Annotated in this window: 45 protein-coding genes and 1 pseudogene (1 of these 46 only partly in view); 32 read left to right on the forward strand and 14 right to left on the reverse strand. The window is 72.7% G+C overall.

Going from position 1 to position 57,671, the window contains the following annotated elements; translation table 11 throughout:
• On the reverse strand, positions 1–119 hold the 5' end (the start) of the coding sequence (locus tag IF19_RS0122615; protein WP_030198060.1) for an aldo/keto reductase. 838 nt of this gene lie to the left of the window's left edge; 119 of the gene's 957 nt are visible here — the first part of the coding sequence; it begins with the start codon at positions 117–119; the stop codon falls past the left edge of the window.
• A 164-nt stretch (positions 120–283) separates the two neighbouring features.
• Between IF19_RS0122615 and IF19_RS0122620 the strand changes: the two genes are divergently transcribed.
• The 10 genes from IF19_RS0122620 (at position 284) to IF19_RS0122665 (ending at position 15,234) form a co-directional block, all read left to right on the forward strand.
• Entirely contained in the window at positions 284–1,231 is a 948-nt protein-coding gene (locus IF19_RS0122620; protein WP_030117176.1) for a 2-hydroxyacid dehydrogenase, read from the forward strand.
• 409 nt (positions 1,232–1,640) lie between these two features.
• The gene (locus tag IF19_RS0122625; protein ID WP_030117175.1) at positions 1,641–4,463 is read left to right on the forward strand and encodes a putative bifunctional diguanylate cyclase/phosphodiesterase; all 2,823 of its coding nucleotides are present in this window, start codon (positions 1,641–1,643) and stop codon (positions 4,461–4,463) included.
• 224 nt (positions 4,464–4,687) lie between these two features.
• Positions 4,688–6,538 carry an acetolactate synthase large subunit gene (locus tag IF19_RS0122630; protein ID WP_030121063.1) on the forward strand — a complete coding sequence of 617 codons (1,851 nt, stop codon included), beginning with the start codon at positions 4,688–4,690 and terminating at the stop codon, positions 6,536–6,538.
• A 23-nt stretch (positions 6,539–6,561) separates the two neighbouring features.
• Complete coding sequence (gene ilvN, locus IF19_RS0122635) at positions 6,562–7,089, forward strand: acetolactate synthase small subunit (protein WP_030117172.1); 528 nt, start codon at positions 6,562–6,564, stop codon at positions 7,087–7,089.
• A 116-nt stretch (positions 7,090–7,205) separates the two neighbouring features.
• A complete protein-coding gene (gene ilvC / locus IF19_RS0122640) occupies positions 7,206–8,207 on the forward strand; it encodes a ketol-acid reductoisomerase (protein ID WP_030078942.1) in 1,002 nt (333 codons plus the stop codon).
• A gap of 295 nt (positions 8,208–8,502) precedes the next feature.
• Complete coding sequence (gene serA, locus IF19_RS0122645; RefSeq protein WP_030117171.1) at positions 8,503–10,095, forward strand: phosphoglycerate dehydrogenase; 1,593 nt, start codon at positions 8,503–8,505, stop codon at positions 10,093–10,095.
• A gap of 321 nt (positions 10,096–10,416) precedes the next feature.
• Positions 10,417–12,999, forward strand: coding sequence for a Tox-REase-5 domain-containing protein (locus IF19_RS0122650; RefSeq protein WP_030117170.1), 2,583 nt, complete (start codon positions 10,417–10,419; stop codon positions 12,997–12,999).
• Between the two features lie 122 nt (positions 13,000–13,121).
• Positions 13,122–13,820, forward strand: coding sequence for a hypothetical protein (locus IF19_RS0122655; RefSeq protein WP_030117169.1), 699 nt, complete (start codon positions 13,122–13,124; stop codon positions 13,818–13,820).
• Complete coding sequence (locus tag IF19_RS0122660) at positions 13,817–14,368, forward strand: hypothetical protein (RefSeq protein WP_030117168.1); 552 nt, start codon at positions 13,817–13,819, stop codon at positions 14,366–14,368. Before IF19_RS0122655 ends, IF19_RS0122660 begins: the two co-directional genes overlap by 4 nt.
• Positions 14,369–14,451: 83 nt before the next feature.
• Complete coding sequence (locus IF19_RS0122665; RefSeq protein WP_030117167.1) at positions 14,452–15,234, forward strand: isoprenyl transferase; 783 nt, start codon at positions 14,452–14,454, stop codon at positions 15,232–15,234.
• A gap of 46 nt (positions 15,235–15,280) precedes the next feature.
• Here the strand turns inward: IF19_RS0122665 and IF19_RS0122670 are convergent, their stop codons facing one another.
• Positions 15,281–16,903, reverse strand: coding sequence for an amidohydrolase (locus tag IF19_RS0122670; protein ID WP_030277861.1), 1,623 nt, complete (start codon positions 16,901–16,903; stop codon positions 15,281–15,283).
• A 504-nt stretch (positions 16,904–17,407) separates the two neighbouring features.
• A complete protein-coding gene (locus tag IF19_RS0122675; protein ID WP_030117164.1) occupies positions 17,408–18,547 on the reverse strand; it encodes a PucR family transcriptional regulator in 1,140 nt (379 codons plus the stop codon).
• 189 nt (positions 18,548–18,736) lie between these two features.
• Between IF19_RS0122675 and IF19_RS0122680 the strand changes: the two genes are divergently transcribed.
• Together IF19_RS0122680 and pruA are read left to right on the forward strand one after the other, a co-directional pair.
• Positions 18,737–19,663, forward strand: a complete 927-nt coding sequence (locus IF19_RS0122680; protein ID WP_030117163.1) for a proline dehydrogenase family protein — start codon at positions 18,737–18,739, stop codon at positions 19,661–19,663.
• 53 nt (positions 19,664–19,716) lie between these two features.
• Positions 19,717–21,348 (forward strand): L-glutamate gamma-semialdehyde dehydrogenase, encoded by a 1,632-nt coding sequence (gene pruA / locus IF19_RS0122685; protein WP_030117162.1) that lies wholly within the window; start codon positions 19,717–19,719, stop codon positions 21,346–21,348.
• A 132-nt stretch (positions 21,349–21,480) separates the two neighbouring features.
• Here the strand turns inward: pruA and IF19_RS0122690 are convergent, their stop codons facing one another.
• Complete coding sequence (locus IF19_RS0122690; RefSeq protein ID WP_030117161.1) at positions 21,481–22,215, reverse strand: nitroreductase family protein; 735 nt, start codon at positions 22,213–22,215, stop codon at positions 21,481–21,483.
• Positions 22,216–22,439: 224 nt separating this feature from the next.
• Here IF19_RS0122690 and IF19_RS0122695 point away from each other — a divergent pair, with 224 nt between their 5' ends.
• The 5 genes from IF19_RS0122695 (at position 22,440) to IF19_RS0122715 (ending at position 27,568) form a co-directional block, all read left to right on the forward strand.
• Positions 22,440–23,507 carry a S1 family peptidase gene (locus IF19_RS0122695; protein ID WP_030277859.1) on the forward strand — a complete coding sequence of 356 codons (1,068 nt, stop codon included), beginning with the start codon at positions 22,440–22,442 and terminating at the stop codon, positions 23,505–23,507.
• 324 nt (positions 23,508–23,831) lie between these two features.
• Positions 23,832–24,383 carry a GNAT family N-acetyltransferase gene (locus IF19_RS0122700; protein ID WP_030117158.1) on the forward strand — a complete coding sequence of 184 codons (552 nt, stop codon included), beginning with the start codon at positions 23,832–23,834 and terminating at the stop codon, positions 24,381–24,383.
• 348 nt (positions 24,384–24,731) lie between these two features.
• Positions 24,732–24,860 carry a hypothetical protein gene (locus IF19_RS1000000138700; RefSeq protein WP_093900664.1) on the forward strand — a complete coding sequence of 43 codons (129 nt, stop codon included), beginning with the start codon at positions 24,732–24,734 and terminating at the stop codon, positions 24,858–24,860.
• A 272-nt stretch (positions 24,861–25,132) separates the two neighbouring features.
• Positions 25,133–26,209 carry a 3-isopropylmalate dehydrogenase gene (locus tag IF19_RS0122710; protein ID WP_030117157.1) on the forward strand — a complete coding sequence of 359 codons (1,077 nt, stop codon included), beginning with the start codon at positions 25,133–25,135 and terminating at the stop codon, positions 26,207–26,209.
• A gap of 255 nt (positions 26,210–26,464) precedes the next feature.
• Positions 26,465–27,568 carry a branched-chain amino acid aminotransferase gene (locus IF19_RS0122715; RefSeq protein WP_030117156.1) on the forward strand — a complete coding sequence of 368 codons (1,104 nt, stop codon included), beginning with the start codon at positions 26,465–26,467 and terminating at the stop codon, positions 27,566–27,568.
• Positions 27,569–27,668: 100 nt separating this feature from the next.
• Here the strand turns inward: IF19_RS0122715 and IF19_RS0122720 are convergent, their stop codons facing one another.
• Positions 27,669–28,340 (reverse strand): hypothetical protein, encoded by a 672-nt coding sequence (locus tag IF19_RS0122720; RefSeq protein ID WP_030117155.1) that lies wholly within the window; start codon positions 28,338–28,340, stop codon positions 27,669–27,671.
• 210 nt (positions 28,341–28,550) lie between these two features.
• Here IF19_RS0122720 and IF19_RS0122725 point away from each other — a divergent pair, with 210 nt between their 5' ends.
• From IF19_RS0122725 to IF19_RS0122745, 5 genes are all read left to right on the forward strand, one after another.
• Entirely contained in the window at positions 28,551–29,582 is a 1,032-nt protein-coding gene (locus tag IF19_RS0122725) for an agmatine deiminase family protein (RefSeq protein ID WP_030117154.1), read from the forward strand.
• Between the two features lie 58 nt (positions 29,583–29,640).
• On the forward strand, positions 29,641–30,288 hold the full coding sequence (locus tag IF19_RS0122730; RefSeq protein ID WP_030117153.1) for a TetR/AcrR family transcriptional regulator: 648 nt from the start codon (positions 29,641–29,643) through the stop codon (positions 30,286–30,288).
• A gap of 275 nt (positions 30,289–30,563) precedes the next feature.
• Positions 30,564–32,171 (forward strand): citramalate synthase, encoded by a 1,608-nt coding sequence (cimA, locus tag IF19_RS0122735; RefSeq protein WP_030117152.1) that lies wholly within the window; start codon positions 30,564–30,566, stop codon positions 32,169–32,171.
• A gap of 508 nt (positions 32,172–32,679) precedes the next feature.
• Positions 32,680–35,784, forward strand: a complete 3,105-nt coding sequence (locus tag IF19_RS0122740; protein ID WP_030278000.1) for a glycoside hydrolase family 3 protein — start codon at positions 32,680–32,682, stop codon at positions 35,782–35,784.
• A gap of 110 nt (positions 35,785–35,894) precedes the next feature.
• Positions 35,895–37,280: a hypothetical protein gene (locus tag IF19_RS0122745; protein ID WP_030278001.1), complete on the forward strand. Its 1,386-nt coding sequence runs from the start codon at positions 35,895–35,897 to the stop codon at positions 37,278–37,280.
• Positions 37,281–38,003: 723 nt separating this feature from the next.
• Here the strand turns inward: IF19_RS0122745 and IF19_RS1000000135475 are convergent.
• From IF19_RS1000000135475 to IF19_RS0122765, 3 genes are read right to left on the reverse strand one after another with little or no spacing between them, the layout of a single operon-like run.
• On the reverse strand, positions 38,004–39,329 hold the full coding sequence (locus tag IF19_RS1000000135475; protein WP_050493979.1) for a zeta toxin family protein: 1,326 nt from the start codon (positions 39,327–39,329) through the stop codon (positions 38,004–38,006).
• Entirely contained in the window at positions 39,326–39,610 is a 285-nt protein-coding gene (locus tag IF19_RS0122760) for a hypothetical protein (protein ID WP_030117147.1), read from the reverse strand. Before IF19_RS0122760 ends, IF19_RS1000000135475 begins: the two co-directional genes overlap by 4 nt.
• On the reverse strand, positions 39,607–40,347 hold the full coding sequence (locus IF19_RS0122765) for a histidine phosphatase family protein (protein WP_050493978.1): 741 nt from the start codon (positions 40,345–40,347) through the stop codon (positions 39,607–39,609). Before IF19_RS0122765 ends, IF19_RS0122760 begins: the two co-directional genes overlap by 4 nt.
• Before the next feature lie 230 nt (positions 40,348–40,577).
• Here IF19_RS0122765 and IF19_RS0122770 point away from each other — a divergent pair, with 230 nt between their 5' ends.
• The gene (locus IF19_RS0122770) at positions 40,578–41,768 is read left to right on the forward strand and encodes a hypothetical protein (protein WP_030117145.1); all 1,191 of its coding nucleotides are present in this window, start codon (positions 40,578–40,580) and stop codon (positions 41,766–41,768) included.
• 188 nt (positions 41,769–41,956) lie between these two features.
• Here the strand turns inward: IF19_RS0122770 and IF19_RS0122775 are convergent, their stop codons facing one another.
• Positions 41,957–44,257, reverse strand: a complete 2,301-nt coding sequence (locus tag IF19_RS0122775; protein ID WP_030278003.1) for a FlgD immunoglobulin-like domain containing protein — start codon at positions 44,255–44,257, stop codon at positions 41,957–41,959.
• 714 nt (positions 44,258–44,971) lie between these two features.
• Positions 44,972–45,985 carry a YdcF family protein gene (locus IF19_RS0122780; RefSeq protein WP_030117142.1) on the reverse strand — a complete coding sequence of 338 codons (1,014 nt, stop codon included), beginning with the start codon at positions 45,983–45,985 and terminating at the stop codon, positions 44,972–44,974.
• 157 nt (positions 45,986–46,142) lie between these two features.
• Between IF19_RS0122780 and IF19_RS0122785 the strand changes: the two genes are divergently transcribed.
• From IF19_RS0122785 to IF19_RS0122800, 4 genes are all read left to right on the forward strand, one after another.
• On the forward strand, positions 46,143–46,376 hold the full coding sequence (locus IF19_RS0122785) for a hypothetical protein (RefSeq protein WP_030117141.1): 234 nt from the start codon (positions 46,143–46,145) through the stop codon (positions 46,374–46,376).
• A gap of 177 nt (positions 46,377–46,553) precedes the next feature.
• Entirely contained in the window at positions 46,554–47,315 is a 762-nt protein-coding gene (locus IF19_RS0122790) for an isocitrate lyase/PEP mutase family protein (RefSeq protein ID WP_030117140.1), read from the forward strand.
• Between the two features lie 179 nt (positions 47,316–47,494).
• Positions 47,495–48,367 carry an AraC family transcriptional regulator gene (locus IF19_RS0122795; protein ID WP_030117139.1) on the forward strand — a complete coding sequence of 291 codons (873 nt, stop codon included), beginning with the start codon at positions 47,495–47,497 and terminating at the stop codon, positions 48,365–48,367.
• Positions 48,368–48,621: 254 nt separating this feature from the next.
• Positions 48,622–48,864, forward strand: a complete 243-nt coding sequence (locus IF19_RS0122800; RefSeq protein WP_030117138.1) for a hypothetical protein — start codon at positions 48,622–48,624, stop codon at positions 48,862–48,864.
• Positions 48,865–48,941: 77 nt separating this feature from the next.
• On the opposite strand, the gene IF19_RS1000000138405 is transcribed toward IF19_RS0122800, so the two are convergent.
• Together IF19_RS1000000138405 and IF19_RS0122805 are read right to left on the reverse strand one after the other, a co-directional pair.
• Entirely contained in the window at positions 48,942–49,214 is a 273-nt protein-coding gene (locus IF19_RS1000000138405) for a DUF397 domain-containing protein (RefSeq protein ID WP_078580744.1), read from the reverse strand.
• Between the two features lie 89 nt (positions 49,215–49,303).
• A pseudogene (locus IF19_RS0122805) lies at positions 49,304–50,164 on the reverse strand (helix-turn-helix domain-containing protein); the annotation flags it as partial.
• On the opposite strand from IF19_RS0122805, the gene IF19_RS0122810 reads away from it, so the two are divergent.
• From IF19_RS0122810 to IF19_RS0122825, 4 genes are all read left to right on the forward strand, one after another.
• On the forward strand, positions 50,163–50,582 hold the full coding sequence (locus tag IF19_RS0122810; RefSeq protein WP_030117136.1) for an ATP-binding protein: 420 nt from the start codon (positions 50,163–50,165) through the stop codon (positions 50,580–50,582). The pseudogene IF19_RS0122805 and the gene IF19_RS0122810 overlap by 2 nt on opposite strands.
• Before the next feature lie 108 nt (positions 50,583–50,690).
• The gene (locus IF19_RS0122815) at positions 50,691–51,656 is read left to right on the forward strand and encodes an NAD(P)/FAD-dependent oxidoreductase (RefSeq protein ID WP_030117135.1); all 966 of its coding nucleotides are present in this window, start codon (positions 50,691–50,693) and stop codon (positions 51,654–51,656) included.
• A 240-nt stretch (positions 51,657–51,896) separates the two neighbouring features.
• Complete coding sequence (locus IF19_RS0122820) at positions 51,897–52,163, forward strand: GlsB/YeaQ/YmgE family stress response membrane protein (protein ID WP_030117134.1); 267 nt, start codon at positions 51,897–51,899, stop codon at positions 52,161–52,163.
• Positions 52,164–52,450: 287 nt separating this feature from the next.
• Positions 52,451–53,974: a catalase gene (locus IF19_RS0122825; protein WP_030117133.1), complete on the forward strand. Its 1,524-nt coding sequence runs from the start codon at positions 52,451–52,453 to the stop codon at positions 53,972–53,974.
• Positions 53,975–54,040: 66 nt separating this feature from the next.
• On the opposite strand, the gene IF19_RS0122830 is transcribed toward IF19_RS0122825, so the two are convergent.
• Positions 54,041–54,514 (reverse strand): NUDIX hydrolase, encoded by a 474-nt coding sequence (locus IF19_RS0122830; RefSeq protein WP_030117132.1) that lies wholly within the window; start codon positions 54,512–54,514, stop codon positions 54,041–54,043.
• Positions 54,515–54,617: 103 nt separating this feature from the next.
• Here IF19_RS0122830 and IF19_RS0122835 point away from each other — a divergent pair, with 103 nt between their 5' ends.
• Positions 54,618–55,232, forward strand: a complete 615-nt coding sequence (locus IF19_RS0122835) for a GNAT family N-acetyltransferase (protein ID WP_030117131.1) — start codon at positions 54,618–54,620, stop codon at positions 55,230–55,232.
• Between the two features lie 225 nt (positions 55,233–55,457).
• Here IF19_RS0122835 and IF19_RS1000000135480 read toward each other — a convergent pair whose 3' ends face one another.
• Positions 55,458–57,668: an FG-GAP-like repeat-containing protein gene (locus IF19_RS1000000135480; protein WP_050493977.1), complete on the reverse strand. Its 2,211-nt coding sequence runs from the start codon at positions 57,666–57,668 to the stop codon at positions 55,458–55,460.
• Between the last annotated feature and the right edge of the window lie 3 nt (positions 57,669–57,671).

Here is a 57,671-nt window from a genome sequence, read left to right on the forward strand (position 1 = left end):
AGCAGCCGGACGCCCGCGTCCAGCGCCGCGTGCACCGTCCGCACCGAGCGGTCGCCGAGTTGCTGCGACGCGCTGTAGCCCCAGCTCATCGGCATGCAGCCCAGCCCGACGGCGCCCACGGCAAGCCCCGCCGCCCCGATAGTCCTGCGCTCCAACTCCCCGAACCTCCCTCGTACGCGCGGTCACGGGGCCGTACCGCAACCCCAAAGTAGCCGCTGGCCTGCCCGGCTCCTCGCGCAGCCGTCCTGGAGCACCCGTATGCCGGTCGCATAGCCTTCCGACCATGACTGCGACGACTTCCGCTGTGTGGCTGCCCTTCCCGGCCGAGGAGATCGACGGGCTCCCCGAGGGCCTCGACTACCGCTTCTGGGACGGCGAACCGGACTACCCCGGTGACCCCGCCGACTGCGCCTACTACGTCGTGCCCTACATGAAGGGGCCCGAGGTCGCGGTGCGTCCGCTCGCAAAGATGCGCGGCGTCCAGGTGGTGCAGACGCTCTCCGCCGGGATCGACCACGTGGAGCCCGGCCTCGGTTCGCTGCCCCCGGGGGTGCGGCTCTGCAACGCCAAGGGCGTCCACGAGGCGTCCACCGCCGAGTTGACGCTCGCGCTGGTCCTGGCCTCCCTGCGCGGCATCCCCGGGTTCGTCCACGGCCAGGACGCGGAGGAGTGGCGCTCCGGCTTCTACCCGGCGCTCGCCGACAAGTCCGTCCTCATCGTGGGGTACGGCTCCATCGGCTCGGCCATCGAGGACCGGCTCGCGCCGTTCGAGTGCGCGCGGGTCGCACGCGTCGCGCGCTCCGCCCGGGCCTCCGCGCGCGGTCCCGTACAGGCGCTCGACGAACTGCCCGCCCTGCTGCCGGAGTCCGACGTCGTGATCCTCTCCACCCCGTTGAACCCCTCGACGCGCGGGCTGGTGGACGCCGAGTTCCTCGCCGCGATGCCCGACGGCGCCCTCCTCGTCAACGTGGCACGCGGCGGAGTCGTCGACACCAAGGCCCTGCTGGCCGAACTGGAGTCCGGGCGCCTGCGGGCGGCGCTCGACGTGACCGACCCGGAACCCCTCCCGGCCGGCCATCCTCTCTGGCATGCTCCGAATGTCTTGATCACGCCTCATGTGGGCGGCAGCACCTCGGCGTTCGAACCGCGCGCCAAGCGGCTGCTGGCCGCACAGCTCACCCGCTTCGCCGCCGGGGAGCCGGTGGAGAACGTCGTCCGCACCACCGGCTGAACGACCTCCGGAAGCCACGCTACGGGGCGGTCCGGATGCGCACAGTGCCGCTCACCTCGGCTTTCGTCACTGAGAGTAGAGGAGCTATGGCCCTGCGTGACCGTTCTGGTGTATCGTCCGATCCGGGGAGCCGCGCCGTGTGAAGGACGGCGCGGGGGGAGCACCGGAACGCGAGGGGGCGACGGGCGATGTGCCGGCCATGGAGAGACGATCCGACGGGGACGGGCGAGCGGCCGAGGCCGTCCGCGCCGACCGGGCACCGTGCCCGCCGATGGCCGGATTCCTGCCCCGCACAGCCGTTTCCGACGCGTCCGCGCCCGCCCCGGAGCGGGCGGCGGCGCGGCGGTCCGGGCGAGGGCCGGTCGCAGGGGTCCGACTGCCCGGCCGGCCCGGGCCGGGGAGCCCTCCGGTGAGCGCGCTGGGGGCCCTGTTCTCCCCGAGGTCCGCCGCCGGCTCCACCGGGACGCGCTCCCGGATCCTGCTCGGCATCGTCTGCGCGGGGTATTCGGTGGGCGCCGCCGTGGGCTGGGGATCGCCGCGCGTCGCCGTCTTCATGGGGGACTTCGGCCTCGCCGCCGCCGCGCTGATCGCCGCCGTCTCCTGCCTCCTTTACGCGCGAGCGGTCGGCGGACGACTGCGGCCCGCCTGGCTGCTGTTCTCGCTCTCGTCCCTCATGGCGGCCTGCGGCAACGCCGTCTGGGGCTGGTACGAGGTCGTCCTCGGCGTCCCCGTGCCCGCGCCCTCCCTCGCCGACGTCTTCTTCCTCTGCTTCGCGCCGCCCGCCATCGTCGGCCTGCTGGTGCTCGCCAAACGTCCCGTCACCCGGGCCGGCTGGATCTGCCTGGGGCTGGACGCCTGGCTGATCGGCGGCTCCCTGCTGACGCTCGCCTGGAGCCTCGCCCTCGCGCACACCGCGCACCTGGCGGGCGCGGAGGAGGCGAACGTCGCCCCCGCCGCCCTCTCGCTGGCCTACCCGCTGCTCGACATCGTGCTCGTCTCGATGGTGCTGGCCCTGCACTTCCGCCGCTCCGGGGTGAACCGCTCCGCGGTGAACACCGCCATCGCGGCCCTCGCGCTCACCGTCCTCAGCGACGCGGTGTTCACCTCGCCGCTGCTGCGCTCCACCTACCACTCGGGCCAACTCCTCGACGCCGGCTGGTTCGCCGGTTCGCTGCTCCTCGCCTACGCCCCCTGGGCCGCCCGGCGGGCGGCCCGCGCACCGGGCGGAGCCTCCCCGCCCCGGGCCGCCGGCAGCCGCCCGATCGCCGGGTCGCTGGCCGCCCTGACCCCGTATCTCGCCGCCGCCGTCTGCACCCTGGGCATCCTGTACAACGTGGTCGACGGCCGGCGGGTCGACCGGGTCGTCATCTTCACCGGCTGCACGGTCGTCCTGGCGCTCGTCGTCCGGCAGGGCATCATGCTGCTCGACAGCATCTCCCTCACCCAGGAACTGGCGCAGAAGGAGAACCACTTCCGCTCCCTGGTGCAGGGCTCCAGCGACGTCATCATGATCGCCGCCCCCGACGGCACCCTGCGCTACGTCAGCCCCGCCGCCGCCGGGGTCTACGGGCGCGACGCGGAGGACCTCGTCGGGGCCGAGCTGTCCTCGATCATCCACCCCGACGACCTCGGCCGGTTCGTCCACGAGGTGCGGCGCTTCCTCGCCGCCCCGCCCCACGAGGAGCCCACCACCCGCATCGAGTGCCGCTTCCGCTCCGGCGCCGGCGACTGGCTCAACGTCGAGTCCACCGTCAACCGCCACCAGGGCGGCCTCCTGCTCAACAGCCGGGACGTCACCGAACGGGTCCGCCTCCAGGCCCAGTTGCAGCACAACGCCGAGCACGACCCGCTCACCGACCTGCCCAACCGGGCCCTGTTCACCGCCCGGGTCCGCCAGGCGCTCGGCGGGCGGCGGGCGAGCGACCCGGGCACCGCCGTCCTCTTCATCGACCTCGACGGCTTCAAACAGGTCAACGACACCATCGGCCACCAGGCGGGCGACGAACTGCTCATCCAGGCCGGACGGCGGCTCCAGGACTCCGTCCGGGCCGGCGACACCGCCGCCCGGCTCGGCGGTGACGAGTTCGCCGCGCTCATCGTCGGGGACGGCACCCGCGATCAGGGCGCCCGGGAGTACCAGGTGCACGAGATCGCCGAACGGCTGCGCCTCACCCTCTCCCAGCCCTACCGGATCGGCCCCAACGAGGTCCGGGTGGCCGCCTCCATCGGCGTCGCCTTCGCCGAGCCCGCCATCAGCCCCACCGACCTCATGCGCAACGCCGACCTCGCGATGTACCGCGCCAAGGCCGGCGGCAAGGACCGGGTCGAGCTGTACGCCCCGCAGATGCAGGCCGACGTCGTGCGCCGCTCCGAGCTGGCCGCGCGGCTGCGCTCCGCCCTGCGCGACGGCGAGTTCGCCCTGCTCCACCAGCCCGTCGTCCACCTCGCCAGCGGCTCCGTCGCCGCCGTCGCCGCCCAGGCCCGCTGGCGCTCCGCCCAGGGCATCCTCTTCACCCCCGCCGAGTTCCTCCGGGTCTCCGGCGACGACGACCGCACCGCCGAGCTCGGCCGCTGGCTCCTGGAGGAGGCGGTGGCCCAGGCCGCCGACCGGGCCAGGGCCGGCCACCCCGTCGCCGTCTCCGTCCGGCTCCCCGCCGCCCGGCTGCTGGAGACCGGTCCGCCCCTCGGCTCCATCGAGGCGCTGCTGACCCGCCACGGGCTGCCCTCGGGCGCGCTGATGATCGAGGTGGCCGACAGCGACCCCCGGATCTCCTTCGACGCCCTGGAGCAGCGCCTCGTGGCCCTGCGGCGGCTCGGCGTACGGATCGCGCTCGACGGCTTCGGCAGCGGGTTCGCGGCGATCAACGCGCTGCGGCGGCTCCCCATCGACGTACTGAAACTCGACCGGACGCTGGTCGAGGGCGTGGTCGAGTCGGCCCGGCTGCACAAGATCACCAGCGGCCTCCTGCGGATCGCCGGCGACCTCGGCCTCCAGTCCGTGGCGGACGGCGTCGACGTCCCCGAGCAGGTGCTGGCGCTGCGCGCCATGGGGTGCACCCACGGCCAGGTGATGGCCTTCTCCGGCCCGCTCGACGAGTACCGGCTGCGACGCGCCCTGGTCCGCGGGGAGTTCCCCGTGGCGGGCGTTCCCGGGCCCCGGCCGGTGATGGCGGGCGGCTCGATCCCGCTGCTCACCGGATCACATGCTGAGACGCCCGTCCCACCCACTTGACACGTCATGCGTGCCGGAGAGAGGGTCAATGCCATGCGCACCCGAATTCTCGTACTTGGAAAGCGCGTCGGCTGAAGCAGAGTCACTCACTGACACTCTGCGGACCGCACCCGGCGCGCTCCCCTCGCTTGCCTCACGGCACGAGGGGTTTTTTGTTGCACTGACGCCTCTCAAAACGCCGCAAAACACCCGCCAAAACCCTCAGCTTCGAGAAGAGAACGCAGATGACCGAGCAGGCCACCGGGGCCCATCACCCGCAGCCGCGCGCCCGTACCGGCGGACAGCCGTCCGCGACCGTCGAGCACGTCACGGGCGCGCAGTCCCTCATCCGTTCGCTCGAGGAAGTGGGCGCCGACACCGTGTTCGGCCTCCCCGGCGGCTGCATTCTCCCGGCCTATGACCCGCTGATGGACTCCACCCGGGTCCGCCACATCCTCGTCCGCCACGAGCAGGGTGCGGGCCACGCGGCGACCGGGTACGCGCAGGCCACCGGCAAGGTCGGCGTCTGCATGGTCACCTCGGGCCCCGGCGCCACCAACCTGGTCACCCCGATCGCGGACGCCGCCATGGACTCGGTGCCGATGGTCGCGATCACCGGCCAGGTCGCCTCCTCCGCCATCGGCACGGACGCCTTCCAGGAAGCCGACATCTGCGGCATCACGATGCCGATCACGAAGCACAACTTCCTCGTCACCCGCGCCGAGGACATCGCGCACACCATCGCCGAGGCGTTCCACATCGCCTCCACCGGCCGCCCCGGACCGGTCCTCGTCGACATCGCCAAGGACGCGCTCCAGGCGCGGACGACCTTCAGCTGGCCGCCGGCGATGGACCTGCCCGGCTACCGCCCGGTGACCAAGCCGCACGCCAAGCAGATCCGCGAGGCCGCCAAGCTGATCACCCAGGCCAAGCGGCCCGTGCTGTACGTTGGCGGCGGCGTCCTGAAGGCCGGGGCCACCGCCGAGCTGAAGGTCCTCGCGGAGCTGACCGGGGCGCCCGTCACCACCACCCTGATGGCGCTCGGCGCCTTCCCCGACAGCCACCCGCTGCACGTGGGGATGCCGGGCATGCACGGTTCGGTCACCGCCGTCACCGCGCTGCAGAAGGCCGACCTGATCGTCGCCCTCGGAGCCCGCTTCGACGACCGCGTCACCGGCAAGCTGGACAGCTTCGCCCCGTACGCCAAGATCGTCCACGCCGACATCGACCCCGCCGAGATCGGCAAGAACCGCACCGCCGACGTCCCGATCGTCGGCGACGCCCGCGAGGTCCTGGCCGACCTGGTCCAGGCCGTCCAGGCCGAGCACACCGAGGGCAACACCGGCGACTACAGCGCCTGGTGGAAGGACCTGAGCCGCTGGCGCGAGACCTACCCGCTCGGCTACGACCTGCCCGACGACGGCAGCCTCTCCCCGCAGCAGGTCATCCAGCGCATCGGCCAGCTCGCCCCCGAGGGCACGATCTTCGCCGCCGGCGTCGGCCAGCACCAGATGTGGGCCGCCCACTTCATCGACTACGAGCAGCCCGCCACCTGGCTCAACAGCGGCGGCGCCGGGACGATGGGCTACGCGGTCCCGGCCGCCATGGGCGCCAAGGCCGGCGCGCCGGAGCGCACGGTCTGGGCCATCGACGGCGACGGCTGCTTCCAGATGACCAACCAGGAACTGACCACCTGCGCGCTCAACAACATCCCGATCAAGGTCGCCGTCATCAACAACGGCGCCCTGGGGATGGTCCGCCAGTGGCAGACCCTCTTCTACAACCAGCGCTACTCCAACACCGTGCTGCACTCCGGCCCGGACGCGGACGGCACGCCCGCCCGCGGCACCCGCGTCCCGGACTTCGTCAAGCTGTCCGAGGCCATGGGCTGCTACTCCATCCGCTGCGAGGACCCGGCCGACCTGGACAAGGTCATCGAAGAGGCCAACTCCATCAACGACCGCCCCGTCGTGATCGACTTCATCGTCCACGAGGACGCCATGGTCTGGCCGATGGTCGCCGCCGGCACCTCCAACGACGAGGTCCAGGCCGCGCGCGGCGTCCGCCCCGACTTCGGCGACAACGAAGACGACTGAGAGACAGAGAGAGAACGACTCCCATGGCCGAAAAGCACACCCTCTCCGTCCTGGTCGAGAACAAGCCCGGTGTCCTCGCCCGGATCACCGCCCTGTTCTCCCGCCGCGGCTTCAACATCGACTCGCTCGCGGTCGGTACCACCGAACACCCCGACATCTCCCGCATCACCATCGTCGTGAATGTCGAGGGCCTGCCCCTGGAGCAGGTGACCAAGCAGCTCAACAAGCTGGTCAACGTCCTGAAGATCGTCGAACTCGAGCCCGCCGCCGCGATCCAGCGGGAGCTCGTCCTGGTGAAGGTCCGCGCCGACAGCGAGACCCGCTCCCAGATCGTCGAGATCGTCCAGCTGTTCCGCGCCAAGACCGTCGACGTTTCCCCGGAGGCCGTCACGATCGAGGCGACCGGAGGGGCCGACAAGCTGGAGGCGATGCTCAAGATGCTGGAGCAGTACGGCATCAAGGAGCTCGTCCAGTCCGGCACCATCGCCATAGGGCGCGGCGCGCGCTCGATCACCGACCGGTCCCTGCGCGCCCTCGACCGCTCCGCCTGAGCGGACGGACCCCGGCGGAGCCCCCGGCTCCGCTCGCATGGCGAGACCCGACAACGCACACGACGCACCCCGCCGTACGGTGGGACGCAACACCTGCACACCAAGGAGAAGACCCAGTGGCCGAGCTGTTCTACGACGACGATGCCGACCTGTCCATCATCCAGGGCCGCAAGGTCGCGGTTCTCGGGTACGGCAGCCAGGGCCACGCCCACGCGCTGTCGCTCCGCGACTCCGGCGTCGACGTCCGCGTCGGTCTGCACGAGGGCTCGAAGTCCAAGGCCAAGGCCGAGGAGCAGGGCCTGCGCGTGGTGACCCCCTCCGAGGCGGCCGCCGAGGCCGACGTCATCATGATCCTCGTCCCGGACCCGATCCAGGCCCAGGTCTACGAGGAGTCCGTCAAGGACAACCTCAAGGATGGCGACGCGCTGTTCTTCGGCCACGGCCTGAACATCCGCTTCGGCTTCATCAAGCCGCCGGCCAACGTCGACGTCTGCATGGTCGCCCCGAAGGGCCCCGGCCACCTCGTCCGCCGCCAGTACGAGGAGGGGCGCGGCGTCCCCTGCATCGTGGCCGTCGAGCAGGACGCCTCGGGCAAGGGCCTGGAGCTCGCCCTCTCGTACGCCAAGGGCATCGGCGGCACCCGCGCCGGCGTCATCAAGACCACCTTCACCGAGGAGACCGAGACCGACCTGTTCGGTGAGCAGGCCGTCCTCTGCGGTGGCACCGCCGCCCTGGTCAAGGCCGGTTTCGAGACGCTGACCGAGGCCGGCTACCAGCCGGAGATCGCGTACTTCGAGTGCCTGCACGAGCTGAAGCTCATCGTCGACCTCATGTACGAGGGCGGCCTGGAGAAGATGCGCTGGTCCATCTCGGAGACCGCCGAGTGGGGCGACTACGTCACCGGCCCCCGCATCATCACCGACGCCACCAAGGCCGAGATGAAGAAGGTCCTCGCCGAGATCCAGGACGGCACCTTCGCCAAGAACTGGATGGCCGAGTACCACAACGGCCTGCCCAAGTACAACGAGTACAAGAAGGCCGACAGCGACCACCTGCTGGAGACCACGGGCCGCGAGCTGCGCAAGCTCATGAGCTGGGTGAACGACGAAGAGGCGTAGTCCTCCGAGGAGCGGGGCGGGTTCCGGTCACGGGATCCGCCCCGCTCCGCAGCACCGCGAGGAGCCGCTCCGTACGGGGGCGCCGGAGGGGCTGTTCCGTACGGGTGTACAGGACGTCCACCCTCGTGCGGGTGATCCTTCCACCGGGGCGCAGTACGGAGCGCGCCGCATGACTACACTTCTGAACACATACACGCGTCAGGGCCCACAGTGTCGTGCGTCTACCACGCGGCTAGCCCCTCCACCGCCTGCGGCCGTCGGGACGGCCGTCCGCACTGGACTTGTGAGGACTCACGTGAGCTCGAAACCTGTCGTACTCATCGCTGAAGAGCTGTCGCCCGCCACCGTCGACGCCCTGGGCCCGGACTTCGAGATCCGGCACTGCAACGGCGCCGACCGCGCCGAGCTGATCCCCGCCGTCGCCGACGTCGACGCCATCCTGGTGCGCTCCGCCACCAAGGTCGACGCCGAGGCGATCGCCGCGGCCGGGAAGCTCCGGGTCGTGGCCCGCGCGGGCGTCGGCCTGGACAACGTGGACGTCTCCGCCGCCACCAAGGCCGGCGTGATGGTCGTCAACGCCCCGACCTCCAACATCGTCACCGCGGCCGAGCTGGCCTGCGGTCTGCTGGTGGCCACCGCGCGCAACATCCCGCAGGCCAACACGGCGCTCAAGAACGGCGAGTGGAAGCGCTCGAAGTACACCGGGGTCGAGCTCAGCGAGAAGGTCCTCGGCGTCGTCGGCCTCGGCCGCATCGGCGTCCTGGTCGCCCAGCGGATGTCGGCCTTCGGCATGAAGATCGTCGCCTACGACCCCTACGTGCAGCCGGCCCGCGCCGCGCAGATGGGCGTCAAGCTCCTCAGCCTGGACGAGCTGCTGGAGGTCGCCGACTTCATCACGGTGCACCTGCCCAAGACCCCGGAGACGCTGGGTCTCATCGGCGACGAGGCGCTGCACAAGGTCAAGCCCTCGGTCCGCATCGTCAACGCCGCGCGCGGAGGGATCGTGGACGAGGAGGCGCTGGCCTCCGCGCTCAAGGAGGGCCGCGTCGCCGGCGCCGGCCTCGACGTGTACGCGAAGGAGCCCTGCACGGACTCCCCGCTGTTCCAGTTCGACCAGGTCGTCTGCACCCCGCACCTCGGCGCCTCCACCGACGAGGCGCAGGAGAAGGCGGGCATCGCGGTCGCCAAGTCCGTCCGCCTCGCGCTCGCCGGCGAGTTGGTCCCGGACGCGGTCAACGTCCAGGGCGGCGTCATCGCCGAGGACGTACGCCCCGGTCTCCCGCTCGCCGAGAAGCTCGGCCGGATCTTCACCGCGCTCGCGGGCGAGGTCGCGGCCCGGCTCGACGTCGAGGTGTACGGCGAGATCACCCAGCACGACGTGAAGGTGCTGGAGCTCTCCGCGCTCAAGGGCGTCTTCGAGGACGTCGTGGACGAGACCGTCTCCTACGTCAACGCCCCGCTGTTCGCGCAGGAGCGCGGTGTCGAGGTCCGCCTCACCACCAGCTCCGAGTCGCCCGACCACCGCAACGTGGTCACCGTGCGCGGCACCCTCGGCGACGGCCAGGAGGTCGCGGTCTCCGGCACGCTGGCGGGCCCGAAGCACCTCCAGAAGATCGTCGCCATCGGTGAGCACGACGTCGACCTGGCGCTCGCCGACCACATGGTCGTCCTGCGCTACCAGGACCGGCCGGGCGTGGTGGGCGCGGTCGGCAAGATCCTCGGCGAGGCCGGACTGAACATCGCGGGCATGCAGGTCTCGCGGGCCGCGGAGGGCGGCGAGGCGCTGGTCGTCCTCACCGTCGACGAGACGGTCCCGCAGCCGGTGCTGACGGAGATCGCGGAGGAGATCGGCGCCTCCTCGGCCCGCTCGGTGAACCTGACCGACTGACGCGGACGGGCCGCCCCGGCCCGGCCCGCCGCACCACCCGCCCCGTACCCGGTGGCAGGCCCGCGCGTCCCGGACGCGTGGTCCCGCCACCGCGTACGTCGCGTTCGGGGCGGGCGGCCGGGCGGCGCGGGGAACGGCGGGGCGGTTTGGAGCGGGAACGGCGCGGCGGGCCGCGGCCGCGAAGGCGCTGCGGGGTCCGGGTGATCAACCGGCGCGTATGGGCCCGGGGTTGGGCCCGGGGGCCCACGACGTGAGCGGACTCGCGACCCTAGGGTGACCCGTTGTCATGTCACTCATGGGCACCCCGGGGGTCGGTCGCGTATGTCTGCTGTCGGTGGCATACCCGTAGCGGGGGGTCCGGCCCCGGCCGCCGCTCCGCGACGTGAACTGCCGGGCCCGCTCGCCTTGGTGCGCGTCCTGCTCCTCGTCCTGCTCGGCGCGACGGTGCTCGGGGCGATCGGCCTCTCCGGCTCCGCCTTCGCGGTGGGGGCGATGGGCGCCGAAGTGCTCGGCATCCTGCTGTACGCCTCCGTGCCCGGGGTGCTCGCGGCGCTGCTGGCCCGGCACGTACGGACCGGCGGACCCCGGGTGCGGTGGGGCATCGTCGCCGTCCAGGTGTGGCTGGTCCTCGGCGGGCTCGCCAACGTGGGCGACGGCTCCCCGGACGGGTTCACGCAACTGGTCGTGCCGATCCTGATCCTCGTCCTGATCAACAGCGAGGGCAGCCGGGCGTGGTTCCGGCTCCCCGTCGCCGAGCGCGGACAACCACCCAGGTTCTCGCTCCCGCACATGATCACCTGGAAGCGTGACCGGGGGCAGACCGCCCTGGAGTACCTGGGCCTGGTGCTCATCGTCGTCGCGCTGATCGCGGCGCTGACCGTGGGCGGCCTCGGCGGCCGGATCACCGAGGGCCTCCAGTCCGCGATCTGCTCGCTGACGGGCAGCTCCTGCCCGGTTTCCCCGGGCGGTTCGGTCGAGGCGGGCGAGGGCACGGACGGAGGCGCCGACGGCGGTACGGGCGGGGGAGCGGACGAGGGTGCCGCCGGGGAGACGTCGGGAGGCGCGGACGGAGGCGCCGACGGAGGCTCGGAGGGGGGCGCCGACGGCGGTACGACGACCACGGGCGGCGCCACCGGCGGCGAGACGACCGGCGGTTCGGAGGGGACCGGCGGCCGCGAGACCTCCGGCGGCAGCGAGGGCACGGGCGGGACCCAGGACTCCGGCGGATCCGAGGGGGCCGCGAGCGGTGGTTCCGAGGGAGCGGCGACCGGCGGATCCGAGGGGGCCGCGAGCGGCGGTTCGGAGGGGGCCGCGACCGGTGGTTCCGAGGGCTCCACCACGTCCGGCGGCACCGGCGGCCCCGACGACAAGGGGCGGCCCGGGACCGGCGAGGACACCTTCCCCGAGGACGGCGAGGAGCCCGAGGCCGCCTACGACGTACAGCCGACGTCCGACGAGGGCGACGGCGAGGGCGGAGACCAGGCCGAGAAGGAGGAGGACTGCGGCGGCTGGGGCTTCTTCGGCTGCGCCTGGGACCGTACGACGCAGGTCTTCAAGGGCCTGGTGGTCGACGGGATCTGGGGCGACATCTCCGGGATCATCGACCTGTTCAAGCCCGAGACCTGGTCCGGGCTGGTCGACTACGGCAAGCAGCTCGGCGACCAGTGGTCCCAGGACTCCTCCGGCGCGGGCGACAAGTGGGCCGACGGCGACTACCTCGGCGCCCTCTGGGACTGGGGCGGGGCCTCCGTCAACACCGTGATCACGGTCGGGGACGACGTCTTCGTCGGGGACGAGGTCCGCGAGCGCTGGAACAACGGCGAGAAGACCCGGGCCGTCACCGATGTGATCTGGAACGTCGGATCGATCTTCATCCCCGGCTACAACGTCGGGAAGGTCGTCGGCAAGGTCGGGAAACTCGGCAAGCTCGGCAAGGTCGCCTCGGAGATCGCGGAGGCGGCGGGCGACGCGGGCGCCGCCGCCCGCCGGGCCCGCAAGGCCGCGGAGGCCGGTGACCTCGACGGCGTACGGAAGGCGGCGAAGGAGGCCGACGAGGCGGCCGACAGCGCCGAGGACGCGGCGCGCCGGACCGGCTGCGCGATCGCGGGCGGCCCGCCGAGGGTGCCGTACGGTCCCGCAGGCGGTGGCGGCGGCGGTGGTGTGCCGGGTGCGGGCACCGGCGTGCTGGCGGCCGGCTCCCCGGGCCGGGCCGTCCTCGCGGAGGGCGGCTGCGACGAGGCGGCCAAGAAGGCGGCCCAGGAGGCGCGCGCGGCCGAGCGGCAGGCGCACCTGGAGCAGAAGCGGCTGGAGGAACCGGAGCGGGCGCGGAAGGCGGCGGCCGACAAGAAGCAGTACCCGGAGCCGCAGCGCAACGACACCTCCGACCCGCGCAACTACAACCCGCCGTCCTGGGCCGACGACCTCAAGGACCGTACGCTCGGCGACGCGGACGCGGGCGACGGCTACTGGGCGAGCCGCGACCGCAACCCCGCGCCGAACTGGAAGAACGAGTCCTGGCTCCGCTACCAGGAGCAGGTCACGGGGACCAACCGGGGCCAGGAGTACGTCGTACCGCATCCCCGCGAGGGCAAACCGGCCGTGGAGTACGACGGTTGGGACTCCTCCCGGCAGACCTTCCTGGAGGCGAAGAACGGCTACGGCAGCTATCTGTCCCAGAGCGACAAGGGCACGCTCACGCCCTCGGGCAAGGACAAGTTCGTCACCGAGGCCCGCGCGCAGGTGGAGGCGTCGGGCGGCCGGAGCGTCGAGTGGCACTTCTCCGACCCGGACGTGGCGAAGGCGGCCCGCAAGGCGTTCCGTGACGAGGGGCTGCCGGTCAAGGTGGTGCACACGCCGACGAAGCCGGGCGACAGCACCAGGAAGCCGGGAGCCTTCGACGAGTAGGCCGCGGCGTGGGCCGGGCTCCGGACGGAGGGCCGGGAGCCGAGTAGCCTGCAACGCGTGGTGACCCCGGCCGCCGGCCGGGGGCCGCGTGCAGCGGGCCGGCCGATCGAGGAGAGACGAGCATGCGACGTGTAGTGCGGGGCTTCTGGGGTCCCCGGCCGGAACCGGTCGAAGTCCTGGCCGACCGGTGGCGGCGGACGCTCGACGGGATCGCCGAGCTGGTCCCGCAGGCGGCCGACGTCTGGAGCCAGGTCCACGGCAACGGTCCCGCCACCGCCTTGGCCGCCGAGGGGGACGCGCTGGAGGAGGCCCTGCGCGCCGCGCAGAACGCCGCCGACTGGTCGGACCTCACCGGCACCGGGCTGCGGTTCGTCGGCACCGGGGCGCCCGGCTGGCAGACCGAGGTCAGCGGACTGGTGGGCGGGACACCGGAGTTCCTCCTCCAGTCGCTCGCGATCGTCCTGCACGCCCCGGACGAGGCCGTGGTGCCGGAGGAGGAGCTGCTGTCGCTGATCGTCCGCGTGTGGGAACCGGACTTCGGCGACGTGAGCGACGACGACGTCCTGGACGCGCTGGAGGACGAGGTCGGGTACTCCGTGAGCGATCCCGTCGTCGGCCGGGCCGGCTACCTCTCCCCGGCCCGCGCCGCCCTGATCCCCGACGACCTGGAGACCGTACGTCAACCGCTGCCCGGCGGAGGGGAGTTGCTGAGCATCGCGGCCCCCGGCGACAGCGCCACCGTGGTGCGGGTGTACGGGCGGCTGCGCGAGGCGGGGGCGCTGGCTCCGCTGCCCCGCCCGATGGACCGGGCGGTCCTGTGACCTCCCGGGCGGGGGAGCCCTTCGACCTGGAGCGTGCCGCGGCGGAGGCCGCCGGGCTGCTCACCGCCCCCGTGCCGGCCGACGGCCCCACCACGGCGGAGGGCGACCCGGTCACCGGTGAGTGGACCGCCACCCGGGGCGAGGGCTTCCTGCTCGTGCCGCTCTGGGAGGGCGACCCGCTCACCGGGGTGTACGCCCCCGCGTGGAACGACGCCGAGGAGGCAGCCGAGGCCCGCGCGGCCGATCTGGCACGGGAGTTGGACCGGCGGTGGGGCCCGCACACCACCGTGCGCCTGCACGGACCGCTGCGCCGCTGGCAGGGCGACCGTACGCTCGTGGAGCCGCTGTTCCAGGCGCTGTTCGGCGCGGACCTGTACGGGGACCTCGCCGTCTGGGGGCCGGTCGGGGCGGCCGGGCCGGGCGGCTCCGGAGACCGGTGGTTCGCCGTGACGGTCGGCCACAGCGACGGCGACGCGCCGTTCGTGCTGGCCGCCCTGGTCAGCGACCGGCCGATCCCCGAACCGGCGGACGACGACGGCCCGTTCTGAGGCCGCGGAGCCCGTCCGGGGGCGTCCCGAACCGCTGATAGGGTCCCTCGACATCACCTGCCGCGTGCTGCTGAAGAGGGCTCATGAAACTGCTCCCCCTGTTCCTCCGGAAGCCGATCGAGGCGGTGTACGAGCGCCGGCTGGCCGCGACGCTGGTGGGGCTGCCCCGCCCCCAGCACGTCGGGATCATGGTCGACGGAAACCGGCGGTGGGCCCGCGAAGCCGGGCACACGGACGTCCGGGAGGGGTACAGGGCGGGCGGCGCCAAGGTGACCACGTTCCTGGGCTGGTGCACCGCCGCCGGGATCGGGCACGTCACCCTCTTCATGCTCTCCGACGACAACCTGGGGCGCCCCGCCGAGGAGCTGGGCCCGCTGATCGAGGTCATCGAGCACACCGTCCGGGACATCAGCGCCGAGGGCCGGGACTGGGAGGTCCGGGCGATCGGCTCGCTCGACATGCTGCCCGGCGACAGCGCCCGCGCGATCAAGGAGGCCACCGCCGCCACGGCCGGCCGCGGCGGCCTCAAGGTGGACGTGGCGGTCGGCTACGGCGGCCGGCGCGAGATCGTCGACGCCGTGAAGAGCGCCTTCGAGGAGCACATCGCGGCCGGCGGGGACCCGGCCGAACTGGTCGCCCGGTTCGGGATCGACGACATCTCCCGCCATCTGTACTCGCCCGTCGCCGACCACACCGACTTCATCATCCGCACCTCCGGCGAGCAGCGCCTCTCCGGATTCCTGCTCTGGCAGTCCGCGTACGCCGAGATGCACTGGGTGGACTGCTACTGGCCGGCCTTCCGGCACGTGGACTTCCTCCGCGCGCTGCGCTCGTACGCGAACCGGGAGCGCCGCTTCGGCAAGTGACCCGGGCCGGGGGCGGGGCGCGCACGCACCCCCGCCCCCGGACGGCTCAGAGCGACGCGGCGCGGTGGGTGGTGCGGCCGTCCACGACGGTGAGCAGCACCGGCAGTTCGGGCAGGTCGACGGCGCGCGTGGTCAGCGGGCTGTCCGCGAAGACCGTGAAGTCGGCGCGGTGGCCGAGGGCGATCCGGCCGGCCTCGTGCTCCTCGCCCGCCGCCCAGGCGGCGTTGACCGTCATGCCCCGGAGCGCTTCGAGGGCGGTGAGCGCCTGGCCGGGGCCGTGCGGCGGCTGGGTGAGGTCGCGGCCGGGACGGCGGTGGCGGGCCGCCGCCATGACGCCCAGCGGCGGGAAGTGGGAGATCGGCCAGTCCGAGCCGAGCACGACGCGCGCGCCCGCGTCCCACAGGTCGCGGCAGCGCCAGGCGTGGGACGCCCGCTCCTCGCCGAGCCGCCGTGACCAGTTGTCGGTGTGGTCGGCCCGGGTGAAGTCGGCGCAGTGCGTGGGCTGCATGGAGGCCACGACGCCCAGCTCCGCGAACCGGGCCACGGTGTCGTCGGGAACCGTCTCGATGTGCTCGATCCGGTGGCGTACGTCCGGTCCTCCCGCGCTCCGGGCCCGATCCACGGCGTCCAGGGCGTGGCGTACGGCGGCGTCGCCGATCGCGTGCGTGGCGGTGGGCACCCCGGCGTCGTGCAGTTCGCCGATCACCCGGGTGTAGGCGGCGGGGTCGGGCCAGAAGGAGTGCGTGGACTCGCCGTGGCAGTCGGGGCGCTCCAGCCAGGCGGTGCCGTTGTCGATGGTGCCGTCCATGAACAGCTTGACGCCCTCCGTGCGCCACAGCGAACCGCCCCGGCCCTGCTGCCCGATGAGCGCCCGTACGGCATCCGAGTCCACGCCGGGCCGGCACCAGGGCGCGACGCGCAGCCGCAGCGGGAGGTCGCCCGCCGCGTCCAGGCCGGCGTAGAGCGCGAGGCTGTCCCCGTTCGCGTCCATGGCGTGGCCGCCGGTGAGCCCGGCGGCGGCCATCGAGCGCAGGGCGGCGGCCAGACGCTCGCCGCTCTCCTGCCGGGTGGGCCGGGGCGCGGCCCGCTCGACCAGCTCGCAGGCGGCCTCCTCCAGCAGCAGCCCGGTCGGCCGCCCGTCCGCGTCGCAGACCACCTCGGCGGCCTGGTCGAACGTCCGGGGGCCGTCCACGCCCGCCAGTTCCAGCGCGCGCGGGCCGTCCAGCGCGGAGTGGGCGTCGAAGAGCTGGATCAGCGCCGGTACGTCGTCGAGCACGGGGGAGAGGGAGGCGGAGGCGACCGGCGCGTCACCGAAGGTGTTCGGGTCCAGGCCCCAGGCGCGCAGCCAGGCGCCGGGGGCCAGCTTCCGGACCTCGGCGGCGAGGGCCTCGCGCACCCCCGCCAGGTTCGTGCAGCCGGACAGGTCGAGCCCGCCGGTCATCTCCGCGCCCGTGACCGGGTGGATGTGGCCGTCGACCAGGCCCGGCGTCACCACCGCGCCCTTGAGGTCGATCACCGTGGTCGAGGCGTCGGCCAGCGCCCGGATCTCCCGGTCGTCGCCCAGGGCGACCGTCCGCCCGCCGGAGACGGCCAGCGCGGTCTCCGGCAGGAAGCCGCCCGTGACCGGATCGAGGAGGCGGGCGGCGAGCAGGACGAGTGAGGTGCGCACAGGGACTCCAGGAGGTCGTTCGCTCGGGGGCGGGCTTGGGGTGTACGGGGGTGGGGGCGGGGGTGTCGGGCGGTCAGGTGGGAAAGGGACCGGACCGCCCGACGGTCGAAGGGCCGAGAGGCAGGGGCCGGTGCGACCGGCGGGCGAGGACGGCCGGCATGCCCCCCGGGGCACCCGGTTCGCGCCCTGCGGTGGTGAGCGCCGTCGGGTTTACCGCCGTGGTCCGGCCGGACGTCCGATCGGGTGGTGGAGCGGACACCGGGTCCGTCCAGCATGACCAGGGGCCGCACGGCAGGCACTCCGGGTTCGGACGTACGGGGGCCGTCGCGAGGGGGCGCTGAACGTGCGACGACATGCCGGGCATGTTATTGAGTGTCCGACCAATAAGCAGGCTGGCGGGGCGGCGGCCGACGCGGGCGGCCTCGCTCCCCCGCACGGGGGAGAGGGGCCCCTACCGGCGGCCGGGCTGCGGGGGAGAAGGGCCCCTCCCTGCGGCCGGGCCTGCTACAGCCGGGCGCGTTTGACCGCCATGTGCAGCAGCAGCCGGTCCTCGCCGTCGTTCAGGTCCAGGCCGGTGATCTGCTGGATGCGGGAGAGCCGGTAGTACAGCGTCTGGCGGTGGACGCCCAGCGCCGCCGCGGCCCGGCCCGCCTGGCCCGCGTGGTCCAGGAACACCTCGGCGGTGTGCGCCAGCTCCCGGTGCACAGGGAACAGCAGCGGGGCGACCGCCGGGTCCCCGGCCTCGCTCCCCGTCTCCGGCAGGGCGGTGAGCAGGCGGTACGGGCCGATCGACGACCACCGGGCGACCGGGCCCAGCCGGGGCTCGGCCCGGGCCGCCCGGGCCGCCGCCCGCGCCTCGCGCCAGGAGGCGGCCAGCTCGGCCAGGCCCCGGCGCGGCGCCGCGATCCCCGCCGTGGCCGCCTGCCCGGCCTCCGACCGCAGCCGGTCCCCGGCGCTCAGGGCCGGATCGAGCCGGTCCGGTGAGCGCAGCCGCACCAGCGCGGCCAGCGACGACGCCCCCGCCGCCGGGACCGCCGCCAGCGCGGCCGCCGACGCCACCGCCCGTACCGCCGGGGTGTCGTCCGCCCACGGCGTCACGCACACCACCGTGTGCAGCCCCTCCGCGTCCCGCCCCAGCACCTCGCCCAGCGCGGCGACGGCGGTGTCGTGCTGCCGGCCGGGGCCCGCCGTGAGGACGGCGCCGAACTCGCGCGAGAGGTCCGCACCCGCCCGCGCCTCGTCGAAGAGCAGCGCCCCGATCCGGGCGGCGACCTCCATCGCGGCGGTCAGCCGCTCGTCGGTGGGGCCCGGGTCGGCGTCCAGCAGCCAGACGTAACCGAGCACGACACCCCGATGGCGTACCGGGAGGCAGATGCGGTCCCGGAACACCCCGGCCTCCGGGGCGGCGGGGATCCGGACGGGCCCGGTCGCCCGGGTGATGCCGAACGCCTCGAACCAGGCGCGGACGGCCGGCGTGGAGCGGCGGGTCAGGATCGAACGGGTCCTGACCGGGTCCATCGCCGTGTCGTCGTCGCTGTCGTGGGCTCCGAAGGCGACCAGGCCGAAGTCGCGGTTCTCCAGGGTCGCCGGGGCGTCGAGGAGGGCCGAGATCTCGTCGACCAGTTCCTGGTAGTCGCCTGTCACCCCGCCATTCTGCACCCCCGCGCGCACTTCTTCAGACAGATGTATGAGACGGCGGCCACGGATGCGTGACAGGTGTCGATGGCACAGCACGCACGGGGTACCTAGATTTCACAGTGGTTATCCGTGCCGTACCGGTCCGTTCACGTTCGTACCGCTTCGGCCTCGTCCGTACATTCGTGGAGGTGCCCCGTGCTGGGTCCCGTGATTCTCGCCGCATCGCGCAGCGACAAGATGCGCCGGTTCGTCTCGGCCGCGCCCGGCACCAAGCAGGTCGTCGACCGCTTCATCGCCGGGGAGACCGTCGACCAGGTCGTCCCGATCGTCGAGGACGCCGCGGACAAGGGCCTGGAGGTCACGCTCGACGTCGTCGGCGAGGACATCACCACCCCCGCGCAGGCCGAGGCCGCCCGCGACGCCTACCTGGAGCTCGTCGAGCGCCTGAAGGACCTGGACCTGGGCCCCCGCGCCGAGATGTCCGTCAAGCTCTCCATGTTCGGCCAGGCGCTGGAGGGCGGCCACGAGCTGGCCCTCGCCAACGTCCGCCCGGTCGTCGAGGCCGCCGCCGCCATCGGCACCACCGTCACCCTGGACGCCGAGGACCACACCACCCTCGACTCGATGTTCGCCATCCACGAGGAGCTGCGGAAGGACTTCCCGCAGACCGGCTGCGTCATCCAGTCGTACCTGTTCCGCACCGAGGACGACGCCCGCCGCCTGTCCGCCGCCGGCAGCCGCGTCCGCATCGTGAAGGGCGCCTACAAGGAGCCCGCCTCCGTCGCGTACCAGGACAAGGCCGAGATCGACAAGGCGTACGTCCGCATCACCCGCATCCTCATGGAGGGCGAGGGCTACCCGATGATCGGGTCGCACGACCCCCGTCTCATCGCCATCGCCCAGGAGCTCGGCCGCCGCGCCGGGCGCAAACTGGACGAGTACGAGTTCCAGATGCTGTACGGCATCCGCAGCGAGGAGCACGTCCGGCTCGCGGCCGAGGGCCACCGGATGCGCGTCTACACGGCGTACGGCACCGACTGGTACGGATACTTCATGCGCCGCCTCGCGGAGAAGCCGGCCAACCTGCTGTTCTTCGGCCGCTCGATCCTCACCAAGGGCTGAGCGGCCCCCGGGCCGACCCACATCCCCGCCGACACCAAGGAGACAAGGCAACCATGGACGCCGTCACCCAGGTCCCCGCTCCGGTCAACGAGCCGGTCCACTCCTACGCCCCGGGCTCCCCCGAGCGCGCCCGTCTGGAGAAGAAGCTCAAGGAGCTCAGCCAGAACCCGATCGACCTGCTGATGACCATCGGCGGCGAGAAGCGGATGGGCGGCGGCGAGCGGGTCGACGTCGTGCAGCCGCACAACCACAAGGCCGTCATCGGCACCTTCGCCGGGGCCACCGAACAGGACGCCCAGGACGCCATCGACGCGGCCCTCGCCGCCGCTCCGGCCTGGCGCGCCATGTCCTTCGACGACCGCGCCGCGATCATCCTGCGCGCCGCCGAGCTGCTGTCGGGCCCCTGGCGCGAGACGCTGGCCGCCTCGACCATGCTCGGCCAGTCCAAGACCGCCCAGCAGGCCGAGATCGACACCCCCTGCGAGCTCATCGACTTCTGGCGCTTCAACGTGCACTACGCGCGCCAGATCCTCGCCGAGCAGCCCCCGGCCAACTCCCCGGGCGTGTGGAACCGCATGGACCACCGCCCGCTGGAGGGCTTCGTCTACGCGATCACGCCGTTCAACTTCACGGCCATCGCGGGCAACCTCCCCACCGCCCCCGCTCTCATGGGCAACGTCGTGGTGTGGAAGCCGTCCCCGACCCAGACCCACGCCGCCGTGCTGCTGATGCAGCTCCTGGAGGAGGCCGGTCTGCCCAAGGGCGTCATCAACCTGGTCACCGGCGACGGCAAGGCCGTCTCCGAGGTGGCGCTGAACCACCGCGACCTGGCCGGCATCCACTTCACCGGCTCGACCCCCACCTTCCAGCACCTGTGGAAGACGGTCGGCAACAACATCGCCAACTACCGCACCTACCCGCGGCTCGTCGGCGAGACCGGCGGCAAGGACTTCGTCGTCGCGCACCCCAGCGCCGACCGCGCCGTCCTGAAGACCGCGCTGACCCGCGGCTCCTTCGAGTTCCAGGGCCAGAAGTGCTCGGCGTCCTCGCGGGCGTACGTCCCCGCCTCCATCTGGAACTCCGGTTTCAAGGAGGAGTTCGCGGCCGAGGTCGACTCCATCAAGATGGGCGACGTCACCGACCTGAGCAACTTCATCGGGGCCGTCATCGACGACCGCTCGTTCGCCAAGAACAAGGCCGCGATCGACCGCGCCAAGTCCGACCCGACCTGCACGGTCATCGCGGGCGGCACCTACGACGACTCGGTGGGCTACTTCGTCCGCCCGACCGTCATCGAGTGCACCGACCCCGAGAACGAGGTCTTCACGACCGAGTACTTCGGCCCGATCCTCGCGATCCACGTCTACGAGGACGACAGCTACGACGCCATGCTGGAGCAGATGGAGTCGGTCTCCGACTACGCGCTGACCGGCTCGGTCATCGCGGGCGACCGCGCGGCCGCCGCGTACACGATGGACAAGCTCCGCTACGCCGCCGGCAACTTCTACATCAACGACAAGTCGACCGGCGCCGTCGTCGGCCAGCAGCCCTTCGGCGGCGGCCGCGCCTCCGGCACCAACGACAAGGCCGGGGCCCCGCAGAACCTCCAGCGCTGGACCCTGACCCGGGCCATCAAGGAGACGCTGGTCCCGCCGACCGACTACACCTACCCCCACCAGGGCTGACGCCCGCCCCGGGGCGCCGCAGCACGGCGCCCCGGCCCGGGGTCCCCGCCACGGGGACCCCCTCCGAACACCGCCCCCCGACCGGCCCCCCTGCCGGACGGGGGGCGGTTTCCATCTCGGCGCGGCCCGCCGTCAGATCTCCACCAGCACCTGGTCCAGCGACTTGCGCACCAGGTCGGGGACCTCGCAGTCCTCGGCGGGATGGCCGACCGGGATCACGGCGAACGCCTTCTCGTTCTCGGGCCGGTTCAGGACCTCGCCCAGGAAGCGCATCGGGCTCGGGGTGTGGATCAGCGCGGCGAGCCCGGACAGGTGCAGGGCGGTGAGCAGCATGCCCACCGCGATCCCCACCGACTCGTCCACGTAGTAGTGCTTGCGCTTGGCCCCGTCCTCGCCCAGCCAGTAGCGCTGCTGGAACACCACGATCAGGGCCGGCGCGTCCGTCATGTGGGCCTTCACCGCGTCCGTGCCCAGCGGACGCAGCGCGGCCAGCCACTCCTCGCCGAGCCGCCCGTCGTAACTCACCTTCTCCTCGTGCTCGGCGGCCTCCCGGATGCGCCGGCGCACCTCGGGGTCCTTGACCAGGACGAACGTCCACGGCTGCTGGTGGGCGCCGGACGGGGCGGTGGCCGCGCAGGCGATGGCGTCGCGCAGCACCTGCTCGGGGACCGGGTCGGGGGAGAAGGCGCGGACGGTCCTGCGCTCGTCCATCCGCCGCCGCAGCCGGGCGGCGCGTTCCAGGGACTCCTCGGCGGCGATCCGCTCGGGGCGGTAGGGCGCGGGGCGGTACGGCGCGCCGTGCGTGGGCGTCCACGGGCCGGGGGCGGTCGCGGACGGAGGCGTGGATGCGGGCGTGGTGTCGGACATGGGCGCAGTGTGCGCGGCGGGGGAGGGGCGGGGGAAGCGGGACTTCGGACAGGCGCGGAGCCGGTCCCGGTCACCGTCCGCTGAGCGGGACGCGCTGTCCGGCTGGCGAAGGAGACCGGGAGGCACGGGGCGGACGGGTCACGCGGTCTTGTGGATTAGGTAATGGGCATGTCAAATTCTTTCTCGGTACGTCCCCACACGTCACCTCAGAAGGAGCTCCCCCCATGAGACGCAACTCCCGTGCGCGCCTGGGCGTTTCCCTGCTGCTCGTCGCCGGCGCCCTCGGCCTCGGCGCCACCCCCTCCACCGCCGCCGACGCCCCCGCCGCCGCCCCCTCCGCGATCCCCTCCCCGTCGGCGTACGCGCTCGACGCCGCCGTGGAGCGGCAGCTCGGGGCCGCGACCGCCGGAAGCTACCTCGACGCGAAGACCGGGAAGCTGGTCGTCACCGTCACCACCGACCGGGCCGAGGAGCAGGCCCGCGCCGCCGGAGCCACCGTCCGCCGGGTGGCCCGCAGCGCCGCCCAGCTCGACGCCGCGATGGACACCCTGGAGGCCGAGGCGAAGATCACCGGCACCTCCTGGGGTGTCGACCCGCGCACCAACCGGATCGCCGTCGAGGCCGACTCCTCCGTCTCCGCACGAAACATGGCCCGCCTCGAAGCGGTCGCCGAACGGCTCGGCGGCGCGGTCGACGTCCAGCGCGTCCCCGGCGTCTTCCACCGCGAGGTGCTCGGCGGCGGCGCGATCTACGGCGGCGGAAGCCGCTGCTCGGCCGCCTTCAACGTCACCAAGGGCGGGGCCCGTTACTTCGTGACCGCCGGACACTGCACCAACATCTCCGCCAACTGGTCCGCCTCCTCCGGTGGTCCGGTCGTCGGCGTCCGGGAGGGCACCAGCTTCCCGACCAACGACTACGGCATCGTCCGCTACACCGACGGCTCCTCGCCCGCCGGGAACGTGGACCTCTACAACGGCTCCACCCAGGACATCTCCTCCGCCGCCAACGCCGTCGTCGGCCAGGCGATCAAGAAGAGCGGGTCCACCACCAAGGTGACCTCGGGCACGGTCACCGCCGTCAACGTCACCGTCAACTACGGCGACGGGCCCGTCTACAACATGGTCCGCACCACCGCCTGCTCGGCCGGCGGCGACAGCGGCGGCGCGCACTTCGCGGGCTCCGTCGCCCTCGGCATCCACTCCGGCAGCTCCGGCTGCTCGGGCACCTCGGGCTCGGCCATCCACCAGCCGGTCACCGAGGCGCTGTCGGCGTACGGGGTGACGGTGTACTGAGCCGCACCTCGCACGTGGTGAACCGTGTGCGAAGACGCCGGCCGCACGGTCTCCGTACGCGGTGAACCGTGTGCGGAGTCGCCGGCCGTACGGTCTCCGTTCGCGGTGAACCGTGTGCGCAGACGCCGGCCGTACGGCTTCCGTGCACGGCGACCGTGCACCGAGGCGCCCGCCGTACAGGGTGACGGCAAGCGCCCACCCCCGGTGATCGCGCCCGCCCGGACCATCGGCCCCGGTCCGGGCGGGCGCGCGTGTGCGGCAACGAGCATGGAGCGCGAGCGAAACTCGCTGTCGGGCGGGTGAGCGGGCTGGAACGCTGTCGCCATGGACTCGAACCCCGCCGTACGGATCGCCCACACCTGCGACCTCACCCCCGCCGAACTGGCCCGCGTCCGCGACCTGCTCGACGCCGCCTTCGAGGGGAACTTCGACGACGACGACTGGGACCACGCGCTCGGCGGCATGCACGCCCTGGTCCTCGATCCGTACGGCCGCCCGATCGCCCACGGCAGCGTCGTCCAGCGCCGGGTCCAGCACGCGGACCGCTCCTACCGCGTCGGATACGTCGAAGCCGTCGCCGTCCACACGCTGTACCGCCGCGAGGGCCTGGGCCACCGGGTGACGGCGGCGCTGGAGCGGGTCATCGACACGGCCTACGACTTCGGGGCGCTGTCGGCGTCCGACGAGGGCGCGGCCCTCTACGCGGCACGCGGCTGGCAGGTCTGGCCCGGCAGGCTCGCCGCGTTCGGCCCGGCGGGCACCGTACCGCTGCCCGAGGAGGAGGGCAGCACCTACGTCCGCCCGGCGGCCGGCCGACCCCTGCCCGACCCCTGCCACCCGCTCCACTTCGACTGGCGGGACGGCGACGTGCTCTGAGCGCGCCACCCGTACGGCTCCCGCGCCACCCGTCCGGTTCCGCCGAGGAGGCTTCTCCTCCACCGCTGTGACCTGCGGTGACGCTTCGGCCGTCTCAGATAGTAGGAAGTCCGACTAACTGTAGAGACAGGACGGCTCGACTGTCTTAACTTGGTAGGAGCCGAACGCATCGCTCGATCGAGCGGCTGGCGGATGCGGGCGCGCGCCCCGAAGCAGGCAACCCCTGCGGCGTACGCTCCCCGCCCCTTCCGGCGCCTCGAAATCCGATCCCGGCCCCGGCGCCGCACCGCGATGTGCGGCCCGTTCCCGGCATCCACGCGATCAGCGATCTCAAGGAGTCGATCCATCATGGCCAACGTCACCACCCGCCGTGTCCGCCACGCCTCCCGCCAGGCCGACGCCGAGCGCAAGAACGCCGCCGCCGCCCTCCAGCGCGCCCTGGACCGCCGCGACAACGGCGGCTCGACCGGCCACTGAGCCGCCCCGGGCCCGCTCCGCCCCGTCGCGCCCCGAAGGGCGCGCGGCGCGCACACCGGGCCGCACGCCCCGGACGGTCGGTGCGGGCGGGGTCCGAAGCGCTCCGGCGCATCCCCCGCCCGCTCCGGCCCCCGCCTCCTCCGGCACCCGCCCGCTCCCGGGCTCGTCCACCCCCTCCAGCACTCGCCCGCCCGTACCCCGAACATGCATGCGCTCGTCCGCATGATGGACATCGGATGTCATGGGGTGGGACGCACCGTTAGGCTTCCGGCATGTCTCGCAGCATCGATCTCGCAGTGATCCCCGGTGACGGAATCGGCCAGGAAGTCGTGGCCCAGGGGCTCAAGGTCCTCAACGCTGTCCTCCCGCAGGACGTGAAGCTGGAGACCAAGGAGTACGACCTCGGCGCCCAGCGCTGGCACCGCACCGGTGACACCCTCCCGGACGCGGAGCTGGAGGCCCTCAAGGAGCACGACGCCATCCTGCTCGGCGCGATCGGCGACCCGTCGGTGCCGTCCGGCGTCCTGGAGCGCGGGCTGCTGCTGAAGCTGCGGTTCGCCTTCGACCACTTCATCAACCTGCGCCCCTCCAAGCTCTTCCCGAACACCGCGACCCCGCTCGCCGGCCGCCCCGACATCGACTTCGTCGTCGTCCGCGAGGGCACCGAGGGCCCGTACACCGGCAACGGCGGCTCGCTGCGCACCGGCACCCCCGCCGAGGTCGCCACCGAGGTCAGCGTCAACACGGCGTACGGCGTCGAGCGCGTGGTCCGGGACGCCTTCGAGCGCGCGGCCGCCCGCCCGCGCAAGAAGCTGACGCTGGTCCACAAGAACAACGTCCTCGTCTACGCCGGCCACCTGTGGAAGAACACCTTCGACCGGGTCGCCGCCGAATACCCGCAGGTCAGCACCGACTACCTGCACGTCGACGCCGCGACGATCTTCTTCGTCACCCAGCCGGAGCGCTTCGACGTCATCGTCACCGACAACCTCTTCGGCGACATCCTCACCGACCTGGCCGCCGCCGTCACCGGCGGTATCGGCCTGGCCGCGTCCGGCAACGTCAACCCGACGGGCGCGTTCCCGTCGATGTTCGAGCCGGTCCACGGCTCCGCCCCCGACATCGCGGGGCAGGGCAAGGCCGACCCGACCGCCACGGTCCTCTCCGTCGCCCTCCTGCTGCGCCACCTCGGCTACGAGACCGAGGCCGCGCGCATCGAGGACGCCGTCTCCGCCGACCTGGCCGAGCGAGGGGGGCACCTCCCAGGCCCTGCAGGCTCTGGGGGAGGGGCCGCCACGCGTACGACCGACGAGATCGGCGACGCCCTCGCGGTACGTGTAGCGAGCTGACCCGACGACTCCACTTCGAAGCCGCCGGGTCGCGACAGCGCCCGGCGGCTTCACCTGTGCGGCCCCCGGGTGCCACCATCGACCTCAGGACCGCATTCACGCCATTTCGTGCACGGCCCCTCGCAAGCGATAATCGAACGCGGGGCCGTGGCTCGCGGTGAAGCTCGGACGTCCTAGGACCTGACCGGAAAGCGTCGGGCCGAGACGGTGTGAGCGCGGTCCATCACACACAAGATTGGTGAAGGACACGCACTCATGACGACGCCCACGATCGAGCTCAAGCCCTCCTCGAACCCGCTGTCCGACGCGGAGCGCGAGGCGATCCTGGCCAACCCGGGATTCGGCCGGTACTTCACCGACCACATGGTGACCATCCGCTGGACCGAGGGCCGCGGCTGGCACGACGCCCAGCTCGTCCCCTACGGCCCGCTGTCGCTGGACCCGGCCAACATGACCCTGCACTACGCGCAGGAGATCTTCGAGGGGCTGAAGGCGTACCGCCAGCCCGACGGCTCGGTCGCCTCCTTCCGCCCCGACGCCAACGCCCGCCGCTTCCAGCGCTCGGCCGCCCGGCTCGCCATGCCCGAGCTGCCCGTCGAGACGTTCATCGCCGCGTGCGACGCGCTGGTGCAGCAGGACAAGGCGTGGGTCCCGGAGCACGGTGGCGAGGAGTCGCTGTACCTGCGCCCGTTCATGATCGCCGCCGAGGTCGGCCTCGGTGTGCGGCCGGCCAACGAGTACCTCTTCCTGGTCATCGCCTCGCCCGCCGGCGCCTACTTCCCCGGCGGCGTGAAGCCGGTCTCCATCTGGCTCTCCGAGAACCGCGTCCGCGCCGTCCCCGGCGGCATGGGCGACGCCAAGACCGGCGGCAACTACGCCGCCTCCCTCCTCGCCCAGGCCGAGGCCGCCGAACACGGCTGCGCCCAGGTCGCCTACCTCGACGCGGTCGAGCACAAGTGGGTCGAGGAGCTCGGCGGCATGAACCTCTACTTCGTGTACGCCCAGGAGGACGGCACGAAGAAGATCATCACGCCGTCCCTCACGGGCTCGCTGCTCGCCGGCGTCACCCGCGACTCCCTCCTCAAGGTCGCCCGCGACCTCGGCTACGGCTCCGAGGAAGGCCGCGTCTCCATCGACCAGTGGCGCGAGGACACGGCGAACGGCAGCCTCGTGGAGGTCTTCGCCTGCGGCACCGCCGCCGTCATCACCCCGGTCGGCCTGGTGAAGTCCGCGGGCGGCGAGTGGACCCAGAGCGGCGGCGAGCCCGGCGAGGTCACCATGAAGCTGCGGGACCGCCTTCTCGACATCCAGCGCGGCGTCGTCGAGGACACCCACGGCTGGATGCACCCGCTGGGCTAGCCCCTCCGCGCACCGCGACCGTCAGGGCCCGCATACACCGGTATGCGGGCCCTGACGGCATGACCGGCCCACGGGGACAGGCATCGGCAACGGGCCGCCCTCAGCCGACCTCGTCCTCGACGCCTCCCCGCAGTCCCCATGCGTCCAGGCCGGAATAGATCACCGCGCTGCGGCCCCGCGGGAAGGAGAGGGCCCGGGCCTCGCCGGTGTAGACCGCCACCAGGGAGTCGGCCCCCCGCCACCAGGTGTCGGCCAGGCCCCTCACTTCGCGCACCGGTTCGAACCCGTCCAGCACGACGTCGTCGACGTCGTCGCCGGTGACCGTGGTGATCTGCCGCGCCCACCGCGACGCGTGGCGGGTCAGGGCGAGCGCCTCCACCCAGCCCTCGACGTCGGCGTGGAGAGGCACCCACAGGTCCGTGCTGATGCCGAACTCGCCGGACGGGCCGATCCTGAACCCGTACGGGACCGCACTCCGCTGAACTCCGGCCTCGAACGACCAGCCCTCGGAAGCGGAGCCTTCGGGGACGTCCGTCGCGAAGTACTTCGGGCCGCCCTCGTACCGGGACGCGGGCGGGAGGACCAGGCCGCCCCAGCGTTCCTCGAACGCCGCCATCCGGTCGACGACCGCCGCCGGAACGCCCCGCTCCAGCCATCGCCGCCGGTGGTGCTCGGCGCGCCTGATGTCGGCTCTGACTCCGTGGCCCCGGACGAACGACCGGGCTCGGAGGGTCAGACCGTCGGGCACGTCGTCGAAAAGATCGAGGTTCATCGGAAGGACGCTACTGAGCGGCTCGGGCAGTGCGTCCTTCGGCCCCCGTATTCCTGTCCATCCCGTCTCCTCGCCGCATGGCACCCCGGGCATCCGTGCTTCGGCCGCTCACTTTCTCGATCTCCGCTCAACCCGGCAGGCCGCGTCAGATCGGCGATTCGCGCTTTCCAGTTAGAGTGGTGTTCAAACACCCCTACCTGGAGTGCCGCCATGTCCCTCACCCCCGCCCCCTTCCGCATGCCCCCCGAGTGGGCCCCGCACGAGCGCACCTGGATGGCCTGGCCCGGGCCCAACCCCACCTTCGCCTCCGACGCCGAGCTGGACGAGGCCCGCCGGGCCTGGGCCGCCGTCGCGCGGGCCGTACGCCGCTTCGAGCCGGTCACGATGGTCGTCGGTCCGGGCCAGGAGGAGGGTGCCGCGGCCCTGCTCGGGCCCGACGTCGAGCTGGTCGTCCGGCCGCTCGACGACGCGTGGATGCGGGACATCGGCCCCACCTTCGTCACCGACGGCCGCACCCTCACCGCGGTCGACTGGACGTTCAACGGCTGGGGCGCGCAGGGCTGGGCCCGGTGGGAGCACGACCAGCACATCGCGCGGGCCGTCGCCGAGGTGGCCGGAACCCCCGTCGCCTCCTCCCCGCTCGTCAACGAGGGCGGCGCGATCCACGTAGACGGCGAGGGCACCGTCCTGCTCACCGAGACCGTCCAGCTCGGCCCCGAGCGCAACCCCGGCTGGACCAGGGAGCGGGTGGAGGCGGAGGTCCACGCCCGCCTCGGCACCGAGAAGGCGCTCTGGCTGCCCCGGGGGCTGACCGGCGACTACGGGACGTACGGCACGCTCGGCCACGTCGACATCGTCGCCGCCTTCGTCCGCCCCGGCACGGTCGTCGCCCACGTCCAGCCCGACCCGGCCCACCCCGACCACGAGGTCAGCCGGGAGCTGCTGGCCGTCCTGCGCGCCGCGACGGACGCCAAGGGCCGCCCGCTGGAGGTCGTGGAGGTGCCCGCCCCCACCGTCCTGCGCGACGAGGACGGCGCGTGGGTCGACTACTCCTACATCAACCACTACCTCTGCAACGGCGGCGTGGTCCTCTGCGCCTTCGACGACCCGCGCGACGAGGAGGCCGCCGCCATCTTCCGCGGCCTGTTCCCGGACCGTACGGTGACCCTCGTCGACGCCCGTACGATCTTCGCCGGCGGTGGAGGCATCCACTGCATCACCCAGCAGCAGCCCGAGATCTGACGGGCGACGGCCCGCAGAGGGGCCGAGGCGCCCGAGGAACCCGAGGAATCGCCGCACCATGACCCCCGCCCCGCGCCGCACCCACCAGGCCGCCCCGCCCCGCGAGGACGTGCTCGCCGCCGTCATGGCCACCGTCGCCGAGCGCGGCCTCGACGGGCTGACCATGGCCGGGCTCGGGCGGGCGGTCGGGATGAGCAGCGGCCACCTCCTCTACTACTTCCGCACCAAGGACGAGCTGCTGCTCCAGACCCTGGAGTGGAGCGAGAACCGCCTCGGCGCCGAACGCCGCGCCCTGCTCGCCCGGCCGGAAGGCGTCCGGGAGCGGCTGGAGGGGTACATCGCGCTCTACCTGCCCGCCGGCCACCGCGATCCGCACTGGACGCTCTGGCTGGAGGTCTGGAGCCGCTCCCAGAACGCCGACGACGAGGCCCGCGCCCGGCAGGCCGCCATCGAGGGCGCCTGGCACCGCGACCTGGTGGCGCTGCTGGCGGAGGGCGTCTCGCGCGGGGCGTTCCGGCCGGTGGACGCCGACCGCTTCGCCACCCGGCTGCGGGCGCTGCTCGACGGCCTCAGCGTCCACGTGACGGTCGGCATCCCGGGCACGGGGCGGGAGCGGGCGCTCGCCCAGGCGGCGGAGTTCCTGGACGAGACGCTGGAACCGGGGCCGCGTCCGGGCGATGCGACCGGCGTCACGACCGCATCCTGAGACGCCGCCGTCACGGAGCGCACGCTGTGCCAGACTGCTGCCGTGTCCTCGTTCGTCATGATTATTGGCAGCAGGCGCGCCGGTCCGCAGTGACCGCCCCGTACCACCCCGTACGGCGCGGCCATCGTGCCCCAGACCCGCGCGCAGACCTCTCGCACCCGCGAGGGGTTTTTTGTTTTCCGGTCCGCACCCGGGCCGGGACGGCGCGCGCGGGATGATGGGGGCAAGTGGAACCAGATCGTCCGGTCCACTCATCCGACAGGAGCCAGATCAGCATGACCACCAAGGCCAACGCCACCGACGACAGTTTCCATGTCTTCGACACCACACTGCGCGACGGTGCTCAGCGTGAGGGCATCAACCTGACGGTCGCCGACAAGCTGACCATCGCCCGTCATCTGGACGACTTCGGTGTGGGGTACATCGAGGGCGGCTGGCCGGGGGCCAACCCGCGCGACACCGAGTTCTTCGCCCGCGCCCAGCAGGAGATCACGTTCAGGAACGCCCAGCTCGTGGCGTTCGGCGCGACCCGCAGGGCCGGTGGCAGCGCGGCCGACGACCCCCAGGTGAAGGCGCTCCTGACGTCCGGCGCCCCGGTGGTCACCCTGGTCGCCAAGGCCCACGACCGCCATGTCGAGCTGGCCCTGCGTACCACCCTGGAGGAGAACCTGGAGATGGTCCGCGACACCGTCTCCCACCTGCGCGAGCAGGGCCGTCGGGTCTTCGTGGACTGCGAGCACTTCTTCGACGGCTACCGCGCCAACGCCGCGTACGCGAAGTCCGTGGTCCGCGCCGCGTACGAGGCGGGCGCCGAGGTCGTCATCCTCTGCGACACCAACGGCGGCATGCTCCCCGCCCAGATCCAGGCCGTCGTCTCCACCGTCATCGCGGACACCGGCGCCCGGCTCGGCATCCACGCCCAGGACGACACCGGATGCGCCGTCGCCAACACCCTGGCCGCCGTGGACGCCGGGGCCACCCACGTCCAGTGCACGGCCAACGGGTACGGCGAACGGGTCGGCAACGCCAACCTCTTCCCCGTCGTCGCCGCCCTGGAACTCAAGTACGGCATGACCGTGCTGCCCGAGGGCGCGCTCGCGGAGATGACCCGCATCTCGCACGCCATCGCCGAGGTCGTCAACCTCACCCCCTCCACCCACCAGCCGTACGTCGGCGTCTCGGCCTTCGCCCACAAGGCCGGGCTGCACGCCTCCGCGATCAAGGTCGACCCCGACCTCTACCAGCACATCGACCCCGAGCGGGTCGGCAACACCATGCGGATGCTGGTCTCCGACATGGCCGGCCGCGCCTCCATCGAGCTCAAGGGCAAGGAGCTCGGCATCGACCTCGGCGGCGACCGCGCCCTGGTCGGCCGGGTCGTGGAGCGGGTCAAGGAACGCGAACTCCAGGGCTACACCTACGAGGCGGCCGACGCCTCCTTCGAACTCCTGCTGCGCGGCGAGGTCGAGGGCCGGGCCCGCCGCTACTTCCGTACGGAGTCCTGGCGGGCGATCGTCGAGGACCGCCCCGACGGCACCCACGCCAACGAGGCGACCGTGAAGCTGTGGGCCAAGGGCGAGCGGATCGTCGCGACCGCCGAGGGCAACGGCCCGGTCAACGCCCTCGACCGGGCGCTGCGTGTGGCCCTGGAGCGGATCTATCCGCAGCTCGCCAAGTTGGAGCTGGTCGACTACAAGGTCCGCATCCTGGAAGGCCGTACGGGCACCGAGTCCACCACCCGCGTCCTCATCACCACGGGCGACGGCACCGGCGACTGGGCGACCGTGGGGGTCGCCGAGAACGTCATCGCCGCCTCCTGGCAGGCGCTGGAGGACGCGTACACCTACGGGCTGCTGCGGGCGGGCATCGAGCCCACCGAGTAGCACCGCGACGGCACCCTGCGGCGAGAGCCGCCACCCGGACCCGGGTGGCGGCTCTCGCGCGTTCAGGAGTTGAACGGACAAGGCCCGCCGCCTGCACGGGAGATGAGACGGGGTCAATTGCGGCGTGAAGTATTGACGGCACGGAATCGGCGCGGTTGACTCCAGCCGCACCATCGGCGCCCGTGGGGGAGCCGGCTCCGAGGCCGTCCCCGGCCGCCGCGCGGTCCACGGGCGGCGCGCACCCGGGTGGGCCGCCGGCGCCGTTCCGCCCGGCTGCCACCGGGCGGGGTCACGGGTGTGCTCGACTGCGTCGAGCGGCCGGGCGCCGTCCACGGCCGGCGCCGCCCGCACCCGCGTGCCCCAGGACGGCGCGCGGCGGCACCGCGACACGATCCACCCCGTCGTCCCGCGTGCCGCGTCACCCGAAATCCCGTACACCGCCCGGATCTCCGCCCCTCCGCCCGTCAACCCTCCGCCCCTCCGACCCGAGATGAGAGCGCTCTCACCCATGCCCCGCATCCCGTACCCCCGCGCCCGCAAGGGCAGAAGCAGACCCGCGACCGCCGTCCTCGCCGCCGCGGCCGTCCTCGCCACCCTCCTCGCCGGATCGGCCACCGGCCCCGCCGCGGCGGCCGCCGACGAACCCGCCCCCGTCCTCGTCGACCGCTTCGAGGGCGAGGTCCCGCTCGGCGGACAGCCGCCCGCCGACGCGATCTTCACCTGGGGCGGCGGCGCGGCCGACCACCCGAAGCTGAAGCTGACCGAGCGCGCGGACGCCCCCGAGGGGGAAAAGGTCCTCGAAGGCTCCTACGACATCAGCTCCTACGGCGGATTCAGCCACGAGTTCGCCGTGGCCGCGCCGCCGCAGAACTGGACCGCCCACCAGGGCATCCGCTTCTGGTGGTACGGCCAGAACACCGCGCCGCTGCCGCCCGGTTCCGGCAAGCGGATCAACTTCGAGATCAAGGACGGCGGCGCCAACGGCGGCGCGTCCGAGCTGTGGACCACCTCCTTCACCGACGACTGGGAGGGCTGGCACCTGGTCGAGATCCCCTTCGCGGACTTCGTCTACCGGACCGACTACCAGCCCGTCGGCGGCATCGACCAGATCCTCGGCCTGAACGAGATGTGGGGCTACGCCGTCACCCTGCCCGGCGGCGCTCCCGGACAGTTCGCCATGGACGCCGTCGAGCTGTACGGCAAGGCGGAGCCGGCGCTCACCACGAGCCTCGTCACCGACACGGCCGTCCGCACGGTGAAGAACGGCGGCAGCGCCGACATCACCCTCTCCGTCGCCACCACCGGCTCCGCGCCCATCGGGGAGCCCGTCACCGTCACGTACGCCACCAAGGGCGGCACGGCCGAGGCGGGCAAGGACTACACCCCCGTCACCGGCAGCCACACCTTCCCCGCCGGCACCGCCTCCGGCACCAGCCACAAGGTCACCGTCCGCACGGCGAAGGCGGCCAGGGCGTCCGAGGCGAAGACCGTCCCGCTGGAGCTGACCGTCACCGGCGCCAAGGCCCCCCGGGAGAACCCGCAGGTCGTCATCGACGCCCACGGACTCCCGTACCAGAACGCGAAGTTGCCGGTGAAGCAGCGCGTCGCGGACCTGGTGGGGCGCATGTCCCTGGCGGAGAAGGCCGGCCAGATGACCCAGGCCGAGCGCAACGCGCTCCGCGCCCCCGGGGACATCGCCGCCTACGACCTCGGCTCGCTGCTCTCCGGCGGCGGCTCGGTCCCCAGCCCCAACACGGCCGCCGCGTGGGCCAAGATGGTCGACGCCTACCAGCTGCGCGCCCAGGCCACCCGCTTCCAGATCCCGCTGATCTACGGCGTGGACGCGGTGCACGGCCACAACAACGTCGTGGGCGCGACGATCATGCCGCACAACATCGGCCTCGGCGCGGGCCGCGACCCGAAGACCGCCGAGAAGACCGGTGCGGTCACCGCCAAGGAGGTCCGCGCCTCCGGTGTGCCGTGGGACTTCGCCCCCTGCGTCTGCGTCACCCGCGACGAGCGCTGGGGCCGCTCCTACGAGGCGTTCGGCGAGGACCCGGCGCTGGTCGAGGCCATGGAGACGGTCATCCAGGGCATGCAGGGCAGCCCGTCCGGCAAGGACCTCCACCGCAACGACAAGGTACTCGGCAGCGCCAAGCACTTCGTCGGGGACGGCGGCACCGAGTACGGCTCGTCCACCACCGGCTCGTACACGATCGACCAGGGCGTCACCAAGGTCACCCGCCAGGAGCTGGAGGCGGTCCACCTCCCGCCGTTCGCCGAGTCGGTGAAGCGCGGCGTCGGCACGATCATGCCGTCGTACTCCTCGCTCGACATCACCGGTGACGACCAGGGCCCCGTGAAGATGCACGCCCACGGCGAGATGATCAACGGCGTCCTCAAGGATCGCATGGGCTTCGAGGGCTTCGTCATCAGCGACTACCAGGCCATCGACCAGATCCCCGGCGACTACGCGAGCGACGTCCGTACGTCCGTCAACGCCGGGCTCGACATGATCATGGTCCCGAACGCGTACCAGGACTTCACCAGGACGCTCAAGGACGAGGTCGCGGCGGGCCGGATCAGCCAGGCCCGGATCGACGACGCGGTCGCCCGCATCCTCACCCAGAAGTTCCGCCTCGGCCTCTTCGAGAAGCCGTACGCGGACACCACCCACCTGGACGAGGTCGGCTCGGCCGCCCACCGCGCCGTCGCCCGCGAGGCGGCCGCCAAGTCGCAGGTCCTGCTGAAGAACGACGGCGCGGTCCTGCCCCTCAAGCCGAACCAGAAGGTGTACGTCGCCGGGTCCAACGCCGACGACATCGGCAACCAGGCCGGCGGCTGGACCATCAGCTGGCAGGGCTCCTCCGGGAAGACCACCGCCGGCACCACCATCCTGGAGGGCATGCGGAAGGCGGCGAGGAGCCCCGAGTCCGTCACCTACTCCAAGGACGCCTCCGCCGCCACGGACGGGCATGACGTCGGCGTGGTGATCGTGGGCGAGACCCCGTACGCCGAGGGCCTGGGCGACGTCGGCAACGGCCACGACCTGGAGCTGACGGACGCCGACAAGAAGGCGATCGACACGGTCTGCGCCGCCATGAAGTGCGCGGTCCTCGTCGTCTCCGGCCGCCCGCAGCTCCTCGACGACCGGCTGGGCGACATGGACGCGCTGGTGGCGTCCTGGCTGCCCGGCTCCGAGGGCGACGGCGTGGCCGACGTGCTCTACGGCAAGCGCGCCTTCACCGGACAGCTCCCGGTGACCTGGCCGAAGTCGGAGTCCCAGGTGCCGGTCAACGTCGGGGACCGGGACTACGACCCGCAGTTCCCCTACGGCTGGGGCCTCACCACCCTGCGGAAGCCCCCGGCCGGCGGCGAGCTGACGCTGGCCGCCCTCGGCGTGGCCGCCGAGGTCGCGGAGAAGGCCAAGCTGGGGAAGACCCCGGCGGGCAAGGCGATCGTGGACCAGGCCCGGCTGCTGGTCCAGCAGAAGATCGGCGGCAGGTTCACCCAGGCGGTCTCCAAGCCGTTCGCGGAGGCGGACCACCTGCTGCTCACCGGTGACCTGACCGGAGCGGTGGCCAAGCTGCGCACGGCGTACCGCGCCGCCTAGCACCCCGCGGTACGCCGCTGCATACGGCGTACCGCGCCGCGCGGCACCCCGCAGAACGCGCTCTCCGGGCGGGCGACGGCGTTCGTCGCCCGCCTGGAGTAGCGTGAAGTATGAGGAAAAGGCTCTTCCCCGCGCTGCTGGCGGGCCTGCTGCTCATCGTGGCGGCAGCGGCCCTCGCCCTGACCTTCCCGGCGTCGGCCGCGCCCGCCGGGACCATCCAGGACGCCGCCCAGGCCCTGCGCGACGATCCCGTCTACGTGGACCCGGCCGCCCGCGACCAGCTCTCCGCCGCCGACGAGAAGGCCCTGGAGAACAAGATCACGGAGGCCGGCAAGCCGGTGTTCGTGGCGGTCCTCCCCGACACCCCCGCCTTCCCCGAGGACACCCTCCTCAGGACCCTGCGCAACGACACCGGCATCACCGGCGTCTACGCCGTCCGCCTCGGTGACGGCTTCGACGCGGGCGCGGACCCGCGGGTCATGCCCGTCCGGGCGGTCCAGAACCTCACCGCCGCCGTGGAGGACCCGGCCACCGCCCGCAGCGCCGACGCCCAGCTCAACGCCTTCGTCGACCGGGCCGTCGAACAGGCCCGGGGCTCCGCCCCCGCCTCCTGGTCCGGCGGCACGGGCGCGAGGGACGCCTCCGGCGCACCGGTCGGCGGCCTCATCACGCTCGGCGCGCTCGTCGCGGCGGGCGGCGTCGGCGCGTACGCGATCTCCCGCCGCACCAAGCGCCGCAAGGAGGAAGAGGAGCGCGCCGCCCTCGACAAGCTCCGGGTCGTCGTGGACGAGGACATCACGGCGTACGGGGAGACGCTGGAACGGCTCGACTTCCACCCCGCAGAGAAGGGCGCGGACGACGCCATGCGCGCCGACTACGAACGGGCGCTGGACTCCTACGAGACCGCCAAGGCGCGGATGGACCGGGCCACGCACCCCTCGGACGTGCGCCCCGTCACCCAGTCCCTGGAGGACGGCCGCTACTCCCTCGCCGTCCTGGAGGCCCGCCGCACCGGCGCGGAGATCCCGGCCCGCCGCCCGCCGTGCTTCTTCGACCCCCGCCACGGCCCCGCGGTCGCCGACGTCCGCTGGACCCCGCCCGGCGGCGCGCCCCGCGAGGTCCCGGTCTGCGGCACGGACGAGGCCCGCCTGGCCCGCGGCGAGGACCCGATGAGCCGCACGGTCGACACCGGCGACGGCCGCCGCCGCCCGTACTGGGAGGCGGGCCCGGCCTACGGCCCCTGGGCCGGCGGCTACTTCGGCGGCGGCCTGCTCCCCGGCCTCCTGGCCGGCACCCTGCTCGGCTCGATGCTCGCCACCCCGGCGTACGCCTCCGAGTACGGCGGCGGCGACTTCGGCGGCGGCGACGGCACGGGCGGCGACTGGAGCGGCGGCGACTTCTCCGGCTCCGACTTCGACTCCTCCGGCTTCGGCGGGGGCGGCTTCGGCGACGGCGGAGGCTTCGGGGGCGGCGGCTTCGACGGCGGCGGGTTCTGAGCCCCGCCGCCGCACCACGGCCCTCCCACAGCGCCCCGGGTTCCGGTGGATCCCCTCAGCCGGAGCCCGGGGCTCACAGGTGCGGTCCAGGATGGTCGAGCCGGTACGCGGTCCGTGGGTCCTCGCCGTCCGTTGTACAGAACGAGCCGCCCGCGGGGCTCACCGGTACGCGCGGTCCCGGCGTCACCGGGATCGTGGTGGCACGAGCCGGGTGTGGCCGTGCTGCGTCACCGAGGCCCGCCGTGCTCGGCGGTCTCGCTCACCACGGGAACGCCCCGGACCCTTGGAAGCCGACCAGGAACAGAAGGGCCAAGGGCATGAGGACGATGAGGACGAACGCTGCGAGGACCTTCGCCCACGGTGCCGATCTGCCTCTGCCTTGAGTCTGCATGATCGCTCCGGATGACCGTCCGGGCGTGGCTGAGTGGCTACGCCTTCAGGAGGGTAGCCCGCGCTGGTGCGGCGGTGGGAGCCTGTGCCACCGGCCACGTACGCGCCGGCTCGGTCAGGGCACGTCGGACCTGCTCGGCGGGAGCGTTCGGCGCCCGGCCAGGACCCGCCTGCCCGTACTCGCCGCCTCCGGCCGCCGCGTCACCGTGGTCGGCAGCGCCGTGCGCTTCGACTCCGAGGCCCGCTTCATCGCCGTCGGATCTTCGATGCCGAGCCGCGCGGCCAGGTGCTCGACGCCGCGCGGCCAGGTGCTCGACCGCAGGCCGCTGCCGGCTACCTGCTGTGTCCTGGCCGGTGTTGTGGCTCCGGTCCGGTCCGCTGGGGCGGGGGCAGGGGCTGCTGAGCCTGCTGGCGCTGCGGTGGCCGCGTACCGGTCGTCGACCGGCTTCTGGCGGCCGTCGCCGTCGACGGCCGTACCGGCAGGGTCGAACCCGGCTTCGTGACGAGCTGTGTGTCGCTCGACCGCAGGCGCTGCCGTTCGGAGGCCTCGTATGCCCTCTGCTCGGCAGGGAGGACCGACCGGCGTGCCATCTCCGCCAGGATCCGCCGGCTTTGGGGTGACGGCCCCGCTTCCCCCGCCGCGTGCCGCTCGGCCACGGAGTGCGCGAGCAACTGCACGAGGTCCGCGTCCGACCGGGCCGGCAGCGTCGGATCGGGGACACCGGGGACGGCCCCCCGCAACCGCTGCGCCTCTTCGGCGAGATCGGTCCACCGGGTGGTCGGCTCCGGCAGGAGCGGGGCTACCGCGCGGGCGATGTCCGCCAGCTCGGCCGACATGAACGCGGGCGCCCGTAATGCGGTGTCGGCATAGCGGGCGGCGAACTGAGCGGCCTCCAGCGGAGTCAGCTGGCGGTCGCGTTCCCGCTGCACCGCGTGCACGAGGGTGAGCTGGTCCTCGGCTACCGGCAGCCCGGGGGTGACGGTCCGGGAGTACACGGGGCTCCCGTCACGGCGCATGACGAGGCCGAGGTCTCCCAGACCCTCCCGCTCGAACGCGGCCGCGCTGCGCAGCACGCCGTCCAGGGAGGCGTTGTGGATCTCCCGGTCGACCAGGCGCCCGTGGCCCAGCTCCCGCAGTTCGTGCACGAAGCGGTTGCGGGTGCCGAACTCGCTGATCGGTCCCGCGACGGCGACGAACGCCGCCTCGATCCGGTAGGGCGCGGCGCCGGGCGGCCGGGGCGCGTCCTGGATGCGCCGGCAGATGTCCTCGAACTCGGCGGGACTGACCGCCGCGGACTCCAGAAGGATGTTGTAGCCCCTGGACAGGGCGTAGTCCTGGGCCTGCTCCCACCACAGGTCGCCGTCCGGGCGTACCAGCGCGTCGGCCTCCTGCGGCCGTTCGGCCTGCCAGCGGGCGTAATGCGGGTGGTAGGGGTTGTAGAAGTCCATGTTGATCCAGGCCGCCGAACCGAGCCGGTCCAGTGCGTCCTTCACCATGGCGGTGATGGCCGTCTTGCCCGCGCCGGTCTGGCCGCAGACGATCACGGCGACCGGACGCTCCTGCGGAGTGCAGCCGTCCAGCAGGTCACGGGCGATCCCTTCCTGGAACAGCCTGACGTTCTCCGCGCGGGGGAGTGCGCCCTCCGTCGTGGGGCTCACCCGGCCACGCCCATGTACCGGCGTACGGTCATGCACAGGTCCCGCGCGGCCTGGAGCCCGTCGTCGTCGCCCGGCCGGATCTCGGTCTGCGTACGGGCGAGCCGGCGGCGGAAGTCCTCCAGGGCCGCTTTGCGCTCCCCGTCCGCGTCCGGCAGGGCGGCCGAGACCGAGCCCAAGGTGTTCCGCACCTCGCTCAGCACGGTTTCGTAGGAGCTGTCGGCGTACAGGCCCCCGGGGACCGGGGTGACCTGATGGAGGATCGGGTCGGTGCGGTCGTTCATCGGTGAGGCGTCTCCTTCGTCGGGGTGGTCGGCCGGGTGAGGTGTCGGGTGTCGCCCCAGGAGGTGAGGGCGAGGCGGCCCCCTCGGTTCTCCCAGGTGGACACGGAGGCGTTGGGGACGGGTGGGAGCCGGCCGGGGGCGACGGCTCCGATGCCGCCGAGGACGTGGCGGAAGGCGATGACGATCGCGTCGTGGGCGACGATGAGCACCGAGCGCCCCTGCGCCGCCCGGTCCAGGTCGGTGAGGAACTGGCCGACGCGGACGGCGACATCGGTCATGGCCTCCCCGCCGGGCGGCCGGTAGTGCCACTCACCGACCCGTTCGCGCCGGTCGGCCTCCTCCGGCGAGCGGGCCCGCAGAGCAGCAGGCGTGTACAGCTCGTACACCCCCATCTCCCGGTCCCGGAGCCGCTCGTCGACGACGGTCTCCACGTCGACGACGTCGGCGGCGGTGCGGGCCATCTCCTGCCAGGTCCGCATCGCGCGCTCGTACGGCGAGCAGACGACCAGGTCGGGTTGGTGTCCGGGAGGTAGGTGGGACCACCAGCGGCCCAGAGCCCGCGCCTGGTCGATCCCTGACCGGGAGAGCGGTACGTCCCGGTCGACGCCGCTGACGGGAAGGCCGGTCGCCCCGGTCCGCTCGGCTTCGGCGAACGCGAGGTTGGCCGTGCTCCGACCGTGCCGGATCGCTCGGACGGCGGACAGGCTGGAGGGTGGAACGAGACGAGGTGATGTCACTGGTTTCCCTTCTCCGTACGAACTTAGCGGCGCGTGTGCGCGGGCCGCACCGGCTTTCGGCCGATCCTCACCAACTTCGCGATCGGCCCCTTCACGCCGTTCGGACCGCGCGGAGTCGGCCCGCCCGGCCGGAGGGGGAAGGACGGCGGCCTTAAGGCGTAGGGTCCGGGGGCCGAAGGGTTGCCGACGCGATCGACCGAGGGCTCGGGGGCCGTGAGAGCCTGGCGGGCATGAGAGCGAATCGCGGCCCGTTGGGCGACGAGCGGCGCGATCGCGGTCGTGAGCTTCCGCCCACCCGCGGAGTGTTGATCACCGACGGTCTGGTGAGCGTGTCGGGCGCGGCCGCCGCGGGCTGCGGGTCGCTGTTCGCTCTGCTTCCTCTCCTCGCGATCATCGGCGGCTTCGCTTTCCCTGACGACCGACCGGATTTCGTGACGGTGTTCGGAGGCCCTCTCGTCGCCGCGGGCCTTGGTGCCGCCGTCTTTCTGACGGTGCTCGGCTACGCCCTGACCTGCCGGCACCTCGCGCTCGCGGGCATGTACGCGGCGGCCAACGGCTCCCCGTCGCTGGGGAACGCGGTCGAGGTGCGTGGTCCCGTCAGCCGCACGCCGTTCTTCCCGGCGGTCACCACCACCAGCGTCATCGGTTCCCTCCTCCTCGCAACGGCCGGGGTGCTGCTCGCCGCGTCCGCCTGGCCGCCGGTCGCCATGACGCTGCTCGTCCTGGGCGTGCTGTGCGTCCCGCTCGTCCTCGCTCTGACCGCCGCCGGCCGACGGTGGGCCCGCTTGGCGAGCGCCCGCCTCCCCGCACAGGCCCTCGGCGAACAGGGGCGCGCACGGCTCCTTCTCGGCGACGCGGACACGAAGCTGCGGCAGCAGGTCAAGGCCCGAGACCGCGCCGAGGCCACCGGCCTCGACCGCGCGAGGACCGCCGCACGCGCGGCCCTCGTCATCGCCGTGCTCGCCGTGATGAGCCCGTCGATCTCGCCCACGACTTCCCTCTGGCAACAGGTGCGGCTGGGCGGTGCCGGACTCGGTGTCCTGTGCCTGCTCCTCCTCCCCTGCATCGCGGTGCTCCGGATCCGGCGCCTGCGACGCACCCTTGTACGGGTACGCCGCGGCGGAGCGGACGTGACCGCCGTCGACCGCGCGCACGCTGTCAACGCGACGGCTGCCCAGGCGTCCGAGCTGCACGCGGCGACGGCGGTCTGGGCGGCGCTGGGCGCGGGAGCGCTCGGGGCCCTGGCCCCCCGGACCACTGATGGCGCGCCCGCGGTGATCGTCGCGGGCATCTGGGCGCTCGGCCTGGCCGCGCTCGTCGCCCTGGCGATGCGCTCGGACGCTGCCGGCCCGCGGCTCCGGGAGGAATTCGGCTACCGTCTCCCGACCCAGACCCCCGTAAACGACAACACCTGGCACTGAGGATCAGGGCCGATGGCGCGTGGGGACGCTGCCGGTGACGAGGGCCGCGCCTCGCCTGCTTGAGCAGGCGGGCGGACGCTCACCTCGGGGGACCGGATGGAGGCGGCGGGCGGCCCGGGAGCGGCTGGTGGCTCGCCCCCGGACCGTACGCGCTCGGCCTACCGCCCCCACCGGACGACCGTGCGCGCTCAGCCCGTCGTGGCCCGCAGTGTGCCCGAGGCCGTGGCGTCCGCGCCCGAGCCGTCCGCCGGGGTGGCCGTCAGCCGCCAGGTGTACGCGCCCGCCGGGGCGGGCTCGCCCGAGGCGGACGTACCGTCCCAGTCGACCCGGACCGCGCCGCGCGCGTCCTCGCCCGTCCAGGTCCGGACGGTCCCCCCGTTCGAGCGGCGCACCAGCGTCACCTTCCAGGAGGCGGCCGGCTTGGACAGCCACCACGCGGCCCGCCAAGTCCCCGCGGCGGTGGCGGGCACGGCGGAGTGGGTGACGTTGAGCGGGGAGACGGCCTGCTGCGGGGCGGTGACGTGGACGGTGTCGTCGGCCCCGACCCAGGCGAGCTTGCCCGCGTCCGCGTCCAGGGTCCAGGTGGTGCCGCGCCCGTCGCCCTGAGCGGGCGGCTTCAGCCCGGTCACCGTACCCAGGTCGCCGGTGGAGCCGTCGGGCCGCAGCGCCGTCAGCCGCAGGTCGCCGGACGCCTCGCGCGCGGCGAGGAAGCGGTCGCCCAGCAGGACCCCGGAGACCGGGGCGGGGTAGTCGCGGTGGGTCGCCGTGTCGTACACGCCCGCCGCGTCCTGCGAGGCGCAGCTCCAGTACACCAGGGTGCCGCTGCGCTGGAGTTCGCTCGGTACGCAGTCCACGCCGAGGTCGTGGCTCGCGGTCGCCCGCCCGGTGCGCGGGTCCACCACGTTGAGCGTGCCCGGCTTGCCCGGGGCCGACTTGATCAGCCGGTCCCCGTCCAGCACCGCGCCCTGCGCCCGCTGGTCGCGGACCACGAGGTCACGAGCGGTGTCGACGACGTACTGCCGTCCGCCCGCCTCGTACAGCACGAACTCCGGTGCCGCGTCCAGGATGCGTCCGCCGGTCCCCGGCAGGACCAGGCCCTCCGACGGCCGGTCCGGGTCGTCGCCCGTCACCAGGGCGTCCCTGCCGCTCGCGGGGTCGGTGACCAGCCGGGCGAGCCCCTCGTCCGAACCGTCGGCGAAGCGGCCCGGCGCGAGCCCGGGGAAGTCGGCGAGCCGCGCGCCCTCCGCCGGGCCGAGACCGGTCCCGACGCCCTTGCCGTGCAACGTGTGCTCGCCGACGAGCGAGTTGACGTACCGCAGCCGTCCCCGGTCCAGGCTCAGCGCGCCGATCTCGCCGTCCGCCGTTTTGACCTTCGGCGTCTCCCGCATCACCAGGTCGAAGATCTCGCCGATGCCGTCCTGGCTGAACAGGTGGATGGCCCGGACCCCGGAAGCGTCCTTGCCCAGGGCCAGGACGCTTCCGCCCCCCTCGCCCAGGAGCTGGGCGAACTCCACCGACGCCAGGAGCGTGCGCTCGGTTTCCACGCCGGTGTGCGGCGTCAGCCGCAGCGGACCGCCGACGCCCTCGTGCCAGATGACGGTGTCGTCCGCCACGAACGTGGTGACCTCGCTGTCCGTGGACCGGGTGTCCAGCGGGACGACCTTGGGGGTGCCCGTGCCGCTGCGCGGCAGGATGCGGACGCCCTGGCCCCCGGCGCCGTTCCGCGAGAACCAGCTCACGGTCGACTGGGTGATCCGGAAGCTGTTCGCGTCACCGGTCACCGGCAGCGGCTTCACCCGGCCGTCGTACGCGGTGAGGATGCCGTAGCCCGGGGAGCCGTCCGCGAGCCGGTAGCCGATGAGGACGTCGCTGCCCTCCCCGCCGAGGACCACGGGTTCGGCGTCGGTGGTGGCCCCTGCGGGCAGCCGCACGACGGGGTCCGCCGACTCGGCGCCGCCCCGGGCCACCCGCATCTCGTAGGTCCCGTCGCCCTTGTCGACGGTGACGACCATCCAGGCGCCGGCGAAGCGCAGGTTGAGGTAGCCCGCGGGCACGGTCACCGTGGCGTTGAAGCGCGGGTCCTCCAGGCCGATCCGGACGACGTCCGTGCCGCCGTCCGCGCGCTGCTGCCGGTACATCGCCAGGTTGCTCTCGGTGTGGCCCTTGATAATCAAGTGCTCCGGAACGGTGGCGAGTTCGGTGACGACCCGGGTCCGGCGGTTGTACGAGTTCGTCCAGAGGTAGTCGTCGCCCTCGCGGTGCAGCACCCCGTTCCGGCCGGTCGACAGGATCGTCTCCGGCCCCTCGTCATACGCGTCGGGCGCCGGAATCAGGACCTCCGCGGCCTCCGCCTTCCCGGCGGCCCGCGCCGTGGCCGGCAGCGCCGTGGCGAGCCCCGCCGCCAGCGCCACCGCGATCGCCGCCGCCCCCGCGGCGCGTCCGGTACGCAGGCTGCGGTGACGGCTGTTCATGAACAGGTGTCGGGACACCTGACCCCCCTTGTCAGTTGACCATCGGCGCGCATCCGCGATGCGAGCGTGATCAACATAAGTCATATGTGGGGGAGTTGTGCTCGCCATGTGGGCGAAAAGGGGGCGGGAGCAGGCACCTCCCGCAGGCTGGGGCCGGTCGGTGAGGAGGGAGGTCGTCGGCATCGTGAAACCGGCGGGCTCGCGGATTCCGAGGGCCGGTCGGAAGCGAACCCGCTGGAACGGTGGGTGTGGAAGGGCTGGGCGCTCACGTGCTGAGCTGCTTGAATGCTGAAGTGGTCGAACTGGTGGTTGTCCTGGCGGCAGGAGGGCTGACGGCGTGGTTGCTCCGACGCAAAGTGAGGCAGCGGGCGGACACTGCCGCTGAGGGAGATGTGATCAAGGTCCCGTGCCTGCTCCGACATCCTTCACAGGAAGGTCGATGGCTGCGGGGGCGACTGCTGGTAGGCCCCTCCGGAGCGGGCTGGGAGCCACGGACCAGAGCCGGAGCAGCGGTGTCCCTCCCCGAGGGACTGCGGCAGGTCGGCATGCGATCACCGTCATGGCGCGAGGCGATGAAGATCAACGGCGGGTGTCGAATCGTCGAGTGCAGTTCTCCCGAGGGCCCCGTTCTCGTCGCTGTGATGCCGAATGAGTTGGGCCACGTGCTCACTGCCTTGAACAGCAGCTGAGCAGCGCAGCGAGGATCCCTTCACGCCTGGGTGGGGCCGGCCCTTAGCCCCGGCCCGCCGCCCACCACGCGGCCACCCCGCCCAGGAGGATCAGGGCGCACATCACCACGTTGCTGCGCCGGTAGTCCACGAGGATCGCGGTGAACTCGCGCAGCGTCGCGTTCGGCCAGAAGTACGCGGCCGTGGGCGAGCCCACCACCTGTCCCCGGATGCGGACCCGCCGGGCGGTGAGCGCGGCGCGGAAGGCGTGGTAGTTGTTCGTGACGACCACGCACCGGTAGTCGGGCTTGGCCTCCTCCATGATCGCCTTGCTGTACCGCAGGTTCTCCTCGGTGTTGCGCGACCGGTCCTCCCGCCGGACGAGGTCGGCGGGGAAGCCCTGCGCGATCAGGTGGTCGGCCATGGCGTGGGACTCGGGCAGGTCCTCGTCGGGCCCCTGCCCGCCCGAGGTGATGAGCACCGGGGACCCGCCGCGCCGGGACAGCCGCGCGTGGACCTCGCGCCCCCGCTCCAGCCGGCTCGCCAGCAGCGGCGGCACGGTGGAGCCGTTGATCAGCCCCGAGCCCAGCACCACCACGAAGTCGGCCTTACGGCGCACGCGCAGCCGCCCGTACAGGAACGCGTAGCAGACGAAGCACAGGAAGAGGAACGAGAAGTACAGCGCCAGACCGCCCGCCGCCGTGGCCGCGCCGATCAGGAGCGGCGTCCGCAGCGCGGCGGCGGTGGCCAGCAGGGCGATGACGGCGAGGACTCCCAGGGCGGCCAGCAGGGAGAGCAGGTTGGTCGGGCTTCTGCCCTCCTTGCGCAGCATGCGTACGCCGTTGAGGAACAGGAAGCACGTCAGCACGAGCACGGCCACCGCCCCCAGCACCAGCAGCGCCCACAGGACGAACGGGGCCGAGGCGGAACCGGAGTCGACCAGCCGGTACAGCAGACCGGCCAGTGCGCAGAGCACGGCCAGTCCGAGCACGACGGCGTTGCTGAACTTTCTGCGCTCGCGCAGCACGCTCACGCAGAAGACGAGGAAGAGGAGTGCCGCCGGGGCGTAGACCACCATGCGCACAGACTAGGCAGCGCACCACCCCGCCCCGACATCGGCTCCCCCTACGGTGACCTGCGACGAAGCCCTGCCGAAGCGGCCCGTGGCGCAGTCCCGCGACGGTGATGCGCGAACAGGGCGTGCCCTTTCCGGGCCCCGGGCCGTTGAACCCGGCATGAAGAAGCGCAGCGTACTCGCCGTCGTCACCCTCGCCACCGGAGCGGTCATCGCCGCCATCTCCCCGCCCCCGGGCGGCGGCGACACCGCCCACGCCGCCGAACCGGCCGTCTCCCTCGGAGCGCTGGACGACGTCGGCGACCTCGGCAAGCTGGTCGAGGGCGCGGCGGGGGCCACCACCTCCACCGCCGGCACGGTCACCAGCACCGTGGAAGGCGCCAAGCTCAGCTGAACCGGCTGAACGAACCGGCTGGACACGGAAGACGAAAGGGCGGGCGCGGCCGCACAGGCCGCGCCCGCCCTTTCCCGTGCCGCCCCCGTGCCCGCCCCGCCCGCGCCGCAGCAGTGCCTCTCCGCAGCGGCCCCGCCGGCGCGTTGCTCCGGCCGATCCGGGGGTAGCGTCCAGGTCATGGACTCTCGTACCACTGTCGAGCGCGCTCAGCGCCTCAAGCAACTGCACGCCGACCACCAGCCGCTCGTGCTCCCGACCGTCTGGGACGCCTGGTCCGCGCGGACGGCCGTCGCCGCCGGATTCCCCGCGCTGACGATCGGCAGCCACCCCCTCGCGGACTCCCGGGGAGCCGAGGACCAGGAGGGCCAGACCTTCGAGGAGGTGCTGGCCGCCGTCCGCCCGATCATCGCCGCTGTCGACGTCCCCGTCTCGGTCGACCTGGAGGCCGGGTACGGGCAGAAGCCCGCCGACCTCATCGCCGGGCTCATCGAGGTCGGCGGCGTCGGCCTCAACGTCGAGGACACCGTGCACTCCGAGGGCGGCCGCGTCCGCACCACGCAGGAGCACGCGGCGTACGTCGCGGGCCTGCGCGCGGCTGCCGACGAGGCGGGCGTCCCGGTCTGGATCAACGGGCGCACCGACCTCTTCGCTCACGCGGAGGACCCCGCCGCCGTCCTGGACGAGGCGATCGAACGGCTGCGGGCCCTGGTGCAGGCCGGCGCGGACAGCGTCTACCCGGTGAAGATCCAGGACAACGACGAGCTGCTCACGGCGGTCACGGCCGCCGTCTCCGTACCCGTCAACTCCACGGCCCACCCGGTCAAGCACGACCTGGAGCGCTTCCGCCGTCTCGGCGTCGGCCGGGTCACCTACGGCCCGCTGCTCCAGATGGCGCTGACCGACACGATGAAGGACATGCTCGGCCCCTGGGCCCCGTAGACGGCCCCGCCCGCCGGGCCCCGGCAGCGCATCCCGCACGGTCCGGACCCGACCGTGCCCGGGTCCGTCCGCGCCCCTCCCCGACCGTGCCCGGACCCGACCGATCCGGGTCCGGCACGGTCGGGTCCGGCACCCTGGTCCCTTCCTACGGTGAACGGGCAAGGGAAGGAAATCAGGAGTTGCTGGAACAGCTGAACGACGCGATGGAACACATCGAGGCCCACCTCGGTGAGCGCATCGACGCGGCCGACCTCGCCCGGATTGCGATGACCTCGGAGTACCACTTCCGCCGGATGTTCTCCGCGCTGGCGGGGCTCCCGCTGGCGGAGTACATCCGGCGCCGCCGCATGACGGTCGCGGGAGCCGAGGTGCTCGCCGCCCCCGAACGCACGCTGCTGGAGGTGGCGGTGCGCCACGGCTACGACACGGGGGAGGGCTTCGCCCGCGCCTTCCGGGCCGTGCACGGCATCGGACCGGGCGAGGCGCGGCGAACGGGCGCGGTGCTGCGGTCCCAGCAACGGCTGACCTTCCGACTCGTCGTCGAAGGGAGTACGGCCATGCGGTACAAACTGGTGGAGAAGGACGGTTTCCGGGTGGTGGGGAGGCGGGCCCGCGTCCCGCTCGTCCACGAGGGGCCGAATCCGGCCATCGCGGAGTTCATCCGGGGGATCGGCAAGGAGGAGCTGGACCGCATCGCGGCCCTCTCCGACCAGCAGCCGGCAGGCGTCGTCGGGGTGAGCGATCAGCTCGACCCGAGCCGCGCGGAGGGCACCGAACTCGACTACTACCACGGTGTGGTGACCGGCGCGGAGCCCCCGGCAGGCACGGACGCCCTCTCCGTACCGGCGGGCACATGGGCGGTCTTCGAGAACGAGGGCGCGTTCCCGCAGGCCCTGCAGTACCTCTGGCGGGACGTGTTCACCCAGTGGTTCCCGTCGAACCCGTACGCCTCCCGGCCCGGCCCCGAGATCCTGCGGGTGCGGCTGACGGAGGAGGGGAAGCGGGCGGAGGCGGAGCTGTGGATTCCGGTGGAGCGGTCGCCCGGGAGCTGACCTCGCCCCGGCCCCGTACGCGGTCGCGGCGGTCGCCCGCGCGGCTGCGGCGGTCCCGTGCGCGGTGCGGCGGAAGAAGTGGCACGACGGAGGTTTACGGCCATCGGGCATATGCGATGCCTTGATGGTCCAGACCTATTGTGCGGGTGTGCTCCGCTCGCTAGCTTTCTCCTGGCGGCGCGCGCTGTTCGGTTCGGCTCTGACCATTCACTGGCACACAGTCATGTGTGTTGACGGAAAAGGGAGTTACCGACATGCACAGACGTATTGCCGCGCTCGCGGTGACGGTGGCGACGGCCGGCGCGATGCTGCTCGGCACCGCTTCGACGGCCTCCGCGACGGGCCCCGGCTTCTGGCTCCGCAGTCACCACGCCAGCCTGGCGGAGTGCCAGGCGGTCGGGAACGCCGGTGCCGACAACGCTCTCTGGAGCCGCGTCTTCATCTGCAACCCGTACGCGGGCAAGCCGGGCGTGTACGAGCTGTGGGTGCGCTACTGATCCGGCCGCCGCAGACATGAACCCGCCCCGCTTCCGGCCGCCTTGGCGGCCCGGACGCGGGGCGGTGCCGACCGGGTTCAGAGGGCGGCGGCGCTGCCCTCGACGAAGGCGCTCCAGGTGCCGGGCGCGACGGTGAGGACGGGGCCCTCGGTCACCTTGGAGTCGCGGATGTGGATGGCGGCGGGGTGCGCGGCGATCTCGACGCAGGCTCCGCCGTCACCGTCGCTGTAGCTGGACTTGCGCCAGTGGTAGGCGACTTCGATGCAGTCCCCGCCGTCGCCGTTGCTGTAGCTCGACTTGAACCAGTGGAGGGCGACGGGACCAGGGCCGGGGTGTGCTGCGCGGGACATGTTTCTCCAAGCAGTGCGTCAAGCAGTGCGTCCAGTAGCCGGGCGCTCTTCTCGACGGTGAGCGCCTGGGTACGCAGCATCCCATATCTCTGCATCAGCGCGCTGACGTCGGCGGCCTCGTCGTACAGCTCGGCGCGGAGCTGACCGTCGATGTAGGCGAGTCCATCGTGGTCGGGCGTTTCCAGCAGAACGAGAGGCCCCGCGAGTCCGGCGTGCTGAGGGGCGCTCCGAGGCATGATCTGGACGGTGACGAACGGCAGATCCATGCAGCGCCGCAGATGGAGGAGCTGCTCCAGCATCACATCGGGGTCGCCCAATTGAGTGTGCAGGATGCTCTCCTCCAGGATGAAGTGGAGGATCGGCCGGGGCTTGCGCTCCAGGATCTTCTGGCGGTCGAGGCGGTCCGCCACCCGCTGCTCGATCTCCTCCTCTTCAAGGGGAGGGTAGTTGCAGCCGAAGATGAACCGCGCGTACGCCTCGGTCTGGAGCAGCCCCGGGATGAGCTGCGACTGGTACGAGTACAGGCTCACCGCGCTCTGCTCGTACTGCACGAAGTCATTGACCAGTGCCTGATACCGCTCCTTCCGCGGGATGCCCTCCACCGCGACCCTCAACGCGCCTTTGGTGTCGAGCAGTTTGTCGAGTGTGGTGGCCAGGTCCGGTTGGAGGGCCCGTCGTCCCTGCTCGATCGAGGAGATCGTGTCCTCGCCCACCTTGGCCAATTCGGCGAGGGCTGCCTGTGTCAGCCCGGCGAGCTTGCGGAAGTGGCGCAACTGCGCCCCGACCAACTGCCATGAGGTAACACGCCTGGTGCCGCTCTGCTTTCCCGGTTGCATGGTCTGGCTATCCCCCATCGACGCCGTTGTCCACCCGTCAGAACCCGTACAAACGCGTTTGTACATCTCGACGCTCTGCTGAACCCTAGTTACACCGTGTGAGCGTGGGGGCATGAACGAGACATCCCAACTCTCCTACTTCCGGGCCGCCTTCTACTGCCGTGAGCGCAGGTCGATCCCCGTCGTACGCAAGTTCGCGCGCAAGGCGTTGGTCGAGTGGGAGTGCGAGCAGCGGGCCGACGACGTGCTGCTCTGCGTGACCGAGCTGGCGACCAACGCGCTCCGCCACGGGGTGCCGCCGGGGCGCGGCTTCAAGGTCCACATCCACCTGGAGCGGGTGGACGGCACCATCCGCCTCGAAGTGCACGACAGCGGCGAGGGCGAGGTGTGCCCGGCGGAGGTTCCGCCGGGGCCGGAGGACGAGGGCGGGCGCGGGTTGCTGCTGGTCGCCGCCGTGGCGGACGCGTGGGGCGTGAAGGAGCGTAATCCCGGCAAGATCGTGTGGTGCGAGTTCAGCGTGGTCCGAAATTAGCTGTTGCCGTTACGGCAAGTATGTTTGTCGTTTCGGCCGCTTCGGCGCACTCTCGTCATCGAGCGGAGGCCATGGACGGGTCTCCGGCGACGACGAAGGAGGCGCGGTATGGAGCGGCAGCGGTACGACGTGGTGATCGTGGGCGGCGGCGCGGCCGGCCTGAGCGGGGCGCTGGCCCTGGCGCGGGCGCGGCGCTCGGTTCTGGTGATCGACGCGGGCGAGCCCCGTAACGCCCCCGCCTCCCACGTGCACAACTACCTGGGCCGCGAGTCCACCCCGCCCGGCGAGCTGCTGGCGATCGGCCGGAACGAGGCCGCCGGGTACGGGGCGGAGATCGTGTCGGGCCGGGTGGCCTCGGCCGAGCGGCTGCCCGGGGCCGAGGACGCGGGCTTCCGGGTGGTGACGGAGGACGGCCGGAGCGTCGAGGCGCGGCGGCTGCTGGTGACGACCGGGCTCGTGGACGAGCTGCCGCCCGTGCCGGGGCTGGCCGAGCGGTGGGGGCGCGAGGTGCTGCACTGCCCGTACTGCCACGGCCACGAGGTCGCGGACCGCCCGATCGGGGTGCTCGCCACCGGCCCGCTCGCCGTGCACCAGGCGCTGATGTGGCGGCAGTGGAGCGACGACGTGACGCTCTTCCTCCACACCGGCCCCGAGCCGTCGGCGGAGGAGTACGAGGAGCTGGCGGCCCGCGACGTGGCGGTCGTGGACGGCGAGGTGGCGGGGTTGGAGATCGCGGACGACCGGTTCACCGGCGTACGGCTGACGTCCGGGCGGGTGGTCCCGCGCGAGGCGCTGGTGGTGCAGGCCCGGTTCACCGCCCGGTCGGCGGTGCTGGAGTCGCTGGGGCTCACGCCGGTGGCGCAGGAGATGGCCGGAACGGTGGTCGGGACGTACATCCCGAGCGACCCGACCGGCGCGACGGAGGTCCCCGGGGTCTGGGCGGCCGGCAACGTCACGCGCCTCACCGAGCAGGTGGTCGGCGCGGCCGCCGCGGGGCTCATGGCGGCGGGGGCGCTCAACGGCGATCTGATCACGGAGGACACCCGACTGGCGGTGGCGGCCCGCCGCGCGTGAGGGGCGGGGAGTGCGGCGGGGCGGTTCGGCCCGGTCGGCGGGGCGCGCGACGGGCGGTGCGGCGGGCGGAGCTGCGTGGTGGGGCGAAGGCCCGTACGGCGTAACGCGGACCGGCGAAGGGGAGGTCGCAGGGGTGAAGGCCGGGGCCCGGCGGATGTGTGAGTTCCGGTTGAGGGGATACGCGGAGAGTGCCCGCCGCCACGAGGGCGCCGGGCGTCGGAGACGTAAAGGGAGACTTCCGTGGGCATCATCGCCTGGATCCTCATCGGCCTGTTCGCCGGGCTCATCGCCAAGGCGCTGATGCCCGGCAAGGACCCCGGGGGCTGCATCATCACGATCATCATCGGCATCGTGGGCGGTCTGCTGGGTGGCTGGCTCGGCAAGGTGATCTTCGGCGTCGACTCGATCGACGGCTTCTTCAGTCTCTCGACGTGGGTGGCCGCCATCGTCGGTTCGGTGATCGTCCTGCTCATCTACCGGATGATCGCGGGCCAGCGTTCCCGATGACCCGGCGCCCCGGGGCCCAGGCTCCTGACGTCCGGCGCCCCAGGCCCCAGGCGTCCGGCGTCATGCGGTGACCTCGGGTCCCCGGCGCCCCGGCTGGGCGCGGTGACCCGGGGCCCCGGCCCCGGCGGGGTGCGGCGTCCCGGCCCCGACGGCGTACGGCCGATTTCTCGACGGGTTGATTCGTCCGCTTCTGCCTACATTGGCAGGGGTCAGTAGGGCAGCCGTCGCAGGGGCCGACCCCGGCACGTCCGCGGAAGACGAACAAGAGGACAAGAGGAAACGACGACATGACCGACACCTCGCGCAAGCCGACCACCTCCGACTCCGGCGCCCCGGTGGAGAGCGACGAGCATTCGCTCACCGTCGGACCGGGCGGGCCGATCCTGCTCCAGGACTCGTACCTGATCGAGCAGATGGCCCAGTTCAACCGCGAACGCATTCCGGAACGCCAGCCGCACGCCAAGGGGAGCGGCGCGTTCGGGAAGTTCGAGGTGACCGCGGACGTGTCCGCGTACACGAAGGCGGCGCTCTTCCAGCCGGGCGTCACGACCGACCTCGTCGCCCGGTTCTCCACCGTGGCGGGGGAGCGGGGCAGCCCGGACACCTGGCGCGACCCGCGCGGCTTCGCGCTGAAGTTCTACACCAGCGAAGGCAACTACGACATGGTGGGCAACAACACCCCCGTGTTCTTCGTGAAGGACCCGATGAAGTTCCAGCACTTCATCCGGTCCCAGAAACGCCGCGCGGACAACAACCTCCGCGACCACGACATGCAGTGGGACTTCTGGACGCTCTCGCCGGAGTCGGCCCACCAGGTCACCTGGCTGATGGGCGACCGGGGCATCCCGCGCACCTGGCGCCACATGAACGGCTACACCTCGCACACGTACATGTGGATCAACGCCGAGGGCAAGAAGTTCTGGGTCAAGTACCACTTCAAGACCGACCAGGGCATCGAGACGTTCACGCAGCACGAGGCCGACCAGATGGCCGCCGCGGACACGGACTACCACACGCGTGACCTGTTCGAGCACATCCGGGACGGCGACTTCCCGAGCTGGACGCTGAAGGTTCAGATCATGCCGTACGAGGACGCCAAGGACTACCGGTTCAACCCGTTCGACCTGACCAAGGTGTGGCCGCACGGCGACTACCCGCTGATCGAGGTCGGCCGGATGACGCTGGACCGCAACCCCACGGACAACCACGCCGAGATCGAGCAGGCGGCGTTCCAGCCGAACAACCTGGTCCCCGGCATCGGCCCGAGCCCGGACCGGATGCTGCTGGCGCGGCTGTTCAGCTACGCGGACTCGCACCGCTACCGCATCGGCGGCAACTACCAGCAGCTTCCCGTCAACGCCCCCGTCGCCCCGGTGCACACGTACTCCAAGGACGGGGCGATGGCGTACCGGAAGACCTCCGACCCGGTTTACGCCCCGAACTCCAAGGGCGGCCCGGCGGCGGACACGGAGCGCTACGGCACCCCGCCGAGCTGGTACGCGGACGGCGACATCACCCGGGCGGCCTACGTGGACCACGCGGAGGACGACGACTGGGGCCAGGCGGGCACGATGGTCCGCGAGGTCCTGGACGACGCGGCGCGCGACCGCCTCGTGGACAACGTGGTCGGCCACCTCCTCAACGGGGTGACCGAGCCGGTCCTCAAGCGCGCGTTCGCGTACTGGACGAACATCGACGCCACGATCGGGCAGCGCATCGAACAGGGCGTCCGCGAGAAGGCCGGCGAGAAGGACCCGAAGGCCGCCGAACAGGCCAACCCGGCCCGCAGCTCCATGCAGCGCAAGGCGTAGCGGCCGACTTCAGCAGCCTGCCCCAGGCCCCGCACTCCGTCCATGGAGTGCGGGGCCTCGGGCTGCTCAGTGCTGGATCAGTCCGCCGACCGGCACCGGGTTCACGTGGCCGGAGGCCGGGAGGGTCTCCGCCAGGGCGAGGCCGATGTCCACCAGGGAGGACCGGCGCAGGCGGGCGACCTCGGGCAGCGGGGTCCACACCGACGTGGCGGTGTCGCCGTTCGGCTCGGGGCGGAGGGTTCCACCGGTGACGCGTACGCGGTAGAAGACGCCGACGTTCTGCAGCTCGGGCGTACCGGGGCGGCGGCGCTCGGCCGCCGGGACCACCCGCGAGTCCACCCCGAGGAGGCGCACCACCTCGGCCTCCAGGCCGGTCTCCTCGGCGACCTCCCGGACCACCGCGTCGTACGGGTCCTCCGCGTGCTCGACGCCGCCGCCGGGGAGCGTCCAGACGCGGTCGTCGTCCGGCCCCACGGCCAGCGCGAGCAGCACGCGCCCGTCCTCGACGCACACCGCGTACGCGGCCAGTCTCCGGTCCATCCGGGGAGGCTACCGGCAGGCGGCCGACCGGGTGGCGGGCAGGTCACCGGTTCCACGGGGCGGGACAGGGCCGCCTCCCCGCTGAAGATCATCGGCGTGCAGAATGACCCGTATGTCGATAACGAACACTCCGCGGACGGCCACGCTCGACGACGCCCCGGAGATCAGCCGCACCCTCGCCCGCGCCTTCGCCGACGACCCGATGATGGGGTGGTTCTTCCCCGGCGGGGAATCGCGCGAGCCCGATCTGACGCGGTACTTCACCACGATCTTCACCCGGCAGTACGGCCTCCACGGGGTGTGCGAGCGGACCGCGTCGGCCGCCGCGTTCTGGGTGACGCCGGAGGGGCAGGAGAAGGCGGTCCCGGACGCGGAGACGGTCGCCGAGCTGGAGGAGATCCTGGGCGACCGGGCGCCGCTGTTCCGGGAGGCGGTCCAGGCCGCCGCCGAGCAGGGCCCCAAGGAGCCGCATTGGTACCTCGCCGTCGTCGGCGCGGACCCGGCCGCCCGGGGCCAGGGGCACGGGGCGGCGCTGCTGCGGTCCGGGCTTGCCCAGGCCGACGCGGCGGGGCTGCCGGTCTACCTGGAGTCCTCCAAGCCGGACAACCTCCCCTTCTACGAGCACTTCGGCTTCACCGTGCTGGGCGAGGCGGCCCTGCCGGGCGGCGGCCCGGTGCTGTGGGTGATGCGGCGCGAACCCGTGTCCGCGGGGCGGTAGCGGGGCGGGCCGACGGCGCGCGGGGGGCGGCGGGGCGCGCGGGTCGGGGCGAGGTCCGGGGGCCGGGGCGAGGTTCGGGGGCCGGGGCGCGTCAGACGCCGGGCGGCGCGCCTGCCCTCCCGGCCCGCCCGTACAGCGTGTGCCGTACGAGCGGGCCGGGCGTACCTGGCGGGCCGGGCGTGGCTGGAGGCGCGGGCGTACCGAGCCGGCCTGCCACGACGGGTCTCAGAGGCACTTTCCGTTCAGCCAGGTCCTCAGCTCCCTGGGCCAGGTGGTGACCATCGCCTGCGCGGAGACGGGCGTGGCGAACTGGTCCAGCTTCTCCTGCCAGGTGGGGTAGTGCAGGGAGGCGGACGGGGCCGGCTCCTCCCAGCCGTACTCCGCCGAGTCCACCCAGCGCGGGAAGTTGGTGAGGGTGGCCCCGAGACCAGCCGCTTCCATGCGCTTGATGAGTTCGGGCCTCAGTTCGGTGTTCTTGGCGCCCGTGTAGATCATGATCTTCTGCTGGGAGGCGCGTTCGGAGATGGGCGCGATGACCTCGTTCCAGGCGGTCTCGCGGATGGTCTTGTCCGGGTTGAGCAGGGACTGCCCGGCCTCGCCCTTGAGCTCCACGAACGCCGCCATGTTCTGGTTCTTGGCGCTGTCCAGCCATTCGCGGAAGGTGTACACGGTCTCGCCCTGGTACGGACCGCGGTCGATCGTGCGGCCCTTGAGCTGGTCGGTTCCGGTGGCCCACCAGATGTCCGTGACCGGGACCTCGGAGCCCGTGAGGCCGCGAGTGGTGCGGTTGTGCCACATCACGCCCTTGGTGCCGTTCTTGGTGAGCTGGAGGTCGGCCTCCACCCCGCCCGCACCCCAACTCTTGTACTGCGCCAGCCCCTTCGGGTGGTTCGGCTGGCGAATCTTGTCGCGCAGGTACGCGTTGTCCCCGGTCGGGTAGCCGCCGTGGCCGTACACCACCGGGCAGACGGGCAGGGGCGGCGGGCTGCTGTAGCGCTCGAACAGGTGGGTCCGGTCGAGGTTCCAGCCCGAGGGCTCCGACCAGCTGTGCAGGGCGCTCCCGAGGGCGCCGTCCGGCTTGGCGGTCCAGGTGATGGCCTTCGCGCGGCCGTCGCTGTATCCGTAGAAGGCGGCGAGATCGTCACGCCCGTCGCCGTTGTAGTCGCCGGTCACGATGCGCATCTGGGACCGCTCGTACCAGCCCGGTACGGCGCTCAGGAGTTCGCGCCGGTCGCCGAACCTGCCCTGGGCGTCCAGGCCGAAGCCGATGAGGGCGTCGTGCCCGTCGGCGTAGTCGTACCAGGCGGCGAACTCGTCGCGGCCGTCGCCGTCGAAGTCTCCGGCGTGCACGCTGACCCGGCCGAACTGCCAGCCGGTGGACTCCCAGCCGGTTACGGGCTCGGCGAACCCGCCGCCCGGCTCGGCGGCGAACGCCATCAGCCGCACGGAGCCGGCGATGTAGCTGTCGAGGACCCCGATGTCGTCGCGCCCGTCGCCGTTGAAGTCGCCCGTGGCGAACTTCATGCGGGCGACCTCCCAGCCTTCGGTGGCGGGGCGCGCGAAGGACGGGGTGGGGGCGCCGAAACCGCCCTTGGAGTCGGCGAGGAACGTGAAGAGCTTGTCGTCGCCGCTGCGGTAGTCGTACCAGGCGGCGATGTCGTCGCGGCCGTCGCCGTTGAAGTCGCCGGCCTGGGCGGTGATCGCGTCGAAGGTCCAGTTGTCCGGGTCCACGGCCCAGGAGGTGAAGTGCGGGGCGAAGGTGCCGTCGCCCTTGCCGAGCCAGGTGAGGAGGGCGACGCGTCCGCTGTCGTAGCCGTAGAAGGCGGCGACGTCCCCCGTGCCGTCGCCGTTGAAGTCACCGGTGACGCGCTTCATGTGCTCGGCCCAGAAGTTGCCCTTGGGCGACTCCCAGGCCCGGTTGGGCGCGGCGAAGCCGCCGTCCGGGCCCGCCAGGAAGGCGCGCATCCCGTCGTTGCCCTCGCTGTAGTCGTACCAGACGGCCATGTCGCTGCGGCCGTCGCCGTCGTAGTCGTGGCGAGGGGCCTTACCGGCCGTCCGCGCGGTGGCGGCGGACGTTCCTCCGGCGGTCCGGGCGGGCGGTCCCCCTTCGGCGGCGGGTTGCGAGGCGGTGGGCTGCGTGGCCGGTTCCGCTGCGGCGGCGGGGTGCGTGGCTGTGCCCGCTTCGGCGGTGGGCTGCGCGGTCGCTCCCACCCCGGCGGCGGGGCGGGCGGCCGTGCTCACTCCGGCGGAGGCCACGTACGGGAACCCGGCCGGTCCCGGAGCGGAAGCAGCGCTGCCCGTGACAGTCGCCGGCCCCGGCGCCTCCACCCCGCTCACGGCGGCGCTCGCGCTGCCCGTGCCCGCCTGCACGCCGAGCAGGGCGCACACGACGGCGGTGCCGATGCCCCCGAAACGTCTCTTGCTCCGACCGTTCATCCC

Origin of the sequence: Streptomyces californicus, from assembly GCF_000717645.1 — a bacterium.
Taxonomy (GTDB): Bacteria; Actinomycetota; Actinomycetes; order Streptomycetales; family Streptomycetaceae; genus Streptomyces; species Streptomyces californicus.

What these genes read in the sequence shown, in the direction of transcription:
- IF19_RS0122620 (WP_030117176.1), top strand. Translation starts at nt 284, where the DNA reads ATGACTGCGACGACTTCCGCTGTGTGGCTGCCCTTCCCGGCCGAGGAG.
- IF19_RS0122630 (WP_030121063.1), top strand. Translation starts at nt 4,688, where the DNA reads ATGACCGAGCAGGCCACCGGGGCCCATCACCCGCAGCCGCGCGCCCGT.
- ilvN (WP_030117172.1), top strand. Translation starts at nt 6,562, where the DNA reads ATGGCCGAAAAGCACACCCTCTCCGTCCTGGTCGAGAACAAGCCCGGT.
- IF19_RS0122650 (WP_030117170.1), top strand. Translation starts at nt 10,417, where the DNA reads ATGTCTGCTGTCGGTGGCATACCCGTAGCGGGGGGTCCGGCCCCGGCC.
- IF19_RS0122655 (WP_030117169.1), top strand. Translation starts at nt 13,122, where the DNA reads ATGCGACGTGTAGTGCGGGGCTTCTGGGGTCCCCGGCCGGAACCGGTC.
- IF19_RS0122665 (WP_030117167.1), top strand. Translation starts at nt 14,452, where the DNA reads ATGAAACTGCTCCCCCTGTTCCTCCGGAAGCCGATCGAGGCGGTGTAC.
- pruA (WP_030117162.1), top strand. Translation starts at nt 19,717, where the DNA reads ATGGACGCCGTCACCCAGGTCCCCGCTCCGGTCAACGAGCCGGTCCAC.
- IF19_RS0122690 (WP_030117161.1), bottom strand. Translation starts at nt 22,215, where the DNA reads ATGTCCGACACCACGCCCGCATCCACGCCTCCGTCCGCGACCGCCCCC.
- IF19_RS0122695 (WP_030277859.1), top strand. Translation starts at nt 22,440, where the DNA reads ATGAGACGCAACTCCCGTGCGCGCCTGGGCGTTTCCCTGCTGCTCGTC.
- IF19_RS0122700 (WP_030117158.1), top strand. Translation starts at nt 23,832, where the DNA reads ATGGACTCGAACCCCGCCGTACGGATCGCCCACACCTGCGACCTCACC.
- IF19_RS1000000138700 (WP_093900664.1), top strand. Translation starts at nt 24,732, where the DNA reads ATGGCCAACGTCACCACCCGCCGTGTCCGCCACGCCTCCCGCCAGGCC.
- IF19_RS0122710 (WP_030117157.1), top strand. Translation starts at nt 25,133, where the DNA reads ATGTCTCGCAGCATCGATCTCGCAGTGATCCCCGGTGACGGAATCGGC.
- IF19_RS0122715 (WP_030117156.1), top strand. Translation starts at nt 26,465, where the DNA reads ATGACGACGCCCACGATCGAGCTCAAGCCCTCCTCGAACCCGCTGTCC.
- IF19_RS0122720 (WP_030117155.1), bottom strand. Translation starts at nt 28,340, where the DNA reads ATGAACCTCGATCTTTTCGACGACGTGCCCGACGGTCTGACCCTCCGA.
- IF19_RS0122725 (WP_030117154.1), top strand. Translation starts at nt 28,551, where the DNA reads ATGTCCCTCACCCCCGCCCCCTTCCGCATGCCCCCCGAGTGGGCCCCG.
- IF19_RS0122730 (WP_030117153.1), top strand. Translation starts at nt 29,641, where the DNA reads ATGACCCCCGCCCCGCGCCGCACCCACCAGGCCGCCCCGCCCCGCGAG.
- cimA (WP_030117152.1), top strand. Translation starts at nt 30,564, where the DNA reads ATGACCACCAAGGCCAACGCCACCGACGACAGTTTCCATGTCTTCGAC.
- IF19_RS0122740 (WP_030278000.1), top strand. Translation starts at nt 32,680, where the DNA reads ATGCCCCGCATCCCGTACCCCCGCGCCCGCAAGGGCAGAAGCAGACCC.
- IF19_RS0122745 (WP_030278001.1), top strand. Translation starts at nt 35,895, where the DNA reads ATGAGGAAAAGGCTCTTCCCCGCGCTGCTGGCGGGCCTGCTGCTCATC.
- IF19_RS0122760 (WP_030117147.1), bottom strand. Translation starts at nt 39,610, where the DNA reads ATGAACGACCGCACCGACCCGATCCTCCATCAGGTCACCCCGGTCCCC.
- IF19_RS0122770 (WP_030117145.1), top strand. Translation starts at nt 40,578, where the DNA reads ATGAGAGCGAATCGCGGCCCGTTGGGCGACGAGCGGCGCGATCGCGGT.
- IF19_RS0122780 (WP_030117142.1), bottom strand. Translation starts at nt 45,985, where the DNA reads ATGGTGGTCTACGCCCCGGCGGCACTCCTCTTCCTCGTCTTCTGCGTG.
- IF19_RS0122785 (WP_030117141.1), top strand. Translation starts at nt 46,143, where the DNA reads ATGAAGAAGCGCAGCGTACTCGCCGTCGTCACCCTCGCCACCGGAGCG.
- IF19_RS0122790 (WP_030117140.1), top strand. Translation starts at nt 46,554, where the DNA reads ATGGACTCTCGTACCACTGTCGAGCGCGCTCAGCGCCTCAAGCAACTG.
- IF19_RS0122800 (WP_030117138.1), top strand. Translation starts at nt 48,622, where the DNA reads ATGCACAGACGTATTGCCGCGCTCGCGGTGACGGTGGCGACGGCCGGC.
- IF19_RS1000000138405 (WP_078580744.1), bottom strand. Translation starts at nt 49,214, where the DNA reads ATGTCCCGCGCAGCACACCCCGGCCCTGGTCCCGTCGCCCTCCACTGG.
- IF19_RS0122810 (WP_030117136.1), top strand. Translation starts at nt 50,163, where the DNA reads ATGAACGAGACATCCCAACTCTCCTACTTCCGGGCCGCCTTCTACTGC.
- IF19_RS0122815 (WP_030117135.1), top strand. Translation starts at nt 50,691, where the DNA reads ATGGAGCGGCAGCGGTACGACGTGGTGATCGTGGGCGGCGGCGCGGCC.
- IF19_RS0122825 (WP_030117133.1), top strand. Translation starts at nt 52,451, where the DNA reads ATGACCGACACCTCGCGCAAGCCGACCACCTCCGACTCCGGCGCCCCG.
- IF19_RS0122830 (WP_030117132.1), bottom strand. Translation starts at nt 54,514, where the DNA reads ATGGACCGGAGACTGGCCGCGTACGCGGTGTGCGTCGAGGACGGGCGC.
- IF19_RS0122835 (WP_030117131.1), top strand. Translation starts at nt 54,618, where the DNA reads ATGACCCGTATGTCGATAACGAACACTCCGCGGACGGCCACGCTCGAC.
- IF19_RS1000000135480 (WP_050493977.1), bottom strand. Translation starts at nt 57,668, where the DNA reads ATGAACGGTCGGAGCAAGAGACGTTTCGGGGGCATCGGCACCGCCGTC.